Here is a 57,671-nt window from a genome sequence, read left to right on the forward strand (position 1 = left end):
CATCGATCATCAGGGGGGCATGCGCTCGCTTGACTCAGACAAGACATGAACGCCGTAGCCGGGCACAAACGCCATCGGTCGCTACGTGGAGCGCAATGGGGGCGGACCCAGATGGGCCACTCACCCGCCAATAGGTAGACACTAACCCAAGAAACGGACAAACGCAAACCAAACACCCTAAAACGGGCAAAGATCTACCCCTGAACCGTAAACCCCGGGCAAGCGACCCCAACATGGGCAAAAGCCCAGGTCACTGTCGCGGGGTGTCCGTATGTAAACCCCGGGCAACGCGCGGGCATTCCCGGCCCCCGCGAACGCCATGACCTGGGCATGAGCCGCGCGGCGGTCACGGCATCCGGTAGTCGGCCGCCACCCCCACCAGCGAGATCAGGCCCGCGGCGAACTCCATCGCCTCGGCGTGCCCCTCCTCGAACGGCGGCTGGAAGCCCACGCCCTCCCACGTCCGCGCGGTCGGGTTCCACAGGTCGGCGCCGACCTCGAAGTCCCAGCCGTAGACGCCGTGGTCGTACCAGAGCTCGTCGGCGGAGTTGCCGGCCGCCGAGTAGAGCACGTCGGTCACCGGCCCGGTCTGCTGGGGCCAGATGACCGTGCCGCGCTCGGCGGCGATGGCCTGCTCGATCGTGCGGGCCGAGCGCATGAAGTACGCCTCCTCCTGGGCGCTCGGCCTGGGCAGCGCCACGCGACCGTCGAGCTTGTACGCCCCGGGCGGCCACATGAAGTAACCGCCGTAGCTGTGCACGTTCATGGCGAACCGGATGTTGCGGTACGTCTCGGCCAGCCACATCACGTTGCGGCTCTCCGGCTCCGAGTGCTCGGCCGGACCGGCGTACGTGCCGCTCTGGCAGTTGGCCGAGGCGCCGAAGTAGCCGTCCGACAGGGAGCCGACGGCGTAGTTGCGGTTGACGTCCACGCCCCAGGTGTTGCGCTGCGCCGGGTCGGACTGCGCGGCCGGGCAGTGGTTGGTCATGTTCTTCCGCTGGCCGTTGAAGTCGTAGAAGCTGTAGTTCGCGCCGTCGGGGTTGACGGTGGGGACGATGAAGATGTCGGTGCGCTGCAGCAGCCTGCGGGTGGCGGCGTCGTGGGCGTAGTTGCGCAGCAGCCGCTCGGCGGCCTCGACGGTGACCAGCGGCGCCACCCATTCCCTGGCGTGCTCCTGGGCGTAGGCCAGCACGCCGGTGCGCGAGCCGTCACGGTGGACGCCGACGCGCAGCGCCAGCACCCGCATGGGCTTGCGGGAGACGTCGGCGGGCGCCTTGAGGGAGTCGGTGAGCCGGGTCGCGGCGGCCGCGGCCATGACGCCGGCGCCGGGGTCGGTGCGGTAGGCGGCGGCCTTCAGCCCGGTGCCCGGCGCGGCGTTGATCGCGGCGACGACCTGGGCGGCGGTGCTGACCGGCGTGCCGGAGCCGTCGGTGGCCAGGCTCACCGTGACCTGCTTGCGGGCCACGCTCACCTGGAGCGGCCGGTCCGGCGCGCCCGGCGCGGCCAGCTCGACGGACAGGTCGTTGCCGCCCTCGGAGCCGTAGGCGTCGGAGGTGACCACGATCGCGGCGCCGGGCGGCGTGCCGATCAGCGCCTGGGCGTGGCGGCGGTAGCCGTTGGTGAGGTTGGGCAGCGGGATGACGTCGGTGAGCGACGGGTACCGCCGGTGCAGCGCCTGGATGCGCTCGTTGAGCTGGGCGGGCGGCATGTACTGGGTGACGAAGTCCTTCTGGTAGCCCGGCGCCCGGTGGTCGGGGCGGTCCCCGTCGGGCCATTCCCGGACGCGGGCCTCGGCCGTGCCGCCGGTCGCCGAGGTGACCGTGACGCGCTGCGGCTCGGCCGGCACCGGGGCGGGCGTGCTGAACTGGTGGCCCAGGTAGGCGCCGGCGTCGACGTACGGGACCATCGCGACCTGGCCGGTGGCGCCGCCGCGGCCCGTCCAGGTGGCGGTGAGGGCCGCCGTCTCGCCCGCGCTGCTGCTGGCCTCGACCGACAGGAAGTACCCGTCGCGGGACTTGTACCAGACGGCCCGTTCGATGACGATCTGGTCCTGCGCGGCGGTGGCGGACGGCGCCTGCCGGGCGGCGGGCGGCGTGCCGGACGCCAGGCCCACGCCGATCGCCCGCAGCTCGGCGAGCTTGCCGGCCGTGAGCACGGCGTCCACCTGGACGCTGCCGTCGGCCTGCGGACGGACCCGCTCGGTCAGGTCGGCGCCGGAGGCGACCAGCCGCTCCATCGCGGCCCTGTCGGGCACGGAGAGCGTGACCAGCGACGCCGGCTCGGGATCGCCCGGCCCCGCCACCGCCGGCAGCGACGACGGCCCGGAGGCGAGGAACGTCGAGACGACGATCATCAGGATGACTGCGGACGCCCTCAAGCCACGCATCGGCTCCTCCAGGATCACCGGTATCCCGATCATTGAAAGCCGACTTGACCCAACCGGCAAGACCCAGTTTCACCCTTCTGTGGAGGCGGCGACGTCCCGAATCGCCGTGACGACCAGATCGGGCTGCCGATACTGCACGTAGTGCTCGGAGGTGGCGGCTACCACCACCCGTCCGCGCGTGGACCTGGCGGCCACCCGCCGGGCCTGGTCGAGGGCGCTGCGCGGCCCGCCGGACGGGATGACGACCACGACCGGCGGCCCGTCCGGCCCCTCCGCCGTCCCGGCGACCTCCCGCGCGCTGTCCGGCAAGGCCCACGCCTCGGCCCTGGCCGCGGCCATGCTGCCCGGCCCGTAGACGACGGGGGCGGCGGCGCGCGCCGCCGGGGTGGCGTCGCCGGGCACCAGGAGATCCCCGGCCAGCCGGAGCAGGCCGATCCTGGCCAGCGCCTGGTTGGCGGTGAGCTGGGCGGCCAGCAGCGGCCGGGACACCCGCATGGCCGCCACCGCCTCCTCGTCGGTGGCGTCGATCAGCACCAGGCCCGCCGTCACGTCCGGATACCGGGCGGCGAACAGGCGGACGATCTGGCCGCCGTAGGAGTGCCCGGCCAGGACGTACGGGCCGGGCTCGCCCGCGGCGGCGAGCAGCGCGCGCAGCTCCCCCGCCGCGCGGCCCGCCGTTCGCGGCCCGGGGCCCTCCTCGCTCCAGGCGTAGCCGGCCCGGTCGTAGGAGCACACGCGCAGCCCGGCCGACAGCCGCCGCTGGACCACCTCCCAGCTCGCGCTCGACTCGACCAGGCCCGCCTCCAGCACCACCACCGGGCCGCCGGCCCCCGTGCAGCGCAGGTGCAGGCGGTGGCCGCCGACGTTCACCAGGCGGCCCAGGGGCGGGTGGCGCGTGGCGTCGCCGCGCCGGGCGGCGGTCTCGTAGCCGAGCCCCGCGCAGGTGGCCACCAGCAGCAGCCCCGCGCACCAGGCGGCCAGCCGCCGCGCTCTTCTCATGCCACCGAATCTAGGGAGCCGGCCGCCGGGTTTCCTCGTCCTGGCGGGCGAACGCGGGCTGGGAGCGGGGTCCCGGAGGGCCGTCCTTCAGCGGGAGGAGGCCGCGCGGCAGGCCAGCTGGAGGGCCAGGCGTTGCCGCGGGTCGGCGAGGTCGGCCTGGAGCAGGGTCTCGATGCGGCGCACGTTCCTGCTGACGGCGTTGCGGTGCAGGTGCAGCTCCTCGGCGGCGCGGGCGGGCGAGCCGTTGTGGTCGAGGTAGGCGCGCAGGATGGCCAGGAGGTGGGCGGCCCGCTCGCCGCCGAGGTCGAGGATCGGTTGCAGCAGCTCCCTGACGGCGTGCTGGGCGGCGTCGGAGGCGTACCACTCCTCCAGCATCCGGTCGAGGCCGGCCAGGTCGTAGGTGGCCAGCGGCAGGGTGCTGCGGCGCAGGGCCGTACGCGCCTCGGAGGCGGAGGTGCGCAGGCCGACCAGGCCCTGGTTGGCGGTGCTGACCCCGCAGCGCAGCTCGGCGCCCGCCGGGCGGACCCGTTCGAGCAGGCGGGCGGCGTCGCGCACGGCCTCGCGCAGGCCCGCCCTGCCCTGGTCGCGCCGCTGGCTGCGGACCACGATCAGCGCGTCGCCGGCGAGCGCGGCGTTCCAGGCGGCGCCGCCCAGCTCGCGGGCCGCGCGCACGGCCCGCGAGGCGGCGGTCTCCAGCAGGGCGTAGCGTTCCTGGCCGCCTTCGGCAGGGCCGTCGGCGGCGGCGTCCGGGGTCTTCGCGGGGTCCTTCGCGGGTTCCAGGCGCAGGACGACGTGCCAGTCGTCGATCGGCAGGCCGAGGGCCCTGGCGCGGGGGGCCAGCTCCTGCGCCTGGTTCTCGGGGGCGACCAGCAGCTCGGTGAGGAGCTGGGCGCGGGACCGTCCGGGCAGCTCGTCGGACGGGCCCGCGGCGGCGGCCAGGGCGGCGACCCTCAGCACGATCCCGGCGGCCCGGTCGAAGTGCGTCCCGGCGGGCCCGCCGGCCTGGGCGGTGAACGCGCCGCCGTCGGCCCGGACGGGACGGCCGAGAGCCGCGCCGGCCGCCTCGGCGATGCGCTCGGGGACGCCGCCCGCCCCCGCCACGGCCTCCGCGGCGCGCGCCGTACGGACCAGCGCCTCGGCGGCGTCGCCCGCGATGGCCCGGTCGACGGCCACCACCAGCTCCGCCAGGTCGCCGCCGGCGGCCGCCAGCAGCGCGACCCCGCCGCGCTCGGCCAGCGCGGCGGCGCTCCGGTCGACCGCGGCCTCCAGGACCTCCAGGGCCTGCCCGGCCTCCGCGGTGAGCACGAGCGCCACGGCGCCGGCCGCGGCGGCGTCGCGCAGCGCGACGTCGAGCCGGTAGCCGGCCGCCTGCCGCGAGGCCGCGCCGGTCAGGACCAGCACCGACCCCGGCGGCTGGCCCGCGATCCCGCCCAGGTCCTCCACCAGGCGCACGCCGGAGGCCGCCGCCGGTGCCTCCGGCCCGGCCAGCGGACGCAGCTCTTCCAGCAGGAACATGCCATCAGTGTGCCATCGGCACACGAAGCCCGGCAAAAAGGTGCGGCTGGAACATCCGCCCTCGACCTGCGGCTTCGTAACCTCGACAGCATGGACATCGACACCGGGCTGCTGCCCGCCTTCGCCCGCGGCTGCGCCGTGCTGGGCTCGGGCGGCGGCGGTCCCGTGACCATCGCCCGCGCCGCGGCGCTGCAGGCGCTGGAGGACCACGGGCCGGTACGCGTCGTGCAGCCCGCCGAGCTGGACCCCGAGCTGCTGATCATGCCCGTGGGCACCGCGGGCTCCTCGGCCGTCATGTCCGAGCGCGTCGGCGGCACCGACGAGCCCGTCTACCTGCGCGACAAGATCGAGGAGCTGTACGGCGCGCCCGTCGGCGCGGTGCTGGCCAGCGAGATCGGCGGCGCGAACGGCTGCCTGGCGGTGGCCTGGGCGGCCCGCGTCGGCCTGCCGCTGGTGGACGCCGACGGGATGAGCCGCGCCTTCCCCCGCATGGACCAGACGGTGATGCAGCTGCGCGGCATCGCGCCCACCCCGGCCGTGCTGTGCGACGAGCGCGGCCGGACCGTCGTCGTCGACCGGGTGACCGGCGGCTGGCTGGAACGGCTGGTACGGGCGTCGCTGGAGGCGTTCGGCGGCCAGGTCGCGACCAGCGAGTACATCATGCGCGGCGACCAGGTGGCCGGCGCCACCGCGCTCGGCTCCGTCACCCGGGCCGTGCGCCTCGGGACGCGGCTGCCCGACCCGCTGGTCACCGGCAAGGTCGCCGAGACGGCCGGGTCGATCCTGGTCGAAGGGCTCGGGTACGACCAGGGGCGGCTGGTGCGCGTCCAGGCGGGCAGCGAGTTCCTGGCCGTCGTCGAGGACGGCGTGCCGCTGGCCGTGGTGCCCGACGTGATCGCGATGCTGGACACGCGTACGGGCGAGGTCGTGCAGGCCGAGCAGGTCCGGTACGGGCTGCGGGTCAGCGTGGTGCGCGTCCCCTGCGACCCGGTCTGGCACACCCCCGAGGGGCTGCGGCTGGCCGGGCCCGCCGCGTTCGGTCTCACCGGACTTCCCACCCCTCCCCCACCCCAGGCGCCCCCCGCCGCCGCGACGCCGGAAACCCCGGCGGACACGGCCTTCAGCCCCTCCCCCACCGGGTCCACCGGGCCTACCGGGTCTTCCGGGCCCGCCGGACGGGAGGTGGGCGCGTGAGGGCCGGGGTGGACGTCGGGCCGACCAACACCGACGCGGCCGTCGTCGCCGACGACGGCCAGGTGCTGGCCACCGTCAAGATCGCGTCGATCCCCGGCGACCCGGTGGCCGGCGTGCGCGCCGCGCTGGCCCGCCTGCCGATGGACGGCGAGCCGGCCCAGGTCGCCGTCGGCCTGCGTGGCGCCGCGACCGCCGTGACCAGGCGGTCCGGGCTGCGCAAGGTGGCCGTGCTGCGCATCGCGGGCGTGTCGGCGACCGCGGTGCGCCCGCTGTCCGGCTGGCCGCCCGACCTGCGTGCCGCGGTGAACGCCGGCACCGCCGTCGTGGACGGCGGCGGCGGCCTCGACCGCGAGGACCGCACGCCCCTCGACCGCGACGCCGTGGCCCGCTTCGCCGCGGGCGTGGCCGGCACCGCGCAGGCCGTCGCCGTCGCGGGCCTGTTCTCGCCCCTGGACGGCGAGCAGGAGCGCGAGGCGGCCGAGATCGTCCGGGCGGAGCTGGGCGAGGGCGTGCCGATCGCGCTGTCGGCCGACCTCGGCTCGCTCGGCCTGCTGGAACGCGAGAACGCGACCGTGCTGGACGCCGCCCTGTCGGGGTTCGCGGGCGCGGTCTCCGGCGGGCTGGCCACCGCGCTGGCGGGCCTGTGCCCGGGGGCGGCGGTGTTCGTGACCCGCGGCGACGGCACGCTGATGAGCCTGGAGCACCTGGCCCGCCATCCCGGGCTCAGCCTGGGCAGCGGCCCGGCGAGCGTGCTGCGCGGCGCCGGCGCGCTGACCGGGCTCGGTGACGCGGTGGTCGCCGACGTGGGCGCCACCCGCGTCCGGGTCGGCGTGCTGGCCGGCGGCTATCCGGAGGAGGCCGTGGGCGGCGCGGACATCGGCGGCGTGCCCGTCGGGCTGCGCATCCCCGGGCTGATCAGGGTGCCGCGGCCGGTCGACCCGACCGAGCTCGCCGAGGCCGTGGACCGGCTGCAGCCGGGCGCCGGGCTGCTGCCGCTCGTGGTCGTGGGCGGCGGTGAGCACGCCGTGCCGGAGGGGCTGCATCCCGAGCACGGGCCGGCGGCCGGCGCCATCGGCGCGGCGGTCAGCCCGGTCGGCGGCCAGTACGAGCGCATCGTCCGCCTGCCGGACCGCTCGGCGCTGGCGGCGGCGCTCGAACCGGTCGCGGAGGAGGCCAGGGCGGCGGCCGTGCGCGCCGGGGCCGATCCGCGGCGGGTGCGGGTCATCGGCGTGGAGGAGATCCCGCTCGCCTACCTGCCCGGCCCGTTCGTCCGGCTGCGCGCCCGCGCCGCCGGGCCGCCCTCGCTCCTGTGACCGCCCGCCCTTTGACCGGCTCTCTGACCCGCCCTGTGACCAACCCTGTGACCAGCCCTGTGACCGCCTGCTCGTGAGCCTCCGCTCGTGAGCCCCCGCCACGCCCCCCCGACGCGAAGGAAGACCACCATGACCGACTCCGACTACCCACTGGAGCGGGTGCCGCAGGCCGCCCGCTACTCCTGGTTCAACGTGGCCGTGCAGCGGTTCGGCCAGCTCTCCGACCTGACGCAGTTCCTGCTGGGCGCCACGCTCGGCGCCGGGCTGTCGTTCTGGGGGGCGTTCTGGGCGTTCACGCTCGGCTCGGTGATCCTGGAGGTGGTGTGCATCTTCGTCGGCATCGCCGGGATGCGCGAGGGCCTGTCCACCTCCATGCTGGCCCGCTGGACCGGCTTCGGCCGGTACGGCTCCACGATCATCGGCGTGATCATCGCCCTGAGCCTGTTCGGCTGGTTCGGCGTGCAGACCGCGGTGTTCGCCTCGGGGCTGCACTCGATCATGTCCTGGCTGCCGCTCTGGGCGTGGGCCATGATCGCCGGCATCGGCGTGACGCTGCTGGTCATCCGCGGGTTCAAGGCGATGGGGATGACGGCGTTCATCACCGTGCCGGCGTTCCTCGGCCTGGCCGGCTGGGCGATGTGGGTGGAAATTTCGCGACATGACCTGGGGTCGCTGGTGGCCTCGCCGCCGTTCGGCGAGCCGATCAGCATCGCGACCGGCGCCACCATCGTGGCCGGCTCCTACATCATCGGCGCGGTGACCACGCCCGACATGACCCGGTTCAACCGCAACACCGGCGACGTCGTCAAGCAGACCCTCGTCGGCATCTCCCTCGGCGAGTACGTGCTCGGCCTGGCCGGCGTGCTGCTGGCCTACGCGGTCAAGTCCTCGGACGTGATCGCGATCATCACGGCCTCCTCCGGCGTGATCGGCGTCATCGTCCTCATCTCGGCCACCGTGAAGATCAACAACTGGAACCTGTACTCCGCCGCGCTCGGCCTGCTCAACGCCGTGGAGTCCACGGTCGGGGTGCGGCTGAACCGGGTCGCCGTCACCATCGGCATCGGGGTCCTGGGCAGCGTGCTGGCGGCCGCCGGGATCCTGGAGCGCTTCACCGACTTCCTGCTGATCCTCGGCGTCATCACGCCCCCCGTCGCCGGGATCATGGTCGCCGAGTACTTCGTGGTGCGTCGCTGGCGCCCGGTGCTGGACGCCTCGCGCGCCACCGGCACGCTGCCCGAGACCGAGCCGACGTGGGTGCCCGCCACGCTGGTCATCTGGGCCGCCGCCGCGCTGGTCGGCTGGCTCAGCGACCACTACCAGTGGATCGGCATCCCCGCCCTGAACTCCCTGATCCTCGCGGGCCTGGGCTACGTCGTCGCGGGCCGGCTCGGCCTGGTCCGCGGCACCCGCGAGGTCCCCGTCGAGCGGCCCGCGCTCACCGTCTGAGAATCGCGCGGCCCCGCGCTCACCGTCCGAGAGCCGAGCGGCCCGCGCTCACCGTCCGAGGGTCGCGCGGCCCGCGCTCACCGTCCGAGAAGAGAGTCCTCCTTCATGCGAATCGGCATCGACGTGGGCGGCACCAACACCGACGCCGCCCTCATCGGCGACGACGGCCAGGTGCTGGCCACTGTCAAGTCCCCCACCACCGCGGACGTCACGGGCGGCGTCGCCGCGGCCCTGGCCGGCCTGGGCGCCACCCGGGTGTCCGCGGTGATGATCGGCACCACCCACTTCGTGAACGCCCTGGTGGAGGCCGCCCGGCTGGAGCCGGTCGCGGCCGTCCGGCTCGGCCTGCCCGCCACCGCCGCGCTGCCGCCGCTGGTGGACTGGCCCGACCGCCTGCGCCAGGCGGTCGAGGGCGCGGTCTACCTGTGCCACGGCGGCTGCGAGTACGACGGCGCCCCCATCTCCCCCCTCGACCCGGACGAGCTGCGCGGCGTCGCCGCCGACATCAGGCGGCGCGGTCTGCGCACAGTCGCGATCTCCTCGGTGTTCTCCCCGGTCAGCGACGCCCACGAGCGCGAGGCCGCGCAGATCCTGGCCGCCGAGCTGGGCCCCGAGGTGCACCTGTCGCTGTCCTGCGAGATCGGCCGGGTCGGCCTGCTGGCCAGGGAGAACGCCACGATCGTGAACGCCGCCCTGCGCCCGCTGGCCGGCCGGACCGTGGCCGCCTTCGGCGAGGCGCTGCGGGTGGCCGGGATCGACGCGCCGCTGTTCCTGTCCCAGAACGACGGCACCCTCATGGACGTGGACCAGGCCCGCCGCTACCCGGTGGCCACGTTCGCGTCGGGGCCGACGAACTCGATGCGCGGCGCCGCGTACCTGTCGGGGCTGACCGACTGCGCGGTGGTTGACATCGGCGGCACCACGTCCGACGTGGGCATCCTGGTCGGCGGGTTCCCGCGCGAGGCCGCCGGCGAGGCGCTGGTCGCCGAGGTGCGCACCAACTTCCGCATCCCCGACGTGCTGTCGATCGGCATCGGCGGCGGCTCGCTGGTCGCCGAGGACGGCACCACCGGCCCGCGCAGCGTCGGCTACCGGCTGACCGAGGAGGCGCTGGTGTTCGGCGGCGGCACGCTGACCGCCACCGACCTGGCCGTGGCCGCCGGGCTGGCCGACATCGGCGACCGCGACAGGGTCGCGCACGTCGACCCGCAGCGCCCGCTCAAGCTCATCGCCGAGCGCGTCTCGGAGGCGGTCGACCGCATGCGCACCTCGTCCGCGCCGCTGCCCGTCGTGCTGGTCGGCGGCGGCAGCGTGCTCATCCAGGAGCTGCCCGGCTTCGACGACGTGCGCCGCCCGGCGCACTTCGAGGTGGCCAACGCGGTCGGCGCGGCCATCGCCCAGGTCGGCGGCGAGGTGGACCGGGTCTTCTCCGGCCCCCGCGAGCGCATCCTGGAGGAGGCCAAGAGCGAGGCGATCATCCGCGCCGAGCGCGGCGGCGCCCGCGCGGGCAGCGTGCGGATCGTGGACGTGGAGGAGCTGCCGCTCGCCTACCTGCCCGGCGACGCCACCCGGATCAGGGTGAAGGCCGTCGGCGACCTGGACCTGGAGAAGATCGATGCGTGAGATCGGAATCGACCGGCTGGACGACATGGCGCGCGGCGCCGGGATCCTCGGCACCGGCGGCGGCGGCGACCCGTACGTGGGCAAGCTGCTGGCCCGCGAGGCCATCCGCCGGCACGGCCCCGTGCCGCTGGTGGCCATCGACGAGGTGCCCGCGGACGCGACCGTCGTGGCGGTCTCGGGCATGGGGGCGCCGACCGTGCTGCTGGAGAAGCTGCCGGCGGGCACCGAGGAGCTGACCGCGCTGCGCGCCCTGGAGGCGGTGCTCGGCCGTCCGGCCACGCACATCGTGCCCATCGAGGTTGGCGGCGTGAACTCGATGATCCCGATCGCCGCCGCCGCGCAGGCGGGCCTGCCGATCGTGGACGGCGACGCGATGGGCCGCGCCTTCCCCGAGGCGCAGATGGTGCTGCCGACGCTGATCGGCGTGCCGAACACGCCGATGGCCCTGGCCGACGACAAGGGCAACACGCTGGTGCTGGAGACGGTGTCCAACGTGTGGGCCGAGCGCCTGGCCAGGGCGGCGTGCGTGCAGATGGGCTGCCAGGTCTCCTGCGCCGACACCGTCATGCGCGGCGACCAGCTGCGCGACGGTCTGGTGCCGGCCACGCTGACGCTGGCCGAGGACCTGGGCCGGGCCGTGCGGCTGGCCCGCGCCGGGCACGCCGACCCGGTGGCGGCGGCCCTGGACGTGCTGGGCGGCCTGAAGCTGTTCACCGGCAAGGTCGTGGACGTCGAGCGCCGCACCACCGGCGGCTTCGCCCGCGGCCAGGCCCGTCTGGAGGGCACCGGCACGCTGGAGCTCAGCTTCCAGAACGAGCACCTGCTGGCCCGCCGGGACGGCGAGATCGTGGCCACCACGCCCGACCTGATCTGCGTGCTGGACACCGACTCGGGCGAGCCGGTCACCACCGAGGCCATGCGCTACGGCCTGCGCGTCACGGTCATCGCCGTGCCCTGCGACCCGCGCTGGACCTCGCCGGGCGGCCTGGAACTGGCCGGGCCGCGGTACTTCGGCTACGACTGCGACTACCGGCCGCCGGCCACGACCCCGGCGTAGACCCAGCGGCCGTCCAGCCGGACGAACCTGCTGTGCTCGTCGAGCACGCCCGGCACCCGCCGGTTGACGAAGTGGGCGCGGAACCGCACGGTGCCCTCGGTGTGGACGGGGCTGCCGCCGGTGCTCTCCAGCACCTCCAGCTCCGTCCACGCGACCTTCCTGTCGAGGTCGAGGCGGGCCGGGCGGTCGGCGGGATGCCAGGTGGCCATGAGATAGGCCTCGTCGCCCACGGCGAACGCGCTGAACCTGGACCGCATGAGCGACTCCGCGGTGGGGGCCGACCCCTCACCGCGGTGGTATCTCCCGCAGCAGTCCGCGTAGGACGCGGGCAGACCGCAGGGGCATGGACGAGGAGGCATGCCCCCCATTGTGCCGCCCCCGCGCCGCCTCGCGCTCCGCCCGGTGCGGGCGTGGGGTCAGCCTCGCGCTCCGCCCGGCACGGGCGTGCGGGTCAGAGGCGGGCGGCCAGCTCGGTCAGGGTGGCGCCGAGCGGGGCGTCGAGCAGAAGGTCGGCGTCGGCGTCGGCGCCGGTCGGGCCCTGGTTGACGATGGCGACGGGCAGCCCGAGCTCGGCGGCCCTGGTGACGAAGCGCAGCCCCGACCTGATCGCCAGCGAGGACCCCAGCACGAGCAGCGAGCGCGCCCCGCCCACGAGCGCGAAGCACTCCGCCACCCGATCCCTCGGCACGTTCTCGCCGAAGAAGATCACGTCGGGCTTGAGCAGACCGCCGCAGGAGACGCAGTCGACCACCTGGAACCCGGCGACCTGGGCGTCGGTGAGGGCGGCGTCGCCGTCGGGGTTGACGCGGCCCTCGGCGGCCCAGCGCGGGTTGGCCGCGCTGAGGCGGCGCTCAAGCTCGGCACGCGGGGTGCGTTCGCGGCACGACAGGCACACGACGCGGTCGAGGCCGCCGTGCAGCTCGATCACCCGGCGCGCCCCGGCGGCCTGGTGGAGCCCGTCGACGTTCTGGGTGACGATGCCGGCCAGCAGGCCGCGCCGCTCCAGCTCGGCCACCGCGCGATGGCCGGCGTTGGGGGCGGCCCGGCCGATCTGCCGCCAGCCGACGTGGCTGCGCGCCCAGTAGCGCCGGCGCGCCTCGGCGCTGCCGGTGAAGCGCTGGTACGTCATCGGCTCGGCACGCCGGGACCGCCCGGTCGGGCCCCGATAGTCGGGAATGCCGGACTCGGTGGACAGCCCGGCCCCGCTGAGCACCACGACGCCGCCACCGGCCACCAGCTCGGCCAGCGACGCCATCGCCGGTGCCGCCACGGGCGCCGTCACGGGTGCCGTCACGGGTGCTGTCGCAGTCTCTTGCACACCATCCATAATGCCCGGTCAGAGATAGTTGCTGAGCTCGATCAGGTTCCCGTCGGGGTCCCGCAGGTAGACGCTCCTGATGGGGCCGAGCGCTCCGGTCCGCTCCACCGGGCCCTCCTCGATCCCGACGCCGTGCTGGGCCAGCTCGTCCATGACCGTCTCGACGGGGTCGGCGGTGATCAGGCACAGGTCGGCGCTGCCGGGCACGGGCCGGGCCGCCTTCGGCTCGAACTCGCGTCCCGCCTCGTGCAGGTTGATCTTGCTCTGCCCGAACGCCAGCGCCCGCCGCCCCTGGCCGAACGTCACCGCCTCCATCCCCAGCACCGCGGTGTAGAAGCGCACCGCGGCCTCGACGTCGGCGACGGTCAGCACCAGGTGGTCCAGGCGGTCGATCCTCATGTGGTCCCTCGCTCCTCGATCGGTTCTCCGTCCCATAGTCTGCGCATCTCGGGACACGTACGCAGCAACTCCCCCAGCAGCCCACGTCCCAAGCCCTGCCTGTAGGCCCTGCGGCATGGCGGCCAGATCCTCCTCGAAGGCGGCAAATGCCGAGCAGAGCGCGCACGGGCGCCTCCTTGCCCGCCGACGGCCCCGGTGACGGCGGTGAACGTATCCCCCGCCGGAGCGCCGGGTCCACGTCGTGCGCTCCATCAACCTCGGCCCCGCAGGCGCCTGATCGCCTGGTCCCACAGCGCAGCGCCGACCACTGCCCCAGCCGCGGGCCGACGGTCTCCGATACTCGTTTCACTTCATCTGAACACTTCGCCCCTGGGCCCTGCCGTTCAAGAAGAACGGAGGAAGCCGATGTCGGTGAGTTCGATCCGCGCCACCTCTGGCTGTTGCATGAGCCACGCCAGCACCTCCGGCGTCGATTCCGTGATGAACCCGTACGCCTTCGGCTCTCGGGCGCGCAATTGGAGTTCCTCGTAACGGAGGCCGATGAGCTCCAGCGGTTGTGCATCCTCGGGCCTGAGAGATTGCACCCATGCTTGAAACTGTGCGGCTAATCCCTGCGTACAAGGCCCGGATGGGAGCCTGTATTCGCAGTTGTTGACGTCCCAGGAAATTGGCTTCTGCCCGGATGCGCCCGGAGAGAGGAGAACCGCTTCAATATCAAGCGGTTGCGGTATGGGCGGGGTGGTTGGAAGGCTCTTTTCGAGGAGCGGCTGCTTCAACTTCACCACTGCCTGCAGCAGGACCCCGGTACGGCTCAGCCTGGACAGGGTGCGCTTGAGGTCAGCTCGACTCAGAAGAGTCTCATCCCTGTCATCGGCAAACCGTTGCAGTGCTCCGCTGAGCCGTATGCCGGCTATCGAGGGTATTCCAAAGAGCCCGCCTTGCCGCAAGCGGATGGCGTCATGCTGCGGATGACTCTCGCCGCGCCGCAGGCGTCGCGAGTCGAGCACGACCTCGATGTCTCCATCCTCTCCGACGCCTTCAGATATGGTGTGGCCATCCTTGGCCAGCTGATCGAATTCGACACGAATGTCGGAGTTTGCCACACCGAACGCGTTCAGCAGGACGTATCGGATCCGCTCGTTCCCGATACCGCTGTCCCACTCCTGTCTTGGCGCCAGAGAACGCCAACCCAACCATGCTGCGCAAGCTCCAACGACCAACACCGAAATCGGTATCAGTATGCGGCGTTTCAAATCTGCCGTCCATCCTTGAGGTGAGTCGGACTATGTAGAGCAGGCCGGCCTTGGGCCCGAGGCAGTACATACAGGTTCTTGCCGACCGGCGCTTTGTTGGTCCAATCGATTGTCCAGTTCGCGGAGGTAGACCTGGCTCCGTAGGGAGTTCAGTGCAGCAGACATGGTCTACCTGCATCAAGATCGTCAGGCAACGTCCTACGAGTCACGATCGAATCTCGAACGGATCTTCATTACACAGAGCTTGCCAGAAATCGCAATGAGCAACATAAGTGGTGGTTGAACTTCTCGAATCCAATTGGCCACCGACTTAGGTCTCGTGGCCTTGGCCCGCCCTGGCCCTCTGTGCACCACTACAGTGCGGCCAACCAGATACCGAACCGGACCTCAGCGCCCTCATTCTTCTCGATGTGCGTGAGCTCGCAGTGCAGGTTGCCGCGGCGAAGCCGGCGGCCATGTCCCGCAGACCATGGAGGAGGGCTGGTGCGCGACGAGCACGCCGGTACGCCCGGACGGCAGGCGCCGCATGCGGTCCTGGACGTGCCGGTCGGTGGCGGGACGAGCTAGCTGGACGCCTCGATCGGTTCTCCGTCCCATAGTCTGCGCATCTCGGGGCACGTACGCAGCAACTCCCCCAGCGGCCCGCGGCCCGCGACGCGGCCCCGGTCGAGGACGACCACCTGGTCGGCGCGTTCGAGCGCGGCCCGGCGGGAGGAGACCACCAGCAGCGTGGCGGGGCCGTGCCGGGCGACGCGCTCCCACAGCAGGTTCTCGGTCCCGACGTCCAGGGCGGACGACACGTCGTCCACGACGAGCAGGTCCGGGGCGCGGACCAGGGCGCGGGCGGCGGTGGCGCGCTGCACCTGGCCGCCGGACAGACGCACGCCCCGGGGGCCGACGACGGTCTCCAGGCCGTCCGGCATGGCGGCCAGGTCGTCCTCGAAGGCGGCCAGTTCCAGGGCGCGGGCCAGGTCGGCGTCGCCCGCGGGCAGGCCGAGGAGCAGGTTCTCGCGCAGGGTCTCCGAGAACAGGCGCGGGATCTGGCTCGCGTACGCCGCCCGTCCCGGCACCAGGAACGCGCCCGGGTCGGGCACCGGGCGGCCGTTCCAGGTGATCGTCCCCGTGTCGAGGGGCAACAGGCCGAGTACGGCGCGCACGAGCGTGGTCTTGCCCGCGCCGACGGCCCCGGTGACGACGGTGAACGTGCCGCGCCGGAGCGTCAGATCCACGTCGTGCACCCCGCGCCCACCGGGGTGCACGACGCTCAACCCACGTACCTCCAGCACCTCCAGCGTCGTCGGCGCGGTCGGCGGCCCCTCTCCGCCCGAGGGCGGCTCCATGAGCGGTGCGGGGAGGCGGGGGGCGCGCCTCAGGGGCGACCTTCCCGAAGGCGGGGGCGAGGTGGGACGGAGGTGCGGGCTCGGGGGCGGTCCTTCCGGGCCTGCGGTGGGACGGAGGTGGAGGGGGTGGTCGCGGGTCAGGTCGGGGGTGTCCTGGTGGGGGGCGAGCAGGGCGGTCAGGCGTTCGGCGGAGACGTCCGCCCTGGGCAGGCGGTACAGGATGGAGCCGATGGTCCGGGGCAGCGCGGTGAGCCAGCCGACGTAGCTGGTGAACAGCGCGAGGTCGCCCACGGTGAACTCGCCGCGCCGCATCGCCCCGGCGGCCAGCAGCAGCACGACGCCGACGCCCAGCTCGACCGTGGTGCCCGTGGCGGCCTCCAGCAGGTCGGTGGCCAGGCGGCTGCCTACGGCGGCGTCCCGGCGGCGGGCGTTGAGCGTGCGCAGGCGGTCCAGCGCCGCCCGCTCGGCCCCGGCCGTCTTCAGCGTGAGCACGCCGCCGAACAGTTCGCCGACGAAGGCCGTCACGCCCGCGCCCAGTTCCCTGGCCCGCTGGTGCCGCCGTCTGATCACCCGTCCCATGAGCCTGCTCAGCACGCCGATCGCGAGCATCGGCACGACCAGCGTCACGGTGACCACGGGGTCGATCGAGACCATGACCGCCAGCGCCACCCCGCCGAACAGCACGCCTCCGGCCAGAGGGACGGACTCGTCGGCGAGCTCGACCAGCTCGGCCACGTCGTCGCGCAGCCGGGCCAGCGACTCGCCCGGGGAGCGCGGCAGCCGGGCGGCGACCGGGCCGCGCGCGGTCAGCACCGAGCCCAGGACGTTGGCGCGCAGCAGCGTGGCCGCCGCGTCCCACCAGTAGGAGCCGTAGGACCAGGCGAACACCAGGACGATCCCGCGGACCAGCTCGACACCCGCGAACGCCGCGCACAGCCACAACGACTGCCGCAACGTCGCCGGGCTGTGCCCGCTGATCTGGTCGAAGAGCTGCCGCAGCACGAGGCCGCCGCCGAGCGGCAGCACGTGGACCGGCAGCCACAGCAGGATCTGCAGCGCGTACAGGCGCACGTCGAAGCCGATCAGCCGGCCCGCCACCGCCAGGGCCCGGCGCGCGCTCACCGGCTCGTCCCGGCGGGGTCCGGGAGCCGGCCGAGCCTGAGCCCGGCGCGCGTTCACCGGCTCACCCCCGCGGCGTCCAGGAGCCGGCCGAACCTGCTGCCGGGCTCGGCGGCCAGGTCGGCGCGGCGGCCGTACTCGACGAGCTTGCCGCGTTCCAGCACGGCGATCTTGTCCACGTGCGCCAGCGAGGAGAGCCGGTGCGCGATGAGCACGCCGGTCCGCCCGTCCAGCAGCCGCCGTACGCCGTCCTCGACGTGCCGTTCGGTGGCCGGGTCGAGCCTGCTGGACGCCTCGTCCAGGATCACCAGGCCGGGGTCGGCCAGGAAGGCCCGCGCGAAGGCGAGCAACTGGGCCTCCCCCGCCGACAGGCCGCCCGGCTCGCCGTCGAGCCCGCCGGGCAGCGCGGCCGGCCAGCCGCCCAGCCCCACCCCGGCCAGCACCTCCAGCAGGCGGGCGTCGTCGTGGCGGGGGTCGGTCAGGGCGCCGAACAGCGTGAGGTTGTCGCGGACGCTGCCGTCGAACAGCCGTACGTCCTGGGTGACCACGCCGACCCGGCGGCGCAGCGACTCCGGGTCGCACTCGCGCAGGTCGAGGCCGCCGATCTCGACCGTGCCGCCGGTCGGGTCGTACAGGCGCAGCAGCAGCTTGGCGAGGGTCGTCTTGCCGCTGCCGGTGCGTCCGACCAGGCCCAGGCGTTCGCCGGGGGCCAGGGTGAGGGTGATGCCCGACAGCGCGGTCTCGCCGTCGTCGGGGTAGGCGAAGCTCACGTCGTCCAGCCGCAGGCCGAGCGCGCCCGAGGCGGGCAGCGACCGGGGCACGGCGCGGACGGGCAGCGCGGGCCGCTCGGCCAGCAGGGAGCCGATGCGGGCGAACCCGGCCAGCGCCCCCTGGAACTGCCTGAGCTGGTCGATCAGCCGCTCGAACGGCGTGCGGATCATCAGGGTGTACTGGAAGAGCAGCACGGCGGTGCCGACCGTCAGCGCCCCGGCGTCCAGCAGCCAGGCGGCCAGGGCGAGCATCAGCGCGGTCCCGGCCGCGAACGCCACGTTCGTGGCCGCGAGCAGGCCGCCCGCGATGCGCGAGCCGTGCCACTCGGCGCGGAACCAGGCCCCGGCGACCTGGTGGAAGCGGCCGAGCGCGTGCCCGCCCGCGCCGTTGGCCCGCAGGTCCTCGGCTCCGGCCAGCCGCTCTTCGAGGTGGCCGTAGAGCGCGGCGCTCGCCTCCCGCGACCGGGTCGCCGACGGCACGGCGAGCCGCTGCGCGCCCGTCATGGCGAGCCCGGCCAGCAGGCAGTAGGCCAGCAGCGCCGCGCCCAGCCGCCAGTCGACGGTGAACACGACGGCGAGCACGCCGGCCAGCAGCAGCAGCCCGGCCACGACATCCAGGACGAAGGCGACGACGAAATCGGCCACGGCCGCCACGTCGCCGTCGACGCGTTCGATCAGCTCGCCGGGCGAGTGGCGGGCGTGGAAGGCCAGGTCGAGGCCGAGCACGTGCCCGGCCAGGTGTTCGCGCAGGCGGTTGGTGCCGTCCCAGGCCAGGCGGCCGGCGAGCCAGGCGGCGGCCATGCGGGCGGCCTGACCGGCGGCGGCCAGGGCGAGGTAGCCGAGCGCGATCACGATCAGGTGGCGCAGCCCGGCGCCGCCGGCGGCGTCGTCGACGAAGCGGCGGGTGACGTGGGGCGCGGCCAGCGGCAGCGCGGTGGCCGCGGCGGTGGCGGCGCCCAGCGCGAGCGCGGCGCGCGGGCCGGGCCGCAGGTGGCGCAGGGCCCGCCGGGCGGGTCTAGCTACATGCGGACGTGTCCTGGTGAGCGGGGATCTCAAGAAGCGTCATGCCCTCTGAATAGGTGGGTGTCCTGTGCTGGGAGGTCATGAACGCTGTCCTCATCGATCCGCTCCTTCGTCCGGCGATCGGTGCCGCCGGGAAGTACAACAGCCGCCCGCGCCGCGCCGCAACCGGTTTTGGCCGCCTACGGGATCTATACGCCGCCTATACAGCCGCTGCTCACGCTGAGCACCGAACGGCCTTACACCCCCCGCGGAGGTTGGACGGTGTTGAAGAAACCCAGGCGGCTGACTCCCTTACCGCCGCTCGTCGTCCTGTTGCTGACATCCACGGCCCTCGTGCCGCTTCCCGCGCGGGCCGCCCCGCCCGCGCCCGCCAAGGCGCAGGCGACGGTCGCCTGCCCGGACGAGATGCCCACCGAGATCTCCGCCCGGCTGGCCGCCGCGGTCTGCGGCAAGCGGATCAGGGCGGTCTCGCTGACCACCGAGACCGACGAGTTCTTCGTCAACCCGGCCGGCACGGTCACCCAGGAGCACCGCTACCGCCCGGTCCGGGTCAAGCGGGGCGAGGCGTGGGTGCCCGCCGACCCGACGCTCGCGGCGAGCCAGGACGGCACGGTCGCGCCGAAGGCCGCAGCGGTCTCCTACAGCTTCTCCGGCGGCGGCGACGGCCCGCTGGTCACCGCCGCCGAGCGGGGCACCCGCCTCACGCTCGGCACGCCGCTCGGCGCCCTGCCCGAGCCGGTGCTGGACGGCGCCACCGCCACCTACCCCGACGTGCTGCCTGGCGTGGACCTGGTGCTGACCGCGGACGTGGACGGCTTCGCCGAGAAGCTCGTCGTCAAGACCCGGCAGGCCGCGGCGAACCCGGCGCTGAAGGAGCTGACGTTCGCCACGTCGGTGAAGAAGGGCGAGGTCAGGACCGACAAGCACGGCAACGTCTCGATCCTCGACGCCAAGGGCGAGCCGGTGTTCGGCTCGGCGGCGCCGGAGATGTGGGACGCCGCCACCGAGTCGGCCATGACCCGCAACCCGGCCACCCCGGCGCTGGCCGCCCAGCCGGGCCGGCGGGCCAGGATGGGCGTGCGGCTGTCGGGCCGCGAGCTGCGCGTCACCCCCGACGCCGCGCTGCTGGCCGACCCCGCCACGGTCTACCCGGTGACGATCGACCCGAGCTTCACCTCGGCCAAGTCCGGCTGGACGTACGTGGACTCGGCCTATCCCACCAGCGCGTACTGGAACTCGGCGAACGACGCGACGGCCGGCACCAGCAACGGCGGCGGCTACAAGCGGCGCTCGTTCTTCAACATGGGCCTGTCGGGCCTGGCCGGCAAGCACATCACGGCGGCCACGTTCAACATCAAGGAGACGTGGGCCTGGTCCTGCTCGGCGCGGAACGTCGAGCTGCACAGGACCGCGGCCGTCGGCTCGGGCACGACGTGGAACAACCAGCCCGCCTCGAACCTGAACATCGGCGCCAAGAACGTCGCCTACGGCTGGTCGTCGGCCGGTCCGGGCGGCGCGTCGAGCTGCCCGGCGGCCTGGGTCGGCTGGGACGTCACCAGCGCGGTGCAGAGCGTGGTGAGCGCGAACGGCACGTCGGTCACCTTCATGGTCAAGGCCGGCAGCGAGACCGACAACTACTACTGGAAGCGCTTCGCCAACAACCCCAACATCGCGATCACCTACAACTCGCTGCCGGGCACGCCGTCGGCCCTGGCCGTCGCGCCCTGCTCGGTGTGCGCCAGCCCGGCCGTGGTGGGCGCGGCGCAGCCGACGCTGTCGGCCAAGGTGAGCGACGCCGACGGGCAGGCGCAGCGGGCCGACTTCGAGATCTGGACGGCCGACCACGCGACCAAGGTGACCGGTGGCTCGGCCGCGAACGTGGCGAACGGCGCCACCGCCTCCTGGAAGGCCGGCACGGCCCTGGCGAGCACGTCGTACGCCTGGCGGGTGCGCTCGCACGACGGCACCGACTACGGCCCCTGGTCGGCGTGGTTCGCCTTCACGGTGGACGCCGCCCCGCCGCCCGCCCCCGAGGTGTCCTCGAACGACTACCCGGAGGACGCCTGGGCCAAGGGCGCCGGTCAGGCCGGCCAGTTCACCGTCACGCCGGCCTCGGCCGACGCGTCCTCGGTGTTGTGGTCGTTCGACGGCGGCGCCCAGCAGTCCGCCGCCAATTCCGGCGCGCCGCACACGGTGAGCTGGACGCCGCCCGCCGACGGCCCGCACACGCTCAAGGCGTGGGTCAAGGACAAGGCGGGCAATCTGTCGGAGGCGACGACGTACGCGTTCAACGCGGGCGGCTCGGCGGTCACCTCGCCCAAGGACGGGCAGTCCACCGCCCGCCGGACGGTCCTGTCGGCCACCGGCAGCGCGGGGCTGAGCGCGGTCACCTTCTCCTACCGGCGCGGCGAGGCCGACTCCTGGCACCAGGTGCCCGCGGCCGACGTGCGCAGGAAGTCCGACGGCTCGGCGGTCGCCTGGCCGGTGGCGATGAGCGCGGGCGCCTCGCCCGAGCTGGTCTGGGACACCACGCACACGCTGGCCGAGGACGGCTCGATCGAGATCAGGGCCGAGTTCGTCACCTCCTCGGGCACGGCCGCCTCCCAGCCGGTGGACCTGGTCGTGGACCGGGACGGCGAGGGCGCCTCCACCCAGCCGGTCGGCCCCGGCTCGGTCAACACGCTGACCGGCGACTTCAGGATGGCCGCCACGGACGCCAACGTGTACGGCATCGGCCTGATGCGCTCGTTCTCCTCGCGTGACCCGCGCAAGGGCTCGGCGCTGCCGGGCGTGGCGGCGATCTTCGGCACCGAGTGGACGCCGACCGGGCTCGCCCAGTCGGGTCAGGGCACGTTCGCCCAGCTCCGGGCCACCTCCGCCACCTCGGTCGAGCTGAGCGGCGAGGGCTCGGCGGTGGCCTTCACCAAGAACGCCGACGGCTCGTACGAGCCGCAACAGGACGCGGCGAGCCTGAAGCTGACCTTCGACGCCGCGGCCGACCGCTACACCCTGTCGGACACGAACTCGGCCGAGCGCACGGTGTTCGCGAAGGTGGACGCCGCCGCGCCGATCTACCTGGTGCGGGCGGTCTACCCGGCCAGCGGCAAGGGCAGCACGGCGTTCGTGTGGCAGTCGGTGACCGGCTCGGACGGCAAGGCGCTGGCCCGGCCGGTCAAGATCATCGCGCCGTCGTACACGCAGGCCGACTGCGACGTGGACACGCTGGCGAGCCTGCCGCAGGGCTGCCGCCTGATCAAGCTGGACTATGCCACGACCACGACCGCGGGCGCGCAGCTCGGCGACGTGGCCGGGCAGGTCAAGGCGATCAGCCTGTGGGAGGGCGGCGCGAGCGCGCCGCTGGGCCTGTCGGAGTACCGCTACGACGACCTGGGCCGTCTGCGCGAGCAGTGGAACCCGGCCACCCCCGACATCAGGACGCGCTACGACTACGACCTCGGCGGCCGGGTGAACCGCTACACCCCGCCCGGCGAGCTGCCGTGGACGTTCGGCTACGGCAAGGCGGGCAACGCCGACACCGCCGCGGACGGCATGCTGCTCGCCGTCTCCCGCCCGACGCTGCGGCCCGGCACCCCGAGCGAGACGAACGGCACCGCGGTCACGTCGGTGGTCTACGACGTGCCGATCAGCGGGACGGGGGCGCCGTACGGGATGAGCGAGACCGCCACGGCCGCCTGGGGGCAGAGCGACTCCCCGGTGGACGCGACCGCCATCTTCCCGGCCGACCAGGTGCCGGCCAACCACACCGGGCGCGGCGGCCTGGCCGCCTCCGACTACGGCCGGGCCACGATCACCTACCTGAACGCCTCCGGGCAGACGGTCAACCGGGTGGAGCCCGGCGGCGCGGTCTCCACCAGCCAGTACGACGCGCAGGGCAACACGGTGTTGTCGCTGTCGGCCGGGAACAGGGCGCTCGCCCTGGCCCAGACGCCGGACGCGGGCGCCGAGCTGACCCGGCTCGGGCTGCTCAACGCCTCGCCCGCCGACCGGGCGCGGCTGCTGGCCGAGGAGTCCGCCTACAGCTCCGACGGGCAGCGGATGGTCTCCGAGCTGGGCCCGCTGCACCTGGTCACGCTGAACGGCACGCAGGTCGCGGCCAGGAAGCACACGGTCAACACCTTCGACGAGGGCCGGCCGGCCGACGCCAAGGTGTCGAACCTGGCCACGACGGTGGCGGTGGGCGCGTACGTGCCCGGCGCGACCTCGGACGCCGACGTGCGGACGAGCCGGACATACTACGACTGGAACACCGGCAAGAGCGTCAGGACGGTGGAGGACCCCGGCGGCCTGGCGATCACCAAGACGACCGCGTACGACTCCGACGGCCGGGTGGTCGCCACCACGATGCCGAAGTCGTCGGGCGACGACGCGGGCACCACGACCAGCGAGTACTACACGGCCGACGGCGCCGGCGCGTGCGGCGGCAAGGCCGAGTGGGCCGGGCAGCTGTGCCGCACGAAGTCCAAGACGGGCGTCGGCGACAGCGGCACCCGTCCGGCCGAGCTGGTCACCAAGGTGTACGCCTACGAGCCCGGCGGCCGCGTGTCGTCGGTGACCGAGACGGCCAACGGGGTGACCAGGACCACGACGACCACGTACAACCCGGCGGGCGACATCGTGAAGACCGTCGTGTCCGGCGGGGCCGGGACGGCGGTGCCCGAGGTGAGCACCACCTACGACGCGGCCGGGCGCGGGGTCAGGACCACGGCCTCCAACGGCACCTCGATCACCCGCGAGTACGACGCGCTGGGCCGCCAGACGTCCTACACCGACGCCGACGGCGGCGTGACCAGGGTCGAGTACGACGCCCTCGACCGCATCACCAGGAAGACCGACGGCGCGCCCTCGACGGTCACCTACGCCTACGACGACGTGCGCGGCGCGCTGTCCACCATGACCGACTCGGTGGCCGGGACGTTCACCGCCACGTACACCGTCGACGGCTCGATCAGCCACGAGAGCCTGCCAGGCGGCCTGTCCTACGACCTGGCCCGGGACCCGTCCGGCGCGCCGGTCTCGCGGGTCTACCGGACGGCGGCGGGGACGCGGCTGCTGGACGACTCGGTGACCTGGTCGATCCACGGCCAGCAGGTGAGCCACAACGGGCTGTCCGCCCAGAGGATCGGCTACGACAGGCTGGGCCGGATCGCCTCGGTGGACGACACCGTGAGCGGCCTGTGCTCGCGCCGGGCCTACGGCTACGACGCCAACTCCAACAGGACGGGGCTGACCACGAGCGCCTGCGACGGCTCGGGGGCGGTCACCGAGAACCACGCCTACGACGGCGGCGACCGGCTGGCCGACGCCGGCTACGAGTACGACGCCTACGGCCGCACCACGGCCACGCCGGCCGGGCTGAAGGCGGAGTACTACACCACCGATCTGGTCCGGCAGATGACGTCGGGGGCGGTGCGGCAGTCGTACACGCTGGATCCGGAGCTGCGCCGCAACACCACCACGCTGGAGCAGCTGTCCGGCGGCACGTGGAGCGCGGCCGGCAAGCGGGTCGAGCACTTCGACGCCGACGACGACACGCCCGCCTGGGTCGTGGAGGGCGGCGCGGTCACCAGGAACGTGCACTCCATCTCCGGCGGCCTGGCCGCGGTCACCTCGGCGACCGGCGACGTGCGGCTGCAGCTGACGAACCTGCACGACGACATCAACGTGGTCTACGCCGACGGCGTGCCGCTGGCGCTGGACTTCGACGAGTTCGGCAACCCGCGCGCCGGTCAGCCCGCGATGCGCTACGGCTGGCACGGCGCGGCCGAGCGGGCCGCCGACACCCCCGACGGCACGATCCTCATGGGCGTGCGGCTCTACCAGCCCAAACTGGGACGGTTCCTGCAGACCGACCCGGTGGAGGGCGGCAGCGCCAACGCCTACGACTACGCCAACCAGTCGCCGACCTCCAACGCCGACCTGGACGGCAAGAAGTGGTACTGGTGCACCAACTTCTGGCACTTCGCCTTCAACCACTGCGGCGTCAGCTACGCCTACTACCACGGCAGCTGGCGTTACGTGCAGTGGAAGAAGACGCCGGCCGGCTGGTGGGTGCGCGGCGTGTACTACGACTACTGCACCAAGTCGCCCGACAAGCCGCTCGGCTACGACTTCCGCCAGGCGTGCATGATGCACGACTACGGGTACGCCCTGCGCAATATGGGGTATATCCATAGCAAGTACCAGGTGGACTACATCTTCTATTACGTCCTGTACTGGGGCGTCTGCTCCCACTACTTCTTCAAGGGGACATGTCGCCGCATCGCGTACGCGTACTTCCTTTCGGTGGTCGCCTTCGGCCACCCGTGACCTAGGATGAGCCACCGGCGGGAGCTACCACGAAAGGCTCCCGCCGGTGCCTTTTTCTCCCGGTCGGCGCAGGGTTGACGGGAGTCGGACGTTGATGCACATTGAAGCAGCTTTGATCTTCCTTGTGCACCAACGTCCTTGCGGGGAGCGCGATGGAGTTCGCCGTACTTGGGCCGCTTCACGTCTCGGATGACCAAGGGCCGCTGCCGCTCGGCGTCGGCAAGCAGCGCACCCTGCTGGCCGAGCTCCTGTGCCGGGCCGGCCGCCCGGTCTCCCCCGCCACGCTCGTCGAGGCCCTGTGGGAGCAGCGCCCGCCGCGCACCGCCGCCGACAACCTGCGCCTGTACGTGCACCAGCTCCGCCGGACGCTCGGCCAGGACCGCATCACCCGCACCGACGCCGGTTTCGTCCTGGCCGTGCACCCCGGCGAGCTGGACGCCGAACGCTTCGAGACCCTGGCCGGCCGGGGCGGCGACGCGCTGTCCGGCGGCGACCACGAACAGGCCGCCACGCTGCTGCGGCAGGCGCTGGCGTTGTGGCGCGGGCCCGCCTACGCGGGGCTGAACCTCACCGCCGGGCTGCGCGACCACGCCCGCCGCCTGGAGGAGGAGCGCCTGGCGGCCCTGGAGCACCGGATCGAGGCCGACCTGGCCCGCGGCCTGCACGCCGTGCTGATCGCGGAGCTGACCGAGCTGGTCGCCGAGCACCCGCTGCGCGAACGCCCGCGCCGCCAGCTCATGCTCGCCCTGGCCCGGTCGGGACGGCAGGCCGAGGCGCTGGCCAGCTACCGCGAGGCCCGCCGGGTGTTCGCCGCCGAGCTGGGCCTCGACCCCGGCGCCGAGCTCAACCGCCTGCACCAGGCCATCCTCACCGGCACCCTCGACCCGACCCCCGGCGGCGCGGCCGGCGCCGCCGGGGGCGCCGGCGGGCCCGCGGCGCGCTCCCCCGCCCAGCTCCCGACCGACATCTCCGACTTCACCGGACGCGGCGAGCAGCTCGCCCAGCTCACCGCCCTGCTCGGCGACGAACCGCCGCAGGGCCCCGGCCAGGTGCGGGTGTGCGTGATCGCGGGCATGGGCGGCGTCGGCAAGACCACGCTGGCCGTGCACGCCGCGCACCGCATCGCCCGCCACTACCCCGACGGCCAGCTGCACACGAACCTGCACGGCGCCGAGGCCAGCCCCGCCGACCCCGGACAGGTGCTGGCCGCCTTCCTCACCGCGCTCGGCGTGCCGCGCTCCACGCTGCCCGAGAGCGTGGACGAGCGGGCCGCGCTGTTCCGCAGCAGCCTGGCCGAGCGGCGCATGCTGATCGTGCTCGACAACGCCGCCTCCGAGCAGCAGGTGCGCCCGCTGCTGCCGGGCACGTCCGGCTGCGCCGTCATCATCACCAGCAGGGCCAGGCTGAGCGGCCTGTCCGGCGCGGCCCTGATCGAGCTGTCGGTGCTGCACCTGCGGCAGGGCGTGCGTCTGCTGGCCAGGATCGCCGGCGCCGGGCGGGTGGAGGCCGAGCCGGAGGCGGCGGCGGAGATCGTCCGGCTCTCCGACGGGATCCCGCTGGCCGTGCGGGTGGCCGGGGCCCGGCTGGTGGCCCGGCCGCACTGGCCGCTGACCCGGCTGGCCGGGCAGCTCAAGGACGAGCGGCGGCGGCTCGACCAGTTCGCGACCGGCGACCTGGCGGTCCGGGCGAGCCTGGCGCTCAGCTACGTGGGGCTGGAACCGGCCGCGCGGCGGGCCTTCCGGCTGCTCGGCACGCTGGAGGCGCCCGACTTCGCCGGATGGGTGGCGGGCGCGCTGCTGGACCTGCCCGTGCCGGTGGGCGAGGAGCTGGTGGAGTCGCTGGTGGACACCCAGCTCGTGCTGATCAGCGGCGTCGATCCGGCCGGGCAGCCGCGCTACCGCTTCCACGACCTGGTCCGCCTGTACGCCCGCGAACGTGCCGAGCTGGAGGACCGGCCCGAGGCGGTCGCGGCGGCGCTCGGCCGGGCCTTCGGCGGCTGGCTGGCGCTGGCCGAGCAGGCGACCGAACGCGTCCAGGGCAGCTCCTCGGCCATCATCCACGGCTCGGCCCCGCGCTGGAGCTCGCCCGACGGCACGCCGCTGGAGATCCGGCAGGACCCGATGGCCTGGTTCGACACCGAGCGCACCGCGCTGGTCGCGGCGATCCGCCAGGCGTGCGCGCTCGGCCTGGCCGAGGTCGCCTGGGACACCGCCTGCTGCGCCGAGCGCTACTTCGACGTGAGCGGCCTGTTCGACGACTGGCGGGCGCTGCACGAGCGGGTGCTGGCCGCCTGCCTGGCCGCCGGCGACCGGCTGGGCGAGGCGGTGATCCGGCGCGGCCTCATGCACGCCACCACCTGGACCGAGACCGGCGGCGCCATGGCCGCCCAGTACGACGGCGCCGAACGCCTGATCGCCATGTTCACCGAACTGGACGAGCGGCGCGGCCTGTCCGACGCGTACGTGCTGCGCGCCTGGGGCGAGGCTGCCCGGGGCGACATGGCGCAGGGCCTGCGCTCGGGCCGCATCGCGCTGGAGCTGGCCGAGCGCAGCGGCCACCAGGGCGGCGAGGCCAGGGCGCACGTGTGCATGGCCGTCGCCTACGGCACCAGGGACATCAGGATGGCCATCGTCCACCTGCTGCGCGGCCTCGACCTGGCCACCAAGCTCGGCAACCCCCGCTTCGAGGCCACGACCCTGCAGTTCCTCGGCCTGGCCCACGCCCACGCCAAGGAGTTCGAGGCCGGGCTGGAGTACATGGTGCGGGCGCTGGCCATCTACCGGCAGATCCGCGACCCGCTGCTGGAGACGATGGGCCTGGTCGCCCTGGCCAAGCTGTACGCCGGCCACCACGACCCGCGGGCCAGGGCGGTCGCCGAGGCGGCCGAGCTGCTGAGCCGCTCCCACCGGCTGGCCCACCACCGGGCCGACGCGCTGTGGGTGCTGGGCGGGGTGGACCTGGCCGAGGGCCGGGTGAAGGAGGCCGTCGCGCACCTGGAGGAGTCGGTGCGGCTGTGGCGCGCGCGGGGCTGGCAGGAGTTCCTGGCGGGGGCGCTGGACAGCCTGGCCGAGGCGTACACGGCGGCGGGCGACCCGGCGGCGGCGGCCGCGGCCCGGCGGGAGGCTCGCTCGCTTGCCGGTTCTCCTCAGGCGGGTTGAGTATCCGAGCGCTCGTGTCCCCGTCCCCGCCGCGGGCATGCTGGCCGTCAGGACCAGTGTGAGGAGAGAGATGCCGCGTTCCGCCCTGCTGTGGGCCGTGATCCTGATCGCCGGAGGCGTCGCCGCCGTGGCCGTGTGCGTGCTCACCGCGCCCGCGGTCGCGCCCGGCGCGCCGAAGGACGTCCTGGACTCCCCGGCGCTTCTGCCGGCCTTCGCCGCGCTGGCGGTCCTGGCCGGGCTGGCCGCGTGGGCCGTCCCGCATCCGTTGTGGGGGGCCGTCGCCGCCGCGCCGTTCTTCGTGCACTTCGCCGCCGGGGTGGTGAGCGAGCTGCGCGGGGGCGGGCAGGGGTTGTGGCCGGTCGGGCTGATGCTCCTGATCGGCCTGACGTTGCTGCCCCTGGCCGCCTCGCTCGTCACGTCGCTGATCGCCAGATCCCGCTGAGCCCCACGGCGACCGTACTGCGTACGGTACGATCGCCTACCCGCTCCGCATTTGATGTGACAAGAAGGGATTCCGTGGCCACCAGCGCCAAGTCCGACGCCGTACGCACCCGATCCGCCGATCACACCGCCGCCGACAGCCACGACGTCATCCAGGTACGCGGCGCCCGCGAGAACAACCTCACCGGCGTCGACCTCGACCTGCCCAAGCGCCGCCTCACCGTGTTCACCGGCGTGTCCGGCTCGGGGAAGTCCTCGCTCGTCTTCGACACGATCGCCGCGGAGTCCCGGCGGCTGATCGACGAGACGTACACCACGTTCGTCCAGAACTTCATGCCGAGCCTGGCCCGTCCCGACGTGGACTCGCTGCGGAACCTCAGCGCGGCGATCATCGTGGACCAGGAGCGGATGGGCGCCAACGCCCGCTCGACCGTGGGCACCGCCACCGACACCTACACGATGCTCCGGATCCTGTTCAGCCGGCTGGGCTCCCCCCAGGTGGGGCCGCCGTTCGCGTTCAGCTTCAACCGCGCCGAGGGCATGTGCCCCGAGTGCGAGGGGCTCGGCAAGGTCGCCGGCGTCGACGTCGACGAGCTGGTGGACCGGGACAAGACGCTGAACGAGGGCGCCATCAAGGTCCCCGGGTACGCGGTGGACACCTGGTACTGGCAGATCATGGTCGGCTCGGGCCTGTACGACCCCGACACCAAGCTGCGCGACTTCACCCCCGAGCAGTGGGCGGACCTGCTCGACAAGCCCGCCACGAAGATCAAGTACGGCACCAGCAACTTCACCTACGAAGGGCTGGTCACCAAGGTCAAGCGCCAGTACCTGGCCAAGGACCGCGAGTCGATGCAGCCGCAGGCGCGCGCCTTCGCCGACCGGGCGCTCAAGCTGACCGGCTGCACCGCCTGCGGCGGCTCGCGCCTGAACGAGGCCGCCCGGTCCTCCCGCATCGACGGCCGCAACATCGCCGACTGCTCGGCCATGCAGATCAACGACCTGGCCGAGTTCGTCAAGGGCATCGGGGACCCGAGCGTCGGCCCGGTGCTCCAGGGGCTGCGCGACACGCTGGACTCCCTGGTCGAGATCGGCCTCGGCTACCTCAGCCTCGACCGCGAGTCCGGCACTCTGTCGGGCGGCGAGGCCCAGCGGGTGAAGATGGTGCGGCACCTCACCTCCAGCCTGACCGACGTCACCTACGTCTTCGACGAGCCGACGGCCGGGCTGCACCCGCACGACATCCAGCGGATGAACAACCTGCTGTTGCAGCTGCGCGACAAGGGCAACACCGTGCTCGTGGTCGAGCACAAGCCCGAGGTGATCGAGATCGCCGACCACATCGTGGACCTCGGTCCCGGCGCGGGCACCGGCGGCGGCCGCATCTGCTACGCCGGCGACCTCGACGGGCTGCCCGGCTCGGGCACCCTGACCGGCCGCTACCTCGGCCACCGGGCCGCGCTGCGCGCCTCCGTCCGCCCGGCGAAGGGACATCTGGAGGTGCGCGGCGCCACGCTGCACAACCTGCGCGGCGTCGACGTGGACATCCCGCTCGGGGTGCTCACCGTCGTCACGGGCGTGGCGGGCTCGGGCAAGAGCTCCCTCATCCACGGGTACGTGTCGGGCCGCGAGGGCGTGGTGGTCGCCGACCAGTCGCCGATCCGCGGGTCGCGGCGCAGCAACCCGGCCACGTACACGGGCGTGCTCGACCCCATCCGCACGGCGTTCGCCAAGGCCAACGGGGTCAAGCCGGCCCTGTTCAGCGCGAACTCCGAGGGCGCCTGCCCGGCCTGCAAGGGCATCGGCCTGATCTACACCGAGCTGGCGATGATGGCCGACGTGGCCTCGGTGTGCGAGGCGTGCGAGGGGCGCCGGTTCACGCCGGAGGTCCTGACGTACCGGCTGCGCGGCAAGAACATCAGCGAGGTGCTGGAGATGCCGGTGGCCGAGGCGCGCGCGTTCTTCCCGAGCGGCCAGGCCAGGACGATCCTCGACCGCCTCGACTCGGTCGGCCTGGGCTACCTCGGGCTCGGCCAGCCGCTCACCACGCTGTCGGGCGGCGAGCGCCAGCGGCTCAAGCTGGCCATCCACATGGCCAAGAACGGCACCACGTACGTGCTGGACGAGCCCACCACCGGCCTGCACCTGGCCGACGTGGACCAGCTCCTGGCCCTGCTCGACCGGCTGGTGGACGACGGCAACACGGTCATCGTCATCGAGCACCACCAGGCGGTGATGGCCCACGCCGACTGGATCATCGACCTGGGTCCCGGGGCGGGCCACGACGGCGGCCGGGTGGTGTTCACCGGCACCCCGGCCGAGCTGGTGGCCAAGGGCGACTCGCTCACCGCCGTGCACCTGCGCGACTACGTGGGACAGGCGTGATACGACGCCCCCTGGGCCACCGGGCTCAGGGGGCCCGCCCGCCGGACCGGGCGACGCCCACGGGCCTCAGACGGCCAGGCGGGCGAGGATGCGGGCGAACTCCGGCGGCGGGGCCACCACCAGCCTCGTCTGCCCCTGCTGCAACACGATGTCGGCCTTGATCAGCGTCAGCCGTCCCTGGTGCCACCAGTAGACCTGCGCGCTCAGCCCGCCGGTGCGGGCCGCGTGCACCCGCAGGCGTTCGATGGCGCGCACCACCCCGATGCCGTCCACCGGGCGCACCAGCACCGTGTACGGGTCCGGCAGCACCACCAGCACCCCGTCGGCGGGCACCGTGAGGTGGTCGCCGAGCCAGCGCAGGTGCGTGGCGGCCGACGGGTGGGCGCCGGTCAGCCGGGTCACCGGCGTGCCGCCCAGCTCGATGCGCTCGACCCGCAGCCGCTCGGCCCGCCGGACGTTCGCCACGGCCAGGTCGAGCGCCTGAGCCGTCGGGACGGGCCAGCAGCCGGCCTCCTCGGGCCGCACCAGCCGGGAGCCGACGGTCAGCAGCTCCACCAGGTCGGCGTTGAGGTGCCGCCCCACCACCCGGGTCAGGTCGGGGACCTCGTCCACCGCCTCGACCCGGGTGCGCAGCAGGGGCGCGGCCTGGTCGAGGTCGCAGGCGTCGTAACGCTCGTCGGCGGTGGCCAGGGCGTGCGCGAGGTGCTCGGAGACCAGCACCGGCCAGTCCTCCCTGGCCCGGCGCCCGGCCTCGCGGCGCAGCCCGGTCAGCCTCACCACCAGCTCCGCGACACCGTCGCCGCGCAGGGTCAGCGACGCGCCGTCGCGGGCGAACTCGCACACGAACCCCAGGGACTCCGCGACGAGGCCGAGCAGGGAGTCGAGGTCGACGTCCTCGATCGGCCGGCGGGAGGGCTCCCGGTCACGCCTGAAGAAGCTCACACACCGTCCCCTCTGTCGGATTCGTCCCTTTAGGTGTCTTCCTACCTTGCCTGCTCGCCGTCGCGGAACGGACCAGCCAGGGAGCACGATTCGGTATCGATAACCCCAAGCTCCCCCAGCCACACGCTCATCTGTGGTGACCCGTGCCCCACCGGAAGCCCGGCCACCACGGGCACCCCGAGCGGCGCGAGCCGGTCGGCCAGCACCGGGTACGGATCGCCGCAGTCCACCCACGACCCGAGCGCGATCCCCCGCACGCCGTCGAACGCCCCGGCCTGCAGCAGTTGCGTCAGCATCCGGTCGATCCGGTACGGCTCCTCCCCGATGTCCTCCAGAAGCACCAGCTTGCCGTCGAACGAGGGCTGGTACCGGGTGCCGCACATCGAGGCCAGCAGCGACAGGTTGCCCCCGGTGAGCACGCCCTCGGCCCGTCCGGGCACCAGCACCCGGTCGCCCCGCACGGTCGCGCTCTCCCCGGCCAGCGCCGCCCACAGGCTCTCCCACGAACGCGGCTCGGGGCCCTGCTCGGCGGCGATCGTGTCGCAGGCCGTCATCGGCCCGTGCAGCGTGGGCACGCCCAGCTCGATCGCGAAGGCGTTGTGCAGGGCCGTGATGTCGCTCGACCCGACCAGCACCTTGGGCCCGGCCGCGCGCATGGCGTCCCAGTCGAGCAGGCCGAGCAGCCGGGCCGCGCCGTAGCCGCCCCGGCCGCAGAACACCACCGACACGGCCGGGTCGCACCAGGCGGCCTGGAGGTCGGCGGCGCGGGCGGCGTCCTGGCCGGCCAGGTAGTCGAGATCCTGGCGGTCGAGCGCGTGCGCCCCCGCCACCACCTTCAGCCCGAGGGCCTCCAACCGCTCGACGCCGCGCTGGAACAGCACGGGTGAGGGCGGCCCCGACGGCATGACGATCGCGACGGTGTCACCTTGCTGCATCGGTCAACTCCTGCACGCCTGGGAGCGCCGGGGCCCGGGTAAGCACCGAAACGCTGATTGGCTCGTTCACCTGCCAAACGGTGTCACACTTGTGGTCCAGTATGCGACTTCCGCCCCACATCCTCGTGGTCAACGGCATCAAGGTCCGCAGGCCCGTCTTCCTGCTCGGCGCCCCGCACTCCGGCGCGGACCTGCTGGCCCGCGCCCTCAAACGCTCCCCCGGCTTCCACGTCACGACGGGCCGCGCGAGCGTGGCGCACGTCGTGTACGCCTTCGCCCGCAAACCGTCCATCGGCCGCACGTCGGGCGCGGTGCGCGTGCTGCGCGACGCGCTGGCCGAGTCCTGGCAGGTCTCCCCGCGCTCGTGCGGGCAGTGCGCCGAGCCGTGCCGGGAGGCGGGCGGCGTGACCGGCAGCGGGCCGTGCGTGGAGCCCGGCGAGGTGACGCGGTTCGGCGACGGCAGCCCCGACCTGCTCTACAGCGCGCCCGTGCTGCTGCAGGCGTTCCCCGACGCCCGGTTCGTCCAGCTCATCAGGGACGGCAGGGACGCCGTCGCCGGCATGCTCGCCGACCCGGCGTGCCTGGCCTGGTTCAAGCCCGCGATGCTCTCCGACAGCACCGAGTTCCCCAACGCCTTCCTCGGCGTCAACAAGGACGAGCACCTCGACCGGTGGAAGGGCATGCCCGCGGCGGGCAAGGCGGCGCTGCGCTGGCGCAGCGCCGTGCGGCTGAGCGCCGAGCTGCGCCGGGAGCTGCCCGAGCGGCAGCTGCTCACCATCCGCTACGAGGACCTGGCGCTCAAACCCGCCGACACGCTCGCCGCGCTCACCGAGTTCCTGGAGACGCGGGTGTCCAAGATCGCGCTGTACGGCTCGCGCGTCCCCGAAGTCGGCGCCTGGCGGGCCCGGCTGCGGCCGGCCGACCTGGAGCTGGTGGAGAAGGTCGCCCGGCAGGAGCTCACCCGGCTGGGCTATCTCCCGAGCTGAACTGGGTGCGGTAGAGCTCGGCGTAGTGGCCGCCGCGCGCCAGCAGCTCCTCGTGCCGGCCCCGCTCGGCCACGCGCCCGTCGTGCACGACCAGGATCTCGTCGGCCTCCCTGATCGTGGACAGCCGGTGGGCGATGACCAGCGACGTACGGCCGTGCAGGGCCGTCTTGAGCGCGAGCTGCACGGCCGCCTCGGACTCGGAGTCGAGGTGCGCGGTCGCCTCGTCGAGCACGACCACGCGCGGCGCCTTCAGCAGCAGCCTGGCCAGCGCGAGCCGCTGCTTCTCGCCGCCGGACAGCCGGTAGCCGCGGTCGCCGACGACGGTGTCGAGCCCGTCGGGCAGCCCCTCGACCAGGTCGCCGATCTGCGCGGCCCGCAGCGCGTCGCGGATCTCCTCCTCGCTCGCGCCGGGCCTGGCGTAGCGGAGGTTGGCCCCGATCGTGTCGTGGAACAGGTGGGCGTCCTGCATGACGACGCCGACGGTGTCGCGCAGCGAGTCCAGCGTGGCCTCGCGCACGTCGAGCCCGTTGATCCGGACGGCCCCCTCGTTGACGTCGTAGAGCCGGGAGACCAAGGAGGTGATGGTGGTCTTGCCCGCGCCGGAGTGGCCGACCAGCGCGATCATCTCGCCGGGCCGGGCGGTGAAGGAGACGCCCTTCAGCACCTCCTGCGACGGGCCGCCGGAGTCCTGGCGGGCCACCGACTCCAGGGAGGCCAGCGAGACCTCCTCGGCCGCCGGGTAGCGGAAGCGCACGTCGTCGAACTCGATGGTGACCGGGCCCTTCGGCACCGGACGCGCGCCGGGCCGCTGCGCGACCATCGGCTTGAGGTCGAGGATCTCGAAGACGCGGTCGAAGCTGACCAGCGCCGTCATCACGTCGACGTGCACGTTGGACAGGGACGTCAGCGGGCCGTACAGGCGCATCAGCAGGGCGGTCAGGGCCACCAGCGTGCCCAGCTCGAAGGCGCCGCCGACGGCGAGCACGCCGCCGATGCCGTAGACCAGCGCGGTGGCCAGGGCCGCGACCAGGCCGAGCGCGACCCGGAAGACCGTGCCGTACATGCCGACGGTCACGCCGACGTCGCGGACGCGCCCGGCCCGGGCGGCGTAGGTGGCCGCGTCGTCCTCGGGCCGGCCGTAGAGCTTGGCGACCATCGCGCCGGCCACGTTGAAGCGCTCGGTGGTGACCGAGCTCATCTCGGCGTCGAGCTGCATCTGCTCGCGGGTCAGCGCGGACATGCGCCGGCCGACGTACTTGGCGGGCACGATGAAGATCGGCAGCAGCACCAGCGCGACCAGCGTGACCTGCCACGACAGCGCCAGCATCGCGCCCAGCACCAGGACCAGGCTGACCACGTTGGACACCACGGACGACAGCGTGCTGGTCAGCGCCCGCTGGGCGCCGATCACGTCGCTGTTGAGCCGGCTGACCAGCGCGCCGGTCTGCGCCCGCATGAAGAAGGCCACCGGCATGCGCTGTACGTGGTCGAAGACCTCGGTGCGCAGGTCGTAGATGAGCCCCTCGCCGATGCGCGCGGAGAACCAGCGCTGCGCCAGCGTCAGCGCGGCGTCGAGGACGGCGAGCGCGGCGATGGCCACGGCCAGGCCGATCACCACGTCGGTGCGGCCGGTCAGGATGCCGTCGTCGATGATCGCCTTCATCAGCAGCGGGTTGGCCACCACGATCACCGCCCCGGCCACCACGAGCAGCAGGAACGCCGCGATCTTCCTGAGGTGCGGGCGCGCGTGCCTGCCGATGCGCCGGACCGTGCCCGGCGCGATGCGCTGCTTGGTCACCGAGCCGTCGCGGCGCAGTGACATCCAGACCTGAGGGCCGAAGCCCCCTCCCATCATCGCCATACGGGGGATCCCTCCTCCTCCCCCGGAGTCAGCGTCGCGAGGACCTCCGGCGATTCCGCGATCCGCTCACGGCGAACCGGAGCCCCGCCTCCGGCCGGCCGTCCTAACGCGGGCCGAACAGGGCTTTGATGCGCTTGGCCTGCTCCCTGCCCTCGGCCGCACTCTGCTCCTCCAGGGTGCGCGCCCGCGCCCCCTGGAGGAGGCGCTTCGTCGCCACCGCCGCGTCCCGGTTCGTCGACAGCAGCTCCGCGATCTTGTTCTGTACGGTCTTGTCCAGGTCGCCCCCGGCGACCACCTGCTCCGCGAGGCCGATGCGCATGGCCTCCTCGGCGTACACGTTCCTGGCGGTCAGGCAGATGTCGATCGCCTTGGCCAGTCCGACCAGCTCGACCAGCGGTTTGGTCCCCGTCAGATCCGGGACCAGGCCCAGTGCGGGCTCTTTCATGCAGAAGGTGACGTCGTCGGCCACGATGCGCAGGTCACAGGCGAGCGCGAGCTGGAACCCCGCGCCGATCGCGTGCCCCTGCACGGCGGCGATGGAGACGATCTCCGGGCGGCGCAGCCACAGGAAACCGTCCTGTGCCTGACGTATGCGCTGCTCGAAGGTCTCGCCGTCGGTTGCGGCGGCCGAGCTGAACGAGCCCTGTCCGGGCACTCCCTCCGGTGTGAACATCCGCAGGTCGATTCCTGCCGAGAAGGACGGTCCCTCACCTTTCACGACGACGACGCGCACCTGTTCGGGAAGGCTCTCCCCGATGCGAGCCAACGCCGACCATGTCGCGAACGTCTGGGCGTTGCGCTTTTCCGGCCGGTCCAGCGTGATCGTCGCTATCTCACCGTCCACCTCATGGCGAAGCCCGATCTCCGCCAGCCTTTCGGCAGAGACGTCCTCCGCGTTCCCCCCGCGCTGTGGTGCCTGTGCTTCCGCCATCGCCTGCTCCCTGTGTCCGGTCGCGCACGGGGTGCGCCACCAAGGCTGACCGTCGCGCCCGAGCTTACAGAATATGATTCTGGCTCGGGCGCGACAGCGGCTGACTAGGGACGGGCGGCTGCGGTCGCACGTTCCGAGACAGCCGTCAGCGCTTGGTCTTGCCTCGAGTCGCCCCGCCGCGCCCGCGCAGAGTCACACCGGACTCGCTAAGGATGCGGTGGATGAACCCGTAAGACCGACCGGTCGAAGCGGCCAGGGCGCGGATGCTCTCGCCCTGTGCGTAGCGCTTCTTGAGATCGCCGGCCAGTTTTTCCCGGTCGGCCCCGGTGACCCGGGTGCCCTTCTTCAGTGTCTCGGCCACGAGTACCTCCTGTAGTGCCGGACTTCCGCAGCGTTACTCCGCCATGATCAGTCATTTCAGCGGGATCGGCTACCTACTCCACGGGAAAAGATCCGTACCCACTCAAATTAAGATCAGGCAAGTGCCACAAGATCGGAAAATTCGTCGCTCCACGCGTCTTCAGTTCCGTCAGGCAGCAAGATCACCCTATCCGGTGACAAGGCGTCAACGGCACCCTCGTCATGGGTGACGAGGACGATTGCTCCTGAATACGACCTCAGAGCGTTGAGAACCTGCTCGCGGCTGACCGGATCGAGGTTGTTCGTGGGCTCGTCGAGCAGCAGGACGTTGGCGCTCGACAGCACCAGGATCGCCAGCGCGAGCCGGGTCTTCTCGCCGCCGGACAGGACACCGGCGGGCTTGTCGACGTCGTCGCCGGAGAACAGGAACGAGCCGAGGACCTTGCGCAGCTCGGTGTCGGTGAACTCGCCGCCCGCCGAGCGCATGTTCTCCAGGAGCGTGCGGGAGGGGTCGAGGGTCTCGTGCTCCTGGGCGTAGTAGCCGACCTTCAGGCCGTGGCCGGGCCGCAGCTCGCCGGTGTCGGGGGACTCGATGCCGCCGAGTATGCGCAGCAGCGTGGTCTTGCCGGCGCCGTTGAGGCCGAGGATGACGACCCTGTGACCTCGGTCGATGGCCACGTTGACGTCGGTGAACACCTCCAGGGAGCCGTAGGACTTCGACAGGCCCTCGGCCATGAGCGGCGTGCGGCCGCACGGCAGCGGCTCGGGGAAGCGCAGACGGGCGACCTTGTCGCTCTGGCGCTCCTCCTCGGTGCCGGCCAGCAGGCGGTGGGCGCGGCGCATCATGTCCTGGGCCGCCTTGGCCTTGGTGGCCTTGGCGCGCATCTTGTCGGCCTGGGCCAGCAGCGCGCCCGCCTGCTTCTCGGCGTTGGCGCGCTCGCGCTTCCTGCGCTTCTCGTCGGTCTCGCGCTGGGCCAGGTAGGCCTTCCAGCCGACGTTGTAGTGGTCGATCACCGAACGGTTGGCGTCGAGGTGGAGGACCTTGTTGACCGTGGCTTCAAGAAGGCCGACGTCGTGACTGATGATCACCAAGCCACCTTGATGAGAGCGCAAAAAATCACGAAGCCACCCGATTGAGTCCGCATCTAGGTGGTTTGTCGGCTCGTCGAGAAGGAGAGTTTCCGCTCCGCTGAAAAGAATTCGCGCCAATTCCACGCGGCGCCGCTGACCGCCGGAAAGCGTTTGCAACGTCTGGCCGAGGACCCGGTCGGGCAGGCCGAGGCTGGAGGCGATGGAGGCGGCCTCAGACTCGGCCGCGTAGCCGCCGAGCACGTGCATCTGGTCTTCGAGCCTGCCGTACCGCTTGACGGCCTTCTCGCGGGTGCGCTCGTCGGCGGAGGACATGCCGATCTCGGCCTCGCGCAGCTTGCGCAGGACCTCGTCGAGGCCGCGCGCGGACAGGATGCGGTCGCGGGCCAGCACCTGCAGGTCGCCCGTACGGGGGTCCTGGGGCAGGTAGCCGATGCTGCCGGAGGAGGTGACCGAGCCCGCGGCGGGCAGCGCCTCCCCCGCGAGCACCTTGGTCAGGGTGGTCTTGCCCGCGCCGTTGCGGCCGACCAGACCTATCTTGTCGCCGGGGTTGACCCGGAAGGAGGCGTTCTCGATGAGCAGGCGCGCGCCCGCGCGCAGCTCGATGTCACTGGCGATGATCATATTGGCGGACACTCCCGAGCTAGGAAACGAGGATTGGGCGTGCGACCGCCGGTCAATCGGGAGTATGCATACAGATCAGTGTAGGGCCCCCGTGCCAGGCGCTACCTCTGCTTATAGGGGCTCCAGGTGCCCTCCGGTACGCGTGGGACAGGGGTCGTCAGGCCGGCAGCGCGGTCGCGGCGCCGGCGGCCATCCCGTCGAGCATGAGGTGCAGGTACTTCTCCGGACGGGCGGCCACGGGGGCCGGCAGCCCGTCCGGGTGGCAGGTGAAGACGTTGAGCAGGCTGACGACGTCCTCCCAGGTCACGTCAGGACGCATGCCGCCCTCGGCCTGGGCCCGGCGGACGAGCCCCTGGAGCAGCCCCAGCCAGCGTTCCTTGCTCTCGGCGAACTCCGCCGTGCCCGCGATGGCCTCCTCCGGCAGGTGGGCCAGCGCGGCGGCCAGCGCGACGCGGCCGGGGGCGGCGGCCCACTGCACGAAGCCGCGCAGCGCGCTCCAGGCGTCCCGCTCGCCGTCGACGGCGTGCTCCAGGGCCTCGGCCAGCGACTGGACGTAATGCTCGCCCAGCGCGGAGATGAGCGCGTCGCGGTCGGGGAAGCGGCGGTAGAGGGTGCCCACGCCGACGCCGGCCTGCCGCGCGATGAGCTCCATGGGCGCGTTGACGCCGCGCTCGGCCATCACCCGGGCGGCCGCGTCGAGGATCTTGACCAGGTTCCTTCTGGCGTCCGCGCGCACGTCCCGACCTCCTAAGTGGACGAATTGTTTCCGCTTAGTGTACCGTCCAGGCAAGCGGACGAAGAGATTCCACTTAGGAGGCCATCATGATCGTGATCACCGGCGCGACCGGGTCCATCGGCCGGGCCCTGGTCGCCCAGCTCGCCGGCCAGGACGTGCTCGCGGTGTCGCGGACGCCCGCCGACCTGGGCGTGCCGCACGCCGTCGGCGACTTCACCCGGCCGGAGACGATCGGCCGGCTGCTGTCCCCCGGCGACCGGCTGTTCCTCAACAGCTCGCCGTTCCCCGGGTTCGCCGAGCGGCTCAACGAGGTCGTCGACCTGGCCGCCGAGGCGGGCGTGGCGCAGATCGTCGAGGTCTCGGTACGCGACGCAGCCCCCGGCGCCGCGCTCAGCGCCGGGCCCCACGGCGAGGTCGACGAGCACCTGCGGGCCTCCGGCGTGCCGCACGCCGTGCTGCAGCCGACCGGGTTCATGCAGAACCTGCTCGGCGAGGTGCGCGGCGACCGCTTCCACGGCTCCTGGGGCGCCGGCGGGATGAACTACATCGACGCCAGGGACATCGCCGCGGTGGCCGCCGCCCTGCTGACCCGGCCGGTGGGCGCGTCGGGCTCGTACCTGCTGACCGGGCCCGAGTCGCCCACCCACGAGGAGATCGCGGCGACGATGACCCGCGTGCTGGGGCGTCCCGTGTCCTACGTGGACCTGCCGGTGCCCGAGATGGCCGCGCGGCTGGCCGGGCAGGGGATCCCTGAGCCGTTCGCCACCGAGCTGGCCACCACGCAGGCGACGCTGAGCCGGACCGGCTGGGCGGAGATCACCACGACCGTCGAGGACGTCACCGGCCGCCCGCCCCGCACCCTGGCCGCCTTCGTCGCCGACCACGCCGACGCCTTCCTCCCGGCGTCCTGACCACCTCAACGAACCCTCAGGGCTCAGGACGGGTCGACCACCCGGATCCGGACGGCCCGGAACCGGGCGGGCGCGTCGCGCAGGACCGCGAGCCTCGGGTCGGGCACCACCAGGAACGGCTCGCTCTCCAGCGCGAACACCGGCGCGAGCCGCCGGTCGCCGCGCAGCGCGTCGACCGCCCGCCGGTCGCCGCCGAGCACCACCGCCTCCAGCTCGCCGAGCCGCGGCACGAGCACCCGCGCCGCCGTCTCCGCCGCGCTGTCGAAGGCCTGGGCCGCCTGTTTCTGCCGCCTCCTGGCGAAGCGCTGCTGCGACCACCCGCCGGCCGCCGTACGTCCCTGCACCAGCCGGGAGCCGACCTTGGAGTCCAGCAGCTCGGCGCCGTGGAACACGCCGGCCGCGTACCCGCCGAGCCGGACCAGCAGCACGCCCACCCGCCGCGCGGCCTGCGCGTGCGCGACCAGCCTGGTCACGTGCGGCGGGCCGGGGGTCATGGGCGGGAACGGCACGTGCAGCTCGGCCAGCGCGCCGTCGGCGGCGGTCAGGCGGACCACGCGGTCGTCGCCGGCGGCCTCGAAGGGGCCGTGGCGGCCGGCGAACCCGTCGATCCAGGGGTGCACGCGCTCGGGCGGCACCGTGACCCAGCGGCCGCCGCCTCTGGCCGGACGCGCGCTCATGCGGGAAGGGTAACCGAACGACATTCCCTTCACGAGAAGGGGGGAACTATAGCGGAAATGTCGGTGAACTTCGTTTCGGGGGGCTTCTGCCGAAACCCTGCCGGTCGGATCATCTGAACGTGTCCTCCCTGCTCACCAGCCCTGTAGTGGATCTCGACAACGGGGCCGTCATCGCGCAGCCCGCCGTCGTCGACCCGGCGGGCGTTCTCCGGGCGGCTCCGCTGCCCATGGTGCTGCCACTGCCCCTGCACGTGGTGCTCTCGGGCGCCGGGGCGCTGGCGCCGCTCCACGAGGCCCTGCGGCGGGCGGGCAGGCATCCTCGTGAGGCGATCCTGATGCTCACCGGAACGTGCCAGGAGCAGGACCGCCGCCTGCTGAAGGTCAGCCTCGACGGGCTGCGCACGATCGGCTACCTGCTGGGCTTCGCCGACGTCGGCGCGGGCGGCCCGGCGCTGGACGTCGTCACCGACTCCGCGCCGTACCTGCTGGCACTGGACGAGGAGCTGGTGACCAGGTTGCCCGGCGACCACCGGGCGGCGGCGGTGGCGCGCGCGGTGGTGACGCTGGCCCGCGGGATCGGCGCGCACGTGCTGGCCCCTGGCGTCGAGCGCGAGGGGCAGGTGGCGGTGGCCCGCGGCCTGGGCGTGCGCCTGGCCCACGGCCCGCTGCTGGCGCCCGGCCCCGACGGCAAGATCCGGGTGCCGCTCCCGGTGGCCGACGAGTCGCCGGACACGCTGATGCTCGGCCCTCGCGTGCAGGAGCTGCTGGTCCCGGCGGTGACGCTGCCGGCCGGGGCCAAGGCGGAGGAGGTCGTGGCGGCGTTCGGACACGAGCCCACGATCACCAGCGTGATCCTGGTGGACGAGTACCAGCGCCCCAAGGGCAGCCTCGACCGCAGCCGCTTCCTGCTGTCCTTCGCCGCCCGGTACGGGCACGCCCTGCACGGCGCCAAGCCCGCCCAGCGCCTGGCCGACCCGCCGCGCACGGTCCCGAGGACGACCCCCGCCATCGCAGCCATGCAGGCCGCCGGCCGGGACGCGGCCCGCATCTACGACGACCTGGTGGTCACCGACGAGCTCAACCGCTGCCTGGGCATCGTCCGGGTGTCGGACCTGATCCGCCAGATCGCCGCCATGCGGACCTGAGACCCGGCTAGACCCAGCCCTGGGCCTTGGCCCGCCGCACGGCCTCGATGCGGTTGCGCGCGTGCGTCTTCTGGATGGCCGAGGACAGGTAGTTGCGCACCGTGCCCTCCGACAGGTGCAGGCGGCGGGCGATGTCCCCGATCGTGGAGCCGTCGGCGGCGGCGGCCAGCACGTCGCGCTCGCGCGCCGACAGCGGGTTGGGCCCCGCGCTAAGCGCCGCCGCGGCCAGCCCCGGGTCGATGACCCGCTCCCCCGCCTGCACCCGGCGGATGGCCGCCGCGAGATCCTTGGCCGGGCTGTCCTTGACCAGGAACGCCACCGCCCCCGCCTCCATCGCGGTGCGCAGGTAGCCGGGCCGCCCGAACGTGGTCAGGATCATCACCCGGCAGCCCGGCACCCGGGCGGCGATCTCGGCGGCGGCGGTCAGGCCGTCCTTGCCGGGCATCTCGATGTCGAGCAGCGCGATGTCGGGGGTCGCGGCGACCGCGACGGCGACGGCCTCGTTCCCGTCGGCCGCCTCGCCGACCACCTCGATGTCGGGCTCCAGGCCGAGCAGCGAGGCCAGCGCGCCGCGGATCATGCCCTGGTCCTCGGCCAGCATCACCCGGATCACGCGGCCGTCCCCACTCTGACCGGCACCAGCACCCGCAGCCGGAACCCGCCCTTGGGCGCGCCGCCGGCCTCCATGGTGCCGCCCGCGCCCGTCACCCGTTCGCGCAGGCCGCTGAGCCCGCTGCCGGTGCCCTGCGGCTCGCCGCCGCGTCCGTCGTCCATGATCTCCAGGGTGGCGTGTTCGCCGTCGCACGTCACCTGGATCTCGCAACGGGCGGCCCGCGCGTGCCGTACGACGTTGGTGACGCCCTCGCGCACCGCCCAGCCGAACAGCCCGTCGAGCAGGTCGGGCAGCGGCGTGCCGGACACCCGCACCTCGGCCCGCACGCCCGCCGCCCGCAGCACCGATCGGGCGCCGTCGATCTCCTCCGACAGGCTGCGCTGCCGGTAGCCGGTGACCGCCTCGCGCACCTCCACCAGCGCCTGCCTGGCCACGGACTCGATGTCGGCGATCTCCTGCCGCACCTGCGGCGACTCCTCGGCCAGCCGCCCGGCCAGCTCGCTCTTGAGCACGATCAGCGACAGGCTGTGGCCCAGCAGGTCGTGCAGGTCGCGGGCGATGCGCAGGCGCTCCTCCGTGGCCGCCAGCCTGGCCACCTCGCCCTGCGCCTCGTGCAGCCTCAGTGTCAGCACCCGGCTGTTGCGAATGCTGATGAACAACACGCCCAGCGTGACGACCTGCAGCCCCAGGACGACGACGCCGGCGAACTCGTCGCCGGTCAGCACCCCGGCCGCCACCACCACCGCCAGGTTCACGCCCACCCCGGCCAGCGCCCAGGCGGGCGGGAGGGTGAACCCGTAGAGCACGACCGTGTAGACCGGCAGCGTGAGCCAGGCGCCGCCGAAGGCGAACGCGCTGACCACCGCGATCACCGCGGTCACACCGAGCAGGGGGAAGGTGGCGCGCGAGCGCTCGTGGAAGCTCTTGGCGCTGATCACCGTGCCGGCGAAGCAGCCGATGAACGCGACCAGCGCCACGGCCCCCCAGATCGCCCGGGCGCCCGTGACGCCGCCCGCGACGATCTCGGCGATCGGGAAGACGAGATAGACCATGCCGACGGACATCCCGAGCAGCCGCCGCCTGGGCGACGGCCGCCCGTCACCGAAGTGCAGCTTGTCGGCGAAACTCATGCCCGAACAGTAGCCCGGCGGTACAGGTAGGCGGCAGCCCCGCCCAGGACGACCGCCCATCCGCCGACCACCAGCACGTCGGTCAGCGCGACGCCGTTCCCGGCGACGATGCTCCAGCCGAGGCTCGCGTAGTGGTAGGAGGGCATGATGTCGGCCACGGTCCGCATGGTGTCGCCGAACACCTCGGGCGGGAACCACAGGCCGCCCGCGATGGCCAGGACGAACATGCAGATCATCGCGGCCGGCTGCGCGGCGTCGGCCGTCAGCAGCGACCCGATCGCCAGGCCCAGCGCGATGAACGGGATCGTCCCCAGCCACATGGCCAGCAGCAGCGGCACCCACCGGCCGACCGGCATCGACACGCCCTGCTGAACGACCCCGACGACGGCCACCAGCAGCAGCGAGGGCAGCACGAGCAGCATGGCGGTGCCGAGCTTGGTGGCGATGATCATCCAGTTGGGCAGCGGGGTGATCTGGAGCTGGCGCAGCCAGCCGGACTGCCGTTCGGTCGCCCACGGCACCGCCGAGCTCATCATCGACGAGGCCAGCGCCCCGTAGGCGGCCATGGAGACCATCAGCACGACGCTGTAGCTCACCCCGGCGCCGTCGGTCTGCTTGCCGTAGATGTTGGCGTTGATCAGGTACAGCACGACCGGGAAGATGACCACGAAGATGATGTAGCGCCGGTTGCGCAGCATGCGCATCGCCTCGGTCTTGGCGTAGAACAGCATCAGGACTCCCTGGTGAGCGCGAGGAAGGCGTCTTCGAGGTCGGCGCCGGTGAGCTGGAGGCCCCGGACGTCGAGCTCGGTGCCCCGGAACAGGGCGGCCACGGTCGCGTCGGGGTCGGAGGTGTGCAGCGTGGCGGTGCCGGCGGCGACCTCGACGGCGGTGACGCCGGGCAGCCGGTCGAGCCCGGCCGCGGGCTGGTCGCCCAGCGTGAAGCGGACGACCTGCCCGCCCACGCCGGCCTTGATCTCGGCGGCGGTGCCGTCGGCGGCCAGCCGGCCGCGGGCGATGACGATCACCCGGTCGGAGTGCTCGTCGGCCTCCTCCAGGTAGTGGGTGGCGAACAGCACGGTCCTGCCGCCGGCGGCGTAGTCGTGCATGCTGGCCCAGAACCGCAGCCTGGACTCCACGTCCATGGCCGCGGTCGGCTCGTCGAGCAGCAGGATCTTCGGCGCGCCCGCGATGGCCAGGGCGAATCTGACGCGCTGCGTCTGGCCGCCGGACAGCTTGTTCGCGCGCCGCTTGACCAGGTCCGACAGGTCGGCCAGCTTCAGGATCTCGGCCAGCGGCAGCGGGTCGGGGTAGAGCCGGCGGACGAGGTCGATGAGCTCCTTGACCGACAGCTCGGGGATGAGGGCGCCGTTCTGGAGCATCGCGCCCAGCTCGCCGGAGCGCACCGCGTGGTCGGGCGTGCGGCCGTGGATGGTGATCGTGCCGCTGGTGGGACGGAGCAGGCCGAGCAGCATGTTGATCGAGGTGGACTTGCCCGCGCCGTTGGGCCCGAGCAGGGCCACGGTCTTGCCCGGCTCGATGGCGAGCGAGAGGTCGTCGACGGCAAGCACGTCCCCGTAGCGCTTGCTGACCTGGTCGAACACGATGGCGTTCATGTCAGCAAACGCTACGGGCGCGGCGTTTCCCCCGTTAGTGTGATCCTTCCGGGGTTGACGGTGACATTTGTCAGAGGCGGCAGGCGTAGATGTCGGTGACCAGGATGGCCCGCGCGCCGATGTCCCAGAGCTGGTCCATCACCTGCTGGTGGCCCTTGCGCCGGACCATGGCCCGGACGGCGACCCAGCCCTCGCGGTGGAGCGGCGAGACCGTGGGCCCCTCCATGCCGGGCGTGAGGGCGATGGCCTCCTCGATGCGCTCGGCGCGGATGTCGTAGTCCATCATGACGAAGTCGCGGGCGTGCACGACGCCCTGCAGGCGGCGGACGAGCTGGCCCATGCCCGGCGTCTCCGGCGCGCTCTGCCGCTTGATCAGCACGCCCTCCGAGCGCATGATCGGCTCGCCGAACACCTCCAGGCCGACGTTGCGCAGCGTGGTGCCGGTCTCCACGACGTCGGCGACCGCGTCGGCCACGCCGAGCCGGATCGCGGTCTCGACGGCGCCGTCAAGCTTGATCACGCGGGCGTCGACGCCCTGGTCGGACAGGTACTTGTCGAGCAGCCCCGCGTAGGAGGTGGCGATGCGCTGCCCGTCGAGGTCTTTGACCGACGACATCGTGCCCGCCTTGGCGGCCAGGCGGAAGGTGGAGCCGCCGAAGCCGAGCGGCATGATCTCCTCGACCGGCGCGCCGGAGTCGATCAGCATGTCGCGGCCGGTGATGCCGAGGTCGAGGGTGCCCTCCCCGACGTAGACGGCGATGTCGCGGGGACGCAGGAAGAACAGCTCGCAGCCGTTGTCCTCGTCGACGACGACGAGCTCCTTGCTGTCCCTGCGGGACCGGTAGCCGGCCTCCTTGAGCATGTTCTGGGCGGCTTCGCTGAGCGCGCCCTTGTTCGGTACGGCCAGACGCAGCATGTTCGGGTCTTCTTCCTCACTCATGGTCGATGGGACGCCGGGGCGGGCGCGAGGCGCCCTAGAGATGCTTGTACACCTCGTCGAGCCCGATGCCCTTGGCGATCATGAGCACCTGCACGTGGTAGAGGAGCTGGGAGATCTCCTCCGCCGCCCTGTCGTTCGACTCGTGCTCGGCGGCCATCCAGCTCTCGGCGGCCTCCTCGACGACCTTCTTGCCGATGGCATGCACGCCGGCGTCGAGCGCGGCCACGGTGCCCGAGCCCGCGGGCCTGGTACGCGCCTTGTCTGACAGCTCGGCGAACAGCTCTTCGAAGGTCTTCATGGTCTCTCTCGTCGGTCGGTTGGCGTGCCTGACAAGCCTAGTCTGCGCGCGACGGTGACGCCGCCCGGAGTCCGCCACGCGAGACGTCCGCTTCCTGCCCGTCGTCCGGGCGCCGCTTGATCTCCGGAGGGCCGTTCTAGGCTGGTGGTCATGGACATCGCGACCGTGGGCAAGCTCTGGGACGCCGACCCGGGCTGGCTCAACACCCCTTCGTACGGCCTTCCGCCCCGCCCGGCCTTCGAGGAATTGCAGGCCGTGCTCACCGAGTGGCGGCACGGCAGCGGCGACTGGGCGCCCTGGGACGCCTCGGTCGGCCGGGCCCGCACGGCCTTCGCCCACCTGGTCGGCGCCGAGCCGGCCGACGTGACGGTCGGCTCGACGGTGTCGCAGATCATGTCCACGGTGGCGACCGCGCTGCCGCCGGGGGCGCGGGTGCTGGTGCCGGAGATCGAGTTCACCAGCAACCTGTTCCCGTGGGCGGTGGCGGCCGAGGTCGAGACCGTGCCCGCCGAGCGTCTGGCCGACGCCGTCACGGGCCGGACCGACGCCGTCGCCTTCAGCCTCGTGCAGTCGGCGACCGGCTACGTGACGCCGCTGCACGACGTCGTCGCCGCCGCCCGCGCCCACGACGCGCTGGTCATCGCCGACGGCTCCCAGGCGTGCGGGTGGTTGCCGGTGTCGGTGGCCGACGGGATCGACGTGCTGGCGTGCGCGGCTTACAAGTGGCTCATGGCGCCGCGCGGGGCCGCGTTCGGCTACCTGTCGCCCCGGGTGCGCTCCCTGATGCGGCCGCTGGCGGCCAACTGGTACGCCGGCGACGATCCGGGCGGCTCCTACTACGGGCCGCCGCTGCGGCTGGCCTCCGACGCCCGCGCCTTCGACCTGTCGCCGGCCTGGTTCTGCTACGTCGGCGCGGCGCCCGCGCTCGAACTGCTCAACGAGATCGGCGCCCAGCGCGTCCACGAGCACGACGTCGAGCTGGCCAACCGGTTCAGGGCCGGGCTGGGGCTGGAACCGTCCGACTCGGCGATCGTGTCGGTGGAGGCGCCGGGCGAGCGGCTGGCGGCGGCCGGCATCCGCGCCGCGGTGCGCGCCGGCCGGGTCCGCGCGGGCTTCCACGTCTACAACACCGTCGACGACGTCGACCGCGCTCTTGACGTCCTGACCTCGTAGCACGTCCTGACCTCGTAGCACGTCCGGGAACGACGAAGCCCGCCGCCCCTCCCCTGCGGGAGGTGCGACGGGCGGTCGGTCGTTCAGTCGGCGTCAGCGCTCGAAGCGGCGGCCGCCGTTGTTGCGGCGGAACCCGGCGTTGCCGCGCTCCTCGGAACGGAAGCCGCCGCCGGAGCGGAAGCCGTCGCGGGGGGCGCGCTCGTCGGAGCGGGCGGGCCGGTCACGGTCGCCCGAGAACGGGCGGCCACGGTCGGCGCCGAAGCGGCCGCGGTCGTCGGAGCGGAAACCGCCGCCGCCGCCGCGCTGGCCGTCACGGTACCCGCCGCCACGGGGCGCCTCGGACCGGTAGCCGCGGTCGTCCTGGCGGAACGCCGGGCGGTCGTCGGAACGGAAACCACCACGGTCGTCCTGACGGGCAGGACGGTCGTCAGAGCGGAAACCACCGCGGTCGTCCTGACGGGCGGGACGGTCGTCGGAACGGAAACCGCCGCGCGGCCGGTCGCCACGCCTGCGGTCGTCGCCGAACGTGCGCGGCTCGGCCGGACGCTGTCCGCCGCCGAACGGCCGCTCGCCCTCGGCGTGCCGGCGCGGACGACGGTCCTCACCGGACTCCTCGTGACGGCGCGGACGACGGTCGTCGCCGCCGGCGAAGGTGCCGTCCTCGTGCCGGCGCGGACGGCGCTCGCCGTCGAACTCGCGGCGCGGACGACGCCCGCCCCGGCGCTCGGCGCCGCCGTGACCGCCCTCACGGCGCGGGCGCAGCGGCTTGCGGACGTCGGGCTCCCACACGGGGATGGCCTCGCCGCTCGGCGTCCGGGCCCCGGCCACCTCGGCCAGCCGGGGGTGCCCCGGGGTGGCCTTGAGCCGGAACGGGTGGATGCCGGCGCGCCTGGTCAGGGCGTCGGTCGAGCGGCGCTCGTTGGGCAGCACCAGGGTGACGACGGTGCCCTTCTCGCCCGCGCGGGCGGTACGGCCGCCGCGGTGCAGGTAGCTCTTGTGGTCCTGCGGCGGGTCGACGTGCAGCACCAGGCTGATGTTGTCGACGTGGATGCCGCGGGCCGCGACGTCGGTGCAGACCAGCACGTTGATCGAGCCCTCGCGGAACTCGGCCAGGATGCGGGTGCGCTGGTTCTGGCGCTTGCCGCCGTGCAGGCCGCCGGCCTTGATGCCGACCCGGGCGAGCTGCTTGCACAGCCGGTCGACGCCGTGCTGGGTGCGGACGAAGATGATCGTACGGCCCTCGCGGTTGGCGATCTCGGCCGTGACGTCGAACTTGTCGTCCCGCGTGACCTGCATCACGTGGTGCTCCATGGTGTCGACCGGCGAGGTCGCCGGGGCCACGGAGTGGGTGATCGGGTCCTTGAGGAAGCGGCGCACCAGCTTGTCGACGTCGCCGTCGAGGGTGGCCGAGAACAGCAGGCGCTGCCCGTCGGTCGGGGTCTGGGCCAGCAGCTCGGTGACGACGGGGAAGAAGCCGAGGTCGCACATGTGGTCGGCCTCGTCGAGGACGGAGACCTCGACCTGCGCCAGCGAGCACTCGCCCTGCCGGATCAGGTCGCCCAGGCGGCCCGGGGTGGCGATCACGATGTCGACGCCGCGGCGCAGTGCCTCGATCTGCTTGCCCATGGACATGCCGCCCACGACGACCTTCATCCGCAGCCCGAGGCCGCGGCCGAGCGGTTCGAGCGCGTCGTGCACCTGAAGGGCCAGCTCACGGGTGGGCACAAGGATCATCGCGCGCGGGTGGCCGGCGGCGGGCCGCACCCCCGCGATGCGAGCCATGGTCGGCAAACCGAAGGCCAGGGTCTTGCCCGAGCCGGTCTGGCCACGGCCCAGGACGTCATGACCGGCGAGCACGTCGGGGATCGTCGCACTCTGGATGGGGAACGGGCTGTCGATGCCCTGCTTGGCCAGACCGCTGATGAGCGGCTTGGGAAGGCCGAGCAGTTCGAACTCCGACGGGCCCGTCTCGGGGGCGGTCTCGTCGAACGCGGGCATGACAGAGTCAAGCATGGTCACGAAATTCGTGCCTTTCAGTCGAAGTGGCGCGTCACTTCTGCGAAAGGACGAGCCGGGACATACGGCCTGATGCCGTACAAGTTGCAGTACGCCCGCCATCGAGGCGGGACTTCACAGGGGGGATACACCGGGGCACCGGCCGCAGGCGGCGCGATGACGCGAGATGAGGCGTCTGGTGTATACCTGGTGCCAACGCCGGGGATGGTATCGGCTATTCCCTGGCTGGGTACGGACCTTCCGAAACCCCTCCTTGGCACACTGAAACGGCTGACGCCCAACGCCAGCCGTTACAGCTAGAAAGATCAGACGTTGAAGCCTAGCATACGGAGCTGCTCACGCCCCTCGTCAGTGATTTTGTCCGGGCCCCACGGCGGCAGCCAGACCCAGTTGATCTTCACGTCGGAGACCATGCCCTCCAGGGCGGAGTGGGCCTGGTCCTCGATGACGTCGGTCAGCGGGCAGGCCGCGCTGGTCAGCGTCATGTCGATGGTGGCCACGGGCTGACCGGCGTCGGACGGGTCGAGGTTGAGCCCGTAGATCAGCCCCAGGTCGACGACGTTGATGCCGAGCTCGGGGTCGACGACGTCTTTGAGCGCCTCCATGACCTCATCGACGGTGGTGTCACCGTCGAAGCCGGTCGGAGTCTCCACAGGCTTGCTCATTGGGCACTCCTCACCACAGCGTCCTTGTAGGCCATCCACGACAGCAGCGCGCACTTGACGCGCGCCGGGAACTTGGCCACGCCCGCGAACGCCACCGCGTCCCCGAGCACCTCCTCGTCGGCCTCGACCTGCCCCCGGCCCTGCATGAGCCGGGTGAACTCGTCGACCACCGACAGCGACTCCTCGACCGTCGAGCCGGTGGCCAGCTCGTGCAGCACGGAGGCGGCCGCCTGGCTGATCGAGCAGCCCTGGCCGTCGTAGGAGACGTCTTCGATCTTACCGGCGTCGCCCACCCTGACCCGCAGCGTGATCTCGTCGCCGCACGTCGGGTTCACGTGGTGAACCTCGGCGTCGTACGGCTCGCGCAGCCCCCGCCCCTGCGGGTGCTTGTAGTGTTCCAGGATCAGCTCCTGGTACATCGACTCGCCGATCATGGCTATGCGAACACCTTCTGAACGTGATGGAGGCCGCGCACCAGGGCGTCGATCTCGCCCGTGGTGTTGTACAGGTAGAACGACGCCCGCGTGGTCGCCGGTATTCCGAACCGCAGGTGCAGCGGGCGCGCGCAGTGGTGCCCGACGCGGACGGCGACCCCGAACTGGTCGTCCAGGATCTGCCCCACATCGTGGGGGTGTATGCCTTCCAGCGTGAACGACAGCGTGCTGCCGCGCTGGTCGAGGGAGTCGGGCCCGATCAGCCGCAGCGACGGCACCTCGCGCAGGGCGTCGAGGGCGTAGGCCGTCAGCGAGCGCTCGTGCGCCTCGATGGCGTCCATGCCGACCGCGGTGAGGTAGTCGACCGCCGCGCCGAGGCCGATGGCCTCGACGATGGGCGGCGTGCCGGCCTCGAACTTGTGCGGGATCGGCGCGTACGTCGAGCGGTCCATCCAGACCGCCTCGATCATCTCGCCGCCGCCCAGGAACGGCGGCATGGCCTCCAGCAGCTCGGTACGGCCCCACAACACGCCGATGCCCGAAGGGCCGACCATCTTGTGACCGGTGAAGGCCACGAAGTCGGCGCCCAGCGCGGCCATGTCCACCGGGTGGTGCGGCACGGACTGCGAGGCGTCGAGCATGATCAGCGCGCCGACCTCGTGCGCCCTCGCGGCCACCGCGGTGACCGGGTTGACCGTGCCGAGCACGTTCGACTGGTGGGCGATCGAGACGATCTTCGTGCGCTCGGTGACGACGGCCGGGTCGAAGTCGAGCCGCCCGTCGTCGGTGACGCCGAACCACTTCAGCGTGGCGCCGGTGCGCTGCGCGAGCATCTGCCACGGCACGATGTTGGAGTGGTGCTCCATCTCGGAGATGACGATCTCGTCGCCGGGACCGAGGGCGAAGCGGGGGTCGGTGCCCGCGGGGTTGCCGAAGGAGTAGGCCACGAGGTTGAGGGCCTCGGAGGCGTTCTTGGTGAAGATCACCTCATCGCGCGAGCCCGCCCCGACGAACGCCGCCACCTTGTCGCGCGCGCTCTCGTACGCCTCGGTCGACTCCGCGCCGAGCACGTGCATGGCCCGTCCGACGTTGCTGTAGTGCAGCGCCAGGTGGTCGCGCATGGTGTCGATGACCTGGTTGGGCTTCTGCGAGGAGTTGCCCGAGTCGAGGTAGACGAGCGGGCGCCCGTCGGGCAGCTCGCGGGAGAAGACCGGGAAGTCCTTCCTGATCTTCTCCACGTCCAAGCTGGTGGAAGTCATGCAGATGCCTTCGTGTACTGCTCGTAGCCCTCGGCCTCGAGCTTGTCGGCCAGCTCCGGCCCGCCCTCCTCGACGATCCGGCCGCCGGCGAAGACGTGCACGAAGTCGGGCTTCACGTAGCGCAGGATGCGGGTGTAGTGGGTGATCAGCAGCACGCCGGTCTCACCCGTGGAGCGGAAGCGGTTGATGCCCTCGGAGACCACCCGCAGCGCGTCGACGTCGAGGCCGGAGTCGGTCTCGTCGAGCACGGCGATCTTCGGCTTGAGCAGCTCCAGCTGGAGGATCTCGTGGCGCTTCTTCTCACCGCCGGAGAAGCCCTCGTTGAGGTTGCGCTGGGCGAAGGCGGCGTCGATGGACAGCGCGTCCATGCCGGCCTTGAGGTCCTTGGCGAACTCGCGCAGCTTGGGCGCCTCGCCGCGGACCGAGGTGACGGCCGAGCGCAGGAAGTTCGACACCGACACGCCGGGGACCTCGACCGGGTACTGCATGGCGAGGAACAGGCCGGCGCGGGCCCGCTCGTCGACCGACAGCTCCAGCAGGTCGACGCCGTCGAGCAGCACCTGGCCGCCGGTGATCGTGTACTTGGGGTGACCGGCGATCGCGTAGGCGAGGGTGGACTTGCCCGAGCCGTTGGGGCCCATGATGGCGTGCGTCTCGCCGGACTTCACCGTCAGGTTGACGCCGCGCAGGATTTCCTTGTCCTCGACGGCGACCTTGAGGTCACGGATCTCTAGGGTGGACACGTTTATGACTCCTTCGAGAGCGAGACGAGGACGTCGTCGCCGTCGATCTTGACTGTGTAGACGTTCACGGGCTTGGTGGCGGGCGGGCCGGTGGGCTTGCCGGAGCGCACGTCGAAGCACGAGCCGTGCAGCCAGCACTCCAGCGTGCCGTCGTAGACCTCGCCCTCGCTGAGCTTCACCTCGGCGTGCGAGCAGACGTCGTGCAGGGCGAAGACGTCGGCGCCCTTGCGCACCAGCGCCACCGGGGTCTCCCCGACCTCGACGCCGATGACGCCGCCGTCGGGGATGTCGGCGACCTGGCAGACCTTCTCGAAACTCATCGCGCGAGCTCCGCCTCCACCGCGGCCAGCACGCGGTCGCGGATCTCCTCGATCTGGATCTTCTCGATGAGCTGGCCGAGGAAGCCCCTGATGACCAGGCGGCGGGCCTCGTCGTAGGGGATGCCGCGGGCCTGGAGGTAGAAGATGTGCTCGTCGTCGAGGCGGCCCGAGGCCGAGGCGTGCCCGGCTCCGGCGACCTCGCCGGTGAGGATCTCCAGGTTGGGTACCGAGTCGGCGCGGGCGCCGTCGGTGAGGATGAGGTTGCGGTTGAGCTCGTAGGTGTCGGTGCCCTCGGCCTCGACCCTGATGATCACGTCGCCGATCCAGACGGCGTGCGCGTCCTGCCCCTGCAGCGCGCCGCGGTAGTCGACGTTGCTCTTGCAGTTGGGCTGGGAGTGGTCGACCAGGAGGCGGTGCTCCAGGTGCTGGCCGGCGTCGACGAAGTAGACGCCGGACATGTCGGCGTCGCCGCCGGGCGCGGTGTAGGCCACGCTGGGCGAGAGCCGGACCAGGTCGCCGCCGAGGGTCACCACGAAGCTGCGGAAGGTCGCGTCCTTGGCGAGCTGGGCGTGGTGGTGGGAGACGTGCACGGCGTCGTCGTCCCAGTCCTGGAGGCTGACGACCTTGAGGTTGGCGCCGTCGCCGACGACGAACTCGATGTTGTCGGCGTAGACGGCGCTGCCCTTGTGGTCGAGCACGACCACGGCCTCGGCCATCGGCTCCACCTTGACCACGATGTGGCCGTAGGCGGCGCCGTCGCCCTCACCGGTCAGGGTGAGCACGGTCGGCTTCGACGTGACGGCCTCGCGCGGCACCGTGATCACGGTCGCCTTCTCGAAGCTGTTCCACGCCTGCGCGCTGACCCGGTCGGTGGGCGTGAACGCCTTGCCGACGCGGGCGTCGTCGCGCCCGACCGTCTCGACGACGACCTCGGGCGCGGCCTCGACGTCGAGGCGCACGTGACCCACGGGGTCGGCCTTGCCGTTGTGCAGGCCCTTCAGGCGGGACAGCGGCGTGAAGCGCCACGACTCCTCGCGCCCGGTCGGGACCTCGAAGTCGCCCAGGTCGTAGGACGCCTTCTCGTGCAGGGTCGACAGGGGCTTCTCGTTCAGGCCCATCAGCCGACGGCTCCTTCCATCTGCAGCTCGATCAGCCGGTTGAGTTCGAGCGCGTATTCCATGGGCAGCTCGCGGGCGATCGGCTCGACGAAGCCGCGCACGATCATCGCCATGGCCTCGTCCTCGCCGAGCCCGCGGCTCATGAGGTAGAAGAGCTGGTCCTCGCTGACCTTGGAGACCGTGGCCTCGTGGCCCATCGAGACGTCGTCCTCGCGCACGTCGACGTACGGGTAGGTGTCGGAGCGGCTGATCTGGTCGACCAGGAGCGCGTCGCACTTGACGGTGCTGGCGCTGCCGTGGGCGCCCTCCTCGATCTGCACGAGACCGCGGTAGGAGGTGCGGCCGCCGCCGCGCGCCACCGACTTGGAGATGACGCTGGAGCTGGTGTTGGGCGCCAGGTGCACCATCTTGGAGCCGGCGTCCTGGTGCTGGCCCTCGCCGGCGAAGGCGACGCTCAGCGTCTCGCCCTTGGCGTGCTCGCCCATCAGGTAGACGGCCGGGTACTTCATCGTGACCTTGGAGCCGATGTTGCCGTCGATCCACTCCATGGTCGCGCCCTCGTAGGCGACGGCGCGCTTGGTGACCAGGTTGTAGACGTTGTTCGACCAGTTCTGGATGGTCGTGTAACGGCAGCGGGCGTTCTTCTTCACGATGATCTCGACGACCGCGCTGTGCAGCGAGTCGGAGGAGTAGATCGGCGCGGTGCAGCCCTCGACGTAGTGGACGTAGGAGTTCTCGTCCACGACGATCAGGGTCCGCTCGAACTGGCCCATGTTCTCGGTGTTGATCCGGAAGTAGGCCTGCAGCGGGATCTCGACCTCGACGTTCGGCGGCACGTAGATGAACGAGCCACCGGACCACACGGCGGTGTTGAGCGCGGCGAACTTGTTGTCGCCGACCGGGATCACCGAGCCGAAGTACTCCTTGAAGAGCTCCTCGTGCTCCTTCAGGCCCGTGTCGGTGTCGACGAAGATGACGCCCTTCTCCTCAAGGTCCTCACGGATCTTGTGGTAGACGACCTCCGACTCGTACTGGGCCGCGACGCCGGCGATGAGGCGCTGCTTCTCCGCCTCGGGGATGCCGAGCTTGTCGTAGGTGTTCTTGATGTCGGCGGGCAGCTCGTCCCAGGAAGCGGCCTGCTTCTCGGTCGAGCGCACGAAGTACTTGATGTTGTCGAAGTCGATGCCGGTGAGGTCGGAGCCCCAGGTGGGCAGCGGCTTCTTGGCGAACAGGCGGAGGCCCTTCAGGCGAAGGTCGAGCATCCACTCCGGCTCGTTCTTGAGCGCGGAGATGTTGCGGACGACCTCCTCGGACAGGCCACGCTTGGCCGCCGCGCCCGCGGCATCCGGGTCGGCCCAGCCGAACTTGTAATTCCCGAGGCCTTCCAGCTCCGGGCGGTCGGTGACAGTCACCTTCCGGTCTCCTTGCTCTTGTCTCTGTGTGCGGATTCAGCCAGCGACTTGGGGCTCACGTGGGTCGTGCAGACCCCGTCGCCGTGCGCGATCGTGGCCAGGCGCTGCACCGGGGTGCCGAGCAGTTGCGCGAACGCCTCCGTCTCGGCCTCGCAGAGCTGCGGGAACTCCGCGGCCGCGTGAGCCACCGGGCAGTGGTGCTGGCAGAGCTGGTCGCCGCCCGACTTGGCCTTGCTGGCCGAGGCGGCGTACCCCTCTGCCGACAGCGCCTGCGCCAGCACCTGTACGCGCTGGTCCGCCGGCACCGTCCGCATGACCGGCTCCAGCCGCGTCAGCAGGCTCGACACCTGCGAGCGGGCGAAGTCGGTCACGGCTTCTCGTCCCATGCGCTCGGCCAGGAAGCGGAGTGCGCTCCCGGCGAGGTCGTCATAGGCGTGCTCGAAAGCACTGCGCCCCGCGTCGGTGATGGCGAACAGCTTGGCGGGCCGTCCGCGCCCGCGCTGACCGCGCGGCCTGACCGTGCGAGGCTCTATCATTCCCTCGGCCAGCAACGCGTCGAGGTGCCTGCGCACCGCGGCGGGCGTCAGCCCCAGCCGCTCGCCGAGCGAGGCGGCCGTCACGGGACCATGCTCAAGAATCAGCCTGGCGACACGCGCGCGGGTGCCGCGCTCGCTACCGGGCTCGATCGTGGGCATGTTTTTCACAACATCAGTGTGCCGTAATTCCTTCCCGCTGCACAAACGAATCGGAGCAGGCCACCAATGCAATTGCTCACGCAGGTAAGGCTTACCTAACCTTTCGGCGTCCCAGGATCGCGAACGCGAGCGTGGAGCAGATGATGAGGCCGAGCATCACGCAGGCCATCGGCACGGCCGTGCCCTCGCCCGCCAGGCCGACCAGCGGGGCCGCCAGCGCGCCCAGCGCGAACTGCAACACGCCGAGCAGCGCCGAGGCGCTGCCGGCGATCTGGGCGGGCTGCCCGGCCAGCGCGAGCGCGCCGGTGCCGGGCAGGACGAGCCCCTGACCCAGCATGATGACGAACAGGCCCGCCACGATGCCGGCCAGGCCGAGCCCGGTGAGCGCGGCGGCCAGCAGCAACCCGGCGCCCACCAGGCCGGTGACCAGCCCGATGACGACCAGGCGGGCGGGCTCCACGCGGCCCGACAGGCGGCCGCCGAGCTGGGCCATCGCGGTCAGGCCGAGCGCGTTGAGCCCGAAGATGAGCGAGTACTGCTGCGGGGTGGCGCCGTACACCTGCTGGAGCACGAACGGCGAGCCGGAGATGTAGCCGAACATCGCCGCGAAGGCCAGCCCGGCGGTGAGCGCGCAGCCCATGAACGCGCGGTCGCGCAGAAGCTGCCAGAAGGTGCGCACGGTGTGCCCCAGCCCGCCGCTCTCGCGCCGGTCGGCGGGCAGCGTCTCGCGCACCCCCGGCAGCACGGCCAGCAGCAGCACGAGCCCCGCGACGCTGAGCGCCACGAACACGCCGCGCCAGGAGGTGAAGGCGAGCAGCTGGGCCCCGGCGATGGGGGCGAGGATCGGCGCCAGGCCGCTGACCAGCATGAGCGTGGCGAAGATGCGGGCGATGGCGGCGCCGTCGTACAGGTCGCGGACGACCGCGCGCACGATGACCAGCGCCGCCCCGCCCAGAATGCCCTGCAGCAGCCGC

46 protein-coding genes (1 of these 46 running past the window's edge) are annotated in these 57,671 nt (G+C 72.5%); 13 read left to right on the forward strand and 33 right to left on the reverse strand.

The genetic code is table 11. The features are described from left to right. Nucleotides 1-346 precede the first annotated feature (346 nt). The 3 genes from AB0C33_RS45150 to AB0C33_RS45160 form a co-directional block, all read right to left on the reverse strand. Nucleotides 347-2,377: a M14 family zinc carboxypeptidase gene (locus AB0C33_RS45150; protein WP_358300022.1), complete on the reverse strand. Its 2,031-nt coding sequence runs from the start codon at nt 2,375-2,377 to the stop codon at nt 347-349. Nucleotides 2,378-2,455: 78 nt separating this feature from the next. After that, the gene (locus AB0C33_RS45155) at nt 2,456-3,385 is read right to left on the reverse strand and encodes an alpha/beta hydrolase (RefSeq protein ID WP_358300025.1); all 930 of its coding nucleotides are present in this window, start codon (nt 3,383-3,385) and stop codon (nt 2,456-2,458) included. Between the two features lie 87 nt (nt 3,386-3,472). Then, the gene (locus tag AB0C33_RS45160; RefSeq protein WP_358300028.1) at nt 3,473-4,900 is read right to left on the reverse strand and encodes a helix-turn-helix domain-containing protein; all 1,428 of its coding nucleotides are present in this window, start codon (nt 4,898-4,900) and stop codon (nt 3,473-3,475) included. 90 nt (nt 4,901-4,990) lie between these two features. Between AB0C33_RS45160 and AB0C33_RS45165 the strand changes: the two genes are divergently transcribed. From AB0C33_RS45165 to AB0C33_RS45185, 5 genes are all read left to right on the forward strand, one after another. Further along, the gene (locus AB0C33_RS45165; RefSeq protein ID WP_358300031.1) at nt 4,991-6,094 is read left to right on the forward strand and encodes a DUF917 domain-containing protein; all 1,104 of its coding nucleotides are present in this window, start codon (nt 4,991-4,993) and stop codon (nt 6,092-6,094) included. Then, nucleotides 6,091-7,407, forward strand: a complete 1,317-nt coding sequence (locus AB0C33_RS45170) for a hydantoinase/oxoprolinase N-terminal domain-containing protein (RefSeq protein WP_358300034.1) — start codon at nt 6,091-6,093, stop codon at nt 7,405-7,407. The genes AB0C33_RS45165 and AB0C33_RS45170 overlap by 4 nt, the downstream gene beginning before the upstream one ends. A 129-nt stretch (nt 7,408-7,536) precedes the next feature. Further along, nucleotides 7,537-8,856: a cytosine permease gene (locus tag AB0C33_RS45175; protein WP_352329663.1), complete on the forward strand. Its 1,320-nt coding sequence runs from the start codon at nt 7,537-7,539 to the stop codon at nt 8,854-8,856. 105 nt (nt 8,857-8,961) lie between these two features. Then, on the forward strand, nt 8,962-10,479 hold the full coding sequence (locus tag AB0C33_RS45180; RefSeq protein WP_358300037.1) for a hydantoinase/oxoprolinase family protein: 1,518 nt from the start codon (nt 8,962-8,964) through the stop codon (nt 10,477-10,479). Beyond that, entirely contained in the window at nt 10,472-11,536 is a 1,065-nt protein-coding gene (locus tag AB0C33_RS45185; protein WP_358300040.1) for a DUF917 domain-containing protein, read from the forward strand. Before AB0C33_RS45180 ends, AB0C33_RS45185 begins: the two co-directional genes overlap by 8 nt. On the opposite strand, the gene AB0C33_RS45190 is transcribed toward AB0C33_RS45185, so the two are convergent. The 6 genes from AB0C33_RS45190 to AB0C33_RS45215 form a co-directional block, all read right to left on the reverse strand. After that, nucleotides 11,506-11,793, reverse strand: coding sequence for a YchJ family metal-binding protein (locus AB0C33_RS45190; RefSeq protein WP_358300042.1), 288 nt, complete (start codon nt 11,791-11,793; stop codon nt 11,506-11,508). The two genes, AB0C33_RS45185 and AB0C33_RS45190, sit on opposite strands and share 31 nt — an antisense overlap. A 194-nt stretch (nt 11,794-11,987) precedes the next feature. Beyond that, complete coding sequence (locus AB0C33_RS45195) at nt 11,988-12,830, reverse strand: NAD-dependent protein deacetylase (protein WP_358300045.1); 843 nt, start codon at nt 12,828-12,830, stop codon at nt 11,988-11,990. A 42-nt stretch (nt 12,831-12,872) separates the two neighbouring features. After that, on the reverse strand, nt 12,873-13,253 hold the full coding sequence (locus AB0C33_RS45200; RefSeq protein WP_358300048.1) for a VOC family protein: 381 nt from the start codon (nt 13,251-13,253) through the stop codon (nt 12,873-12,875). Nucleotides 13,254-13,636: 383 nt separating this feature from the next. After that, nucleotides 13,637-14,506, reverse strand: a complete 870-nt coding sequence (locus AB0C33_RS45205; protein WP_358300051.1) for a hypothetical protein — start codon at nt 14,504-14,506, stop codon at nt 13,637-13,639. Nucleotides 14,507-15,069: 563 nt separating this feature from the next. After that, on the reverse strand, nt 15,070-16,968 hold the full coding sequence (locus AB0C33_RS45210) for an ATP-binding cassette domain-containing protein (RefSeq protein ID WP_358300054.1): 1,899 nt from the start codon (nt 16,966-16,968) through the stop codon (nt 15,070-15,072). Nucleotides 16,969-17,021: 53 nt separating this feature from the next. Then, the gene (locus tag AB0C33_RS45215) at nt 17,022-18,791 is read right to left on the reverse strand and encodes an ABC transporter ATP-binding protein (protein WP_358300057.1); all 1,770 of its coding nucleotides are present in this window, start codon (nt 18,789-18,791) and stop codon (nt 17,022-17,024) included. A 279-nt stretch (nt 18,792-19,070) separates the two neighbouring features. Between AB0C33_RS45215 and AB0C33_RS45220 the strand changes: the two genes are divergently transcribed. The 4 genes from AB0C33_RS45220 (at nt 19,071) to AB0C33_RS45235 (ending at nt 31,069) form a co-directional block, all read left to right on the forward strand. Then, entirely contained in the window at nt 19,071-25,085 is a 6,015-nt protein-coding gene (locus AB0C33_RS45220; RefSeq protein ID WP_358300061.1) for a phospholipase A2, read from the forward strand. Nucleotides 25,086-25,237: 152 nt separating this feature from the next. Continuing rightward, nucleotides 25,238-28,243, forward strand: a complete 3,006-nt coding sequence (locus tag AB0C33_RS45225; RefSeq protein WP_358300064.1) for a BTAD domain-containing putative transcriptional regulator — start codon at nt 25,238-25,240, stop codon at nt 28,241-28,243. A gap of 70 nt (nt 28,244-28,313) precedes the next feature. Next, on the forward strand, nt 28,314-28,685 hold the full coding sequence (locus AB0C33_RS45230) for a hypothetical protein (protein WP_358300067.1): 372 nt from the start codon (nt 28,314-28,316) through the stop codon (nt 28,683-28,685). 74 nt (nt 28,686-28,759) lie between these two features. Further along, a complete protein-coding gene (locus AB0C33_RS45235; RefSeq protein ID WP_358300070.1) occupies nt 28,760-31,069 on the forward strand; it encodes an excinuclease ABC subunit UvrA in 2,310 nt (769 codons plus the stop codon). A gap of 66 nt (nt 31,070-31,135) precedes the next feature. On the opposite strand, the gene AB0C33_RS45240 is transcribed toward AB0C33_RS45235, so the two are convergent. Together AB0C33_RS45240 and AB0C33_RS45245 are read right to left on the reverse strand one after the other, a co-directional pair. Next, nucleotides 31,136-32,011: a hypothetical protein gene (locus tag AB0C33_RS45240; protein ID WP_358300073.1), complete on the reverse strand. Its 876-nt coding sequence runs from the start codon at nt 32,009-32,011 to the stop codon at nt 31,136-31,138. Nucleotides 32,012-32,052: 41 nt separating this feature from the next. Further along, nucleotides 32,053-32,946 carry an LD-carboxypeptidase gene (locus tag AB0C33_RS45245; RefSeq protein WP_358300076.1) on the reverse strand — a complete coding sequence of 298 codons (894 nt, stop codon included), beginning with the start codon at nt 32,944-32,946 and terminating at the stop codon, nt 32,053-32,055. Between the two features lie 101 nt (nt 32,947-33,047). Here AB0C33_RS45245 and AB0C33_RS45250 point away from each other — a divergent pair, with 101 nt between their 5' ends. Beyond that, nucleotides 33,048-33,932 (forward strand): sulfotransferase, encoded by an 885-nt coding sequence (locus AB0C33_RS45250; protein WP_358300079.1) that lies wholly within the window; start codon nt 33,048-33,050, stop codon nt 33,930-33,932. Here AB0C33_RS45250 and AB0C33_RS45255 read toward each other — a convergent pair. The 5 genes from AB0C33_RS45255 to AB0C33_RS45275 all read right to left on the reverse strand — a co-directional run bounded on the left by AB0C33_RS45255 (nt 33,904) and on the right by AB0C33_RS45275 (nt 39,533). Beyond that, nucleotides 33,904-35,793: an ABC transporter ATP-binding protein gene (locus AB0C33_RS45255; protein ID WP_358300082.1), complete on the reverse strand. Its 1,890-nt coding sequence runs from the start codon at nt 35,791-35,793 to the stop codon at nt 33,904-33,906. The two genes, AB0C33_RS45250 and AB0C33_RS45255, sit on opposite strands and share 29 nt — an antisense overlap. Before the next feature lie 103 nt (nt 35,794-35,896). After that, nucleotides 35,897-36,724 carry an enoyl-CoA hydratase/isomerase family protein gene (locus AB0C33_RS45260; RefSeq protein WP_358300085.1) on the reverse strand — a complete coding sequence of 276 codons (828 nt, stop codon included), beginning with the start codon at nt 36,722-36,724 and terminating at the stop codon, nt 35,897-35,899. 145 nt (nt 36,725-36,869) lie between these two features. Continuing rightward, nucleotides 36,870-37,085, reverse strand: coding sequence for a helix-turn-helix domain-containing protein (locus AB0C33_RS45265; protein ID WP_352363545.1), 216 nt, complete (start codon nt 37,083-37,085; stop codon nt 36,870-36,872). Nucleotides 37,086-37,198: 113 nt separating this feature from the next. After that, on the reverse strand, nt 37,199-38,797 hold the full coding sequence (locus tag AB0C33_RS45270) for an ABC-F family ATP-binding cassette domain-containing protein (RefSeq protein ID WP_358300088.1): 1,599 nt from the start codon (nt 38,795-38,797) through the stop codon (nt 37,199-37,201). 157 nt (nt 38,798-38,954) lie between these two features. Continuing rightward, nucleotides 38,955-39,533 carry a helix-turn-helix domain-containing protein gene (locus tag AB0C33_RS45275; RefSeq protein WP_358300091.1) on the reverse strand — a complete coding sequence of 193 codons (579 nt, stop codon included), beginning with the start codon at nt 39,531-39,533 and terminating at the stop codon, nt 38,955-38,957. 86 nt (nt 39,534-39,619) lie between these two features. On the opposite strand from AB0C33_RS45275, the gene AB0C33_RS45280 reads away from it, so the two are divergent. Continuing rightward, complete coding sequence (locus AB0C33_RS45280; protein WP_358300094.1) at nt 39,620-40,444, forward strand: NAD(P)H-binding protein; 825 nt, start codon at nt 39,620-39,622, stop codon at nt 40,442-40,444. Nucleotides 40,445-40,467: 23 nt separating this feature from the next. Here AB0C33_RS45280 and AB0C33_RS45285 read toward each other — a convergent pair whose 3' ends face one another. Next, a complete protein-coding gene (locus AB0C33_RS45285; protein ID WP_358300097.1) occupies nt 40,468-41,121 on the reverse strand; it encodes an acVLRF1 family peptidyl-tRNA hydrolase in 654 nt (217 codons plus the stop codon). Between the two features lie 119 nt (nt 41,122-41,240). On the opposite strand from AB0C33_RS45285, the gene AB0C33_RS45290 reads away from it, so the two are divergent. Continuing rightward, the gene (locus tag AB0C33_RS45290; RefSeq protein ID WP_358300100.1) at nt 41,241-42,266 is read left to right on the forward strand and encodes an EAL domain-containing protein; all 1,026 of its coding nucleotides are present in this window, start codon (nt 41,241-41,243) and stop codon (nt 42,264-42,266) included. Between the two features lie 7 nt (nt 42,267-42,273). Here the strand turns inward: AB0C33_RS45290 and AB0C33_RS45295 are convergent, their stop codons facing one another. The 6 genes from AB0C33_RS45295 to AB0C33_RS45320 form a co-directional block, all read right to left on the reverse strand. Continuing rightward, nucleotides 42,274-42,879: a response regulator transcription factor gene (locus AB0C33_RS45295; RefSeq protein ID WP_358300103.1), complete on the reverse strand. Its 606-nt coding sequence runs from the start codon at nt 42,877-42,879 to the stop codon at nt 42,274-42,276. Continuing rightward, a complete protein-coding gene (locus AB0C33_RS45300; RefSeq protein ID WP_358300106.1) occupies nt 42,876-44,009 on the reverse strand; it encodes a sensor histidine kinase in 1,134 nt (377 codons plus the stop codon). The genes AB0C33_RS45295 and AB0C33_RS45300 overlap by 4 nt, the downstream gene beginning before the upstream one ends. Then, the gene (locus AB0C33_RS45305; RefSeq protein WP_358300109.1) at nt 44,006-44,740 is read right to left on the reverse strand and encodes an ABC transporter permease; all 735 of its coding nucleotides are present in this window, start codon (nt 44,738-44,740) and stop codon (nt 44,006-44,008) included. Before AB0C33_RS45305 ends, AB0C33_RS45300 begins: the two co-directional genes overlap by 4 nt. After that, nucleotides 44,740-45,624 carry an ABC transporter ATP-binding protein gene (locus AB0C33_RS45310; protein ID WP_358300112.1) on the reverse strand — a complete coding sequence of 295 codons (885 nt, stop codon included), beginning with the start codon at nt 45,622-45,624 and terminating at the stop codon, nt 44,740-44,742. The genes AB0C33_RS45305 and AB0C33_RS45310 overlap by 1 nt, the downstream gene beginning before the upstream one ends. Before the next feature lie 70 nt (nt 45,625-45,694). Further along, nucleotides 45,695-46,540 (reverse strand): ATP phosphoribosyltransferase, encoded by an 846-nt coding sequence (gene hisG, locus AB0C33_RS45315; protein ID WP_352325534.1) that lies wholly within the window; start codon nt 46,538-46,540, stop codon nt 45,695-45,697. Between the two features lie 58 nt (nt 46,541-46,598). Next, nucleotides 46,599-46,862: a phosphoribosyl-ATP diphosphatase gene (locus tag AB0C33_RS45320; protein WP_189652386.1), complete on the reverse strand. Its 264-nt coding sequence runs from the start codon at nt 46,860-46,862 to the stop codon at nt 46,599-46,601. A 150-nt stretch (nt 46,863-47,012) separates the two neighbouring features. Here AB0C33_RS45320 and AB0C33_RS45325 point away from each other — a divergent pair, with 150 nt between their 5' ends. Continuing rightward, on the forward strand, nt 47,013-48,035 hold the full coding sequence (locus AB0C33_RS45325; protein ID WP_358300115.1) for an aminotransferase class V-fold PLP-dependent enzyme: 1,023 nt from the start codon (nt 47,013-47,015) through the stop codon (nt 48,033-48,035). A 93-nt stretch (nt 48,036-48,128) separates the two neighbouring features. Here AB0C33_RS45325 and AB0C33_RS45330 read toward each other — a convergent pair whose 3' ends face one another. From AB0C33_RS45330 to AB0C33_RS45375, 10 genes are all read right to left on the reverse strand, one after another. Then, the gene (locus AB0C33_RS45330; protein ID WP_358300118.1) at nt 48,129-50,048 is read right to left on the reverse strand and encodes a DEAD/DEAH box helicase; all 1,920 of its coding nucleotides are present in this window, start codon (nt 50,046-50,048) and stop codon (nt 48,129-48,131) included. Nucleotides 50,049-50,356: 308 nt separating this feature from the next. Then, the gene (locus AB0C33_RS45335) at nt 50,357-50,716 is read right to left on the reverse strand and encodes a metal-sulfur cluster assembly factor (protein ID WP_358300121.1); all 360 of its coding nucleotides are present in this window, start codon (nt 50,714-50,716) and stop codon (nt 50,357-50,359) included. Further along, nucleotides 50,713-51,150 carry a Fe-S cluster assembly sulfur transfer protein SufU gene (sufU, locus tag AB0C33_RS45340; RefSeq protein WP_352325531.1) on the reverse strand — a complete coding sequence of 146 codons (438 nt, stop codon included), beginning with the start codon at nt 51,148-51,150 and terminating at the stop codon, nt 50,713-50,715. The genes AB0C33_RS45335 and sufU overlap by 4 nt, the downstream gene beginning before the upstream one ends. 2 nt (nt 51,151-51,152) lie before the next feature. Then, nucleotides 51,153-52,409, reverse strand: coding sequence for a cysteine desulfurase (locus AB0C33_RS45345; RefSeq protein ID WP_358300124.1), 1,257 nt, complete (start codon nt 52,407-52,409; stop codon nt 51,153-51,155). Next, nucleotides 52,406-53,152: a Fe-S cluster assembly ATPase SufC gene (sufC, locus tag AB0C33_RS45350; protein WP_352325533.1), complete on the reverse strand. Its 747-nt coding sequence runs from the start codon at nt 53,150-53,152 to the stop codon at nt 52,406-52,408. The genes AB0C33_RS45345 and sufC overlap by 4 nt, the downstream gene beginning before the upstream one ends. Nucleotides 53,153-53,154: 2 nt before the next feature. Further along, nucleotides 53,155-53,472 (reverse strand): non-heme iron oxygenase ferredoxin subunit, encoded by a 318-nt coding sequence (locus tag AB0C33_RS45355; protein WP_352325535.1) that lies wholly within the window; start codon nt 53,470-53,472, stop codon nt 53,155-53,157. Beyond that, complete coding sequence (gene sufD, locus AB0C33_RS45360) at nt 53,469-54,590, reverse strand: Fe-S cluster assembly protein SufD (RefSeq protein WP_358300127.1); 1,122 nt, start codon at nt 54,588-54,590, stop codon at nt 53,469-53,471. The genes AB0C33_RS45355 and sufD overlap by 4 nt, the downstream gene beginning before the upstream one ends. Further along, nucleotides 54,590-56,002, reverse strand: a complete 1,413-nt coding sequence (gene sufB / locus AB0C33_RS45365) for a Fe-S cluster assembly protein SufB (protein WP_352364380.1) — start codon at nt 56,000-56,002, stop codon at nt 54,590-54,592. Before sufB ends, sufD begins: the two co-directional genes overlap by 1 nt. Then, complete coding sequence (locus AB0C33_RS45370; protein WP_358300130.1) at nt 55,999-56,697, reverse strand: metalloregulator ArsR/SmtB family transcription factor; 699 nt, start codon at nt 56,695-56,697, stop codon at nt 55,999-56,001. The genes sufB and AB0C33_RS45370 overlap by 4 nt, the downstream gene beginning before the upstream one ends. Nucleotides 56,698-56,788: 91 nt before the next feature. Continuing rightward, nucleotides 56,789-57,671: the 3' portion of a multidrug effflux MFS transporter gene (locus AB0C33_RS45375; RefSeq protein WP_358300132.1), read on the reverse strand. 353 nt of this gene lie beyond the right edge of the window; only the last 883 of its 1,236 coding nucleotides appear in the window; its start codon lies beyond the right edge, outside the window; its stop codon occupies nt 56,789-56,791.

The sequence above is a fragment of the Nonomuraea sp. NPDC048881 genome (genome assembly GCF_040649795.1).
Lineage (GTDB): Bacteria > Actinomycetota > Actinomycetes > Streptosporangiales > Streptosporangiaceae > Nonomuraea.

Bases quoted from the DNA above. Each gene is read 5' to 3' on its own strand.
- AB0C33_RS45155 (WP_358300025.1), bottom strand. From the start codon at position 3,385: ATGAGAAGAGCGCGGCGGCTGGCCGCCTGGTGCGCGGGGCTGCTGCTG.
- AB0C33_RS45160 (WP_358300028.1), bottom strand. From the start codon at position 4,900: ATGTTCCTGCTGGAAGAGCTGCGTCCGCTGGCCGGGCCGGAGGCACCG.
- AB0C33_RS45165 (WP_358300031.1), top strand. From the start codon at position 4,991: ATGGACATCGACACCGGGCTGCTGCCCGCCTTCGCCCGCGGCTGCGCC.
- AB0C33_RS45175 (WP_352329663.1), top strand. From the start codon at position 7,537: ATGACCGACTCCGACTACCCACTGGAGCGGGTGCCGCAGGCCGCCCGC.
- AB0C33_RS45180 (WP_358300037.1), top strand. From the start codon at position 8,962: ATGCGAATCGGCATCGACGTGGGCGGCACCAACACCGACGCCGCCCTC.
- AB0C33_RS45185 (WP_358300040.1), top strand. From the start codon at position 10,472: ATGCGTGAGATCGGAATCGACCGGCTGGACGACATGGCGCGCGGCGCC.
- AB0C33_RS45190 (WP_358300042.1), bottom strand. From the start codon at position 11,793: ATGCGGTCCAGGTTCAGCGCGTTCGCCGTGGGCGACGAGGCCTATCTC.
- AB0C33_RS45200 (WP_358300048.1), bottom strand. From the start codon at position 13,253: ATGAGGATCGACCGCCTGGACCACCTGGTGCTGACCGTCGCCGACGTC.
- AB0C33_RS45225 (WP_358300064.1), top strand. From the start codon at position 25,238: ATGGAGTTCGCCGTACTTGGGCCGCTTCACGTCTCGGATGACCAAGGG.
- AB0C33_RS45230 (WP_358300067.1), top strand. From the start codon at position 28,314: ATGCCGCGTTCCGCCCTGCTGTGGGCCGTGATCCTGATCGCCGGAGGC.
- AB0C33_RS45245 (WP_358300076.1), bottom strand. From the start codon at position 32,946: ATGCAGCAAGGTGACACCGTCGCGATCGTCATGCCGTCGGGGCCGCCC.
- AB0C33_RS45250 (WP_358300079.1), top strand. From the start codon at position 33,048: ATGCGACTTCCGCCCCACATCCTCGTGGTCAACGGCATCAAGGTCCGC.
- AB0C33_RS45255 (WP_358300082.1), bottom strand. From the start codon at position 35,793: ATGGCGATGATGGGAGGGGGCTTCGGCCCTCAGGTCTGGATGTCACTG.
- AB0C33_RS45260 (WP_358300085.1), bottom strand. From the start codon at position 36,724: ATGGCGGAAGCACAGGCACCACAGCGCGGGGGGAACGCGGAGGACGTC.
- AB0C33_RS45270 (WP_358300088.1), bottom strand. From the start codon at position 38,797: ATGATCATCGCCAGTGACATCGAGCTGCGCGCGGGCGCGCGCCTGCTC.
- AB0C33_RS45280 (WP_358300094.1), top strand. From the start codon at position 39,620: ATGATCGTGATCACCGGCGCGACCGGGTCCATCGGCCGGGCCCTGGTC.
- AB0C33_RS45285 (WP_358300097.1), bottom strand. From the start codon at position 41,121: ATGAGCGCGCGTCCGGCCAGAGGCGGCGGCCGCTGGGTCACGGTGCCG.
- AB0C33_RS45300 (WP_358300106.1), bottom strand. From the start codon at position 44,009: ATGAGTTTCGCCGACAAGCTGCACTTCGGTGACGGGCGGCCGTCGCCC.
- AB0C33_RS45305 (WP_358300109.1), bottom strand. From the start codon at position 44,740: ATGCTGTTCTACGCCAAGACCGAGGCGATGCGCATGCTGCGCAACCGG.
- AB0C33_RS45310 (WP_358300112.1), bottom strand. From the start codon at position 45,624: ATGAACGCCATCGTGTTCGACCAGGTCAGCAAGCGCTACGGGGACGTG.
- hisG (WP_352325534.1), bottom strand. From the start codon at position 46,540: ATGCTGCGTCTGGCCGTACCGAACAAGGGCGCGCTCAGCGAAGCCGCC.
- AB0C33_RS45320 (WP_189652386.1), bottom strand. From the start codon at position 46,862: ATGAAGACCTTCGAAGAGCTGTTCGCCGAGCTGTCAGACAAGGCGCGT.
- AB0C33_RS45325 (WP_358300115.1), top strand. From the start codon at position 47,013: ATGGACATCGCGACCGTGGGCAAGCTCTGGGACGCCGACCCGGGCTGG.
- AB0C33_RS45330 (WP_358300118.1), bottom strand. From the start codon at position 50,048: ATGCTTGACTCTGTCATGCCCGCGTTCGACGAGACCGCCCCCGAGACG.
- AB0C33_RS45335 (WP_358300121.1), bottom strand. From the start codon at position 50,716: ATGAGCAAGCCTGTGGAGACTCCGACCGGCTTCGACGGTGACACCACC.
- sufU (WP_352325531.1), bottom strand. From the start codon at position 51,150: ATGATCGGCGAGTCGATGTACCAGGAGCTGATCCTGGAACACTACAAG.
- AB0C33_RS45345 (WP_358300124.1), bottom strand. From the start codon at position 52,409: ATGACTTCCACCAGCTTGGACGTGGAGAAGATCAGGAAGGACTTCCCG.
- AB0C33_RS45355 (WP_352325535.1), bottom strand. From the start codon at position 53,472: ATGAGTTTCGAGAAGGTCTGCCAGGTCGCCGACATCCCCGACGGCGGC.
- sufD (WP_358300127.1), bottom strand. From the start codon at position 54,590: ATGGGCCTGAACGAGAAGCCCCTGTCGACCCTGCACGAGAAGGCGTCC.
- AB0C33_RS45370 (WP_358300130.1), bottom strand. From the start codon at position 56,697: ATGCCCACGATCGAGCCCGGTAGCGAGCGCGGCACCCGCGCGCGTGTC.